The sequence below is a fragment of the Rathayibacter sp. AY1F3 genome (assembly GCF_002931975.1).
Lineage (GTDB): Bacteria > Actinomycetota > Actinomycetes > Actinomycetales > Microbacteriaceae > Rathayibacter.
The window spans coordinates 1-56,618 of the sequence record NZ_PSVF01000001.1 but is presented as its reverse complement, the minus strand read 5'-3'; the positions used below and the strand labels follow the sequence as shown (position 1 = coordinate 56,618).

Genomic DNA, 56,618 nt, shown 5'->3' with positions numbered 1-56,618 from the left:
CGTCGCCACCGGCGACCAGCGCTCCGGGCGCGGCCGGCTGGGGCGCGTCTGGCAGGCGCCCGCGGGCCGCACGCTCGCGGCCTCGACTCTGGTCGACGCCTCCGCCCTCGGCGCCGAGGCCTCCGGCTGGCTGCCGCTCGTGGCCGGCGCCGCTCTCGCCCGGGCCCTCGCACCCCTCGTCGACGGGGACGTCGCCGTCAAGTGGCCCAACGACGTCCTGATCGACGGCCGGAAGGTCGCGGGGGTCCTCGCCGAGCGCCTGCCGGACGGGCGGGTCGTCGTCGGCACCGGCGTGAACCTGCTGCTGACGGAGGCGGAGCTGCCGGTCCCGACCGCCACCTCGCTCGCCCTCGCCGGAGCACGGACGACGAGCGCCGACGAGGTGCTCGCCGCGTTCCTGACCGAATTCCAGGGGCTGCTGGCTCCGCTGCTCGCCCAGGGCGACGCCGAGGCCTCCGGAGCGGCCGCCGCCGTCCGCGCCTCCTGCGGCACCCTCGGCACGCGCGTCCGTCTCGAACTGCCCGACGGCACGCAGGAGGAGGGGACCGCCTCCGCACTCGCCCCGGACGGCTCGCTCCTGCTCGAGCAGGGCGGTGCGCTGCGCTCGTTCCCGGCCGGCGACGTCACGCACCTGCGCTCCTGATGGCCAGGACCGACCCCGCCGACCGCGAGCTGGCGCGGCTGACCCCGCGCGCCCGCCGGGCGGTCGCACCGGTCGTCGGCCTCCTCCTGCTCACCTGGACGGGCTTCTACTTCGCCGCGCAGTTCGAGCTCGCCCTGCAGCGCTGGATCATCGGGCTCGGCACCGCACTTCTGGTGCTTCTCCTCTGCGCTCCCGGGATCGCGGGCTGGGCGAGCGTGCGCTACCGCGTCACCGCCTCCGGCCTCAGCGCGCGCCGGGGCGTGGCGTCGATCCGGCGGGCCGAGGTGGTCTTCGATCGGAGGATGGAGGTCGCGGTCGAGCGCTCCCTCGGCCAGCGCCTCGCCCGGTGCGGCGACGTCCGGATCCTGCAGGCGGGAGCCGAGGTGTTCGTGCTGCGGGACCTGCCGGATCCGGAGCTCACAGCCGACCTGCTGCGGGAGGCGATCGGCGCGGCTCCCGCTCTCGAGCCGGAGTGGCCGCCGCCCGCGTGAGCGCGTCGGGGCCTCGGTAGCATGGAGCCGCCCCGCGCCAGCGGGCGGAGACGGAGGAGCGCCATGCGCGTCGGCGTGATCGGGGGCGGCCAGCTCGCCCGGATGATGATCCCCGCGGCGGTGGAGCTCGGCATCGAGATCGCCGTGCTCGCCGAGAGCGAGGGCGCCCCGGCGGGGCTCGCCGCGACCCGGGTCGGCGACTACCGCGACGAGGCGACCGTGCTCGCCTTCGCCGAGACCGTGGACGTGGTGACGTTCGACCACGAGCACGTTCCCCAGCCGATCCTCCGCGAGCTCGTCGCCCGCGGCGTCGCCGTGCACCCCGGCCCCGACGCCCTGCTGTTCGCCCAGGACAAGCTGATGATGCGGCGCCGCCTGACCGAGCTCGGCGTGCCCGTGCCCGAGTGGGCCGAGGTCTCCTCCGCCGAGGAGCTGGGGGAGTTCCTGGCCGAGCACGGCGGCAGCGCCGTGGTGAAGACCGCGCGCGGCGGCTACGACGGCAAGGGCGTGCGCGTGGTGCGCGGCGCCCACGAGGCGGACGACTGGTTCACCGCCCTCGCCGAGGACGGCCGGGGCGGCTCGCTCCTGGTCGAGGAGCTGGTGGGCTTCCGCCGCGAGCTCGCGCAGCTCGTCGCCCGGCGTCCCTCCGGCGAGAGCATCCTCTGGCCGGTGGTGGAGTCGGTGCAGCGCGACGGCGTCTGCGCCGAGGTGATCGCTCCGGCCCCCGCGTCCGCCGGCCGGCTCGCATCAGCCGCGGCCGAGATCGCGCAGACGATCGCCGACAGCCTCGGGGTCACCGGCGTCCTGGCCGTCGAGCTGTTCGAGACGACGGACGACCGGATCCTGGTCAACGAGCTGGCCATGCGCCCGCACAACAGCGGCCACTGGACGATGGACGGATCGACAACGTCGCAGTTCGAGCAGCACCTGCGCGCGGTCCTCGACCTGCCGCTCGGCGCGACGGGCTGCCGCGATCCGTGGACCGTGATGGTCAACGTGCTCGGCGGCCCGGTGGGGGAGTCGCTGACCGACCGCTATCCGCGGGTGCTCGCCGATCACCCGGGCGTGAAGGTGCACAACTACGGCAAGGAGCCGCGACCGGGCCGCAAGGTCGGGCACGTGAACGCCACCGGCGACGACCTCGACCTCGTGGTCTACGAGGCTCGCGCGGCGGCGGCCGTTCTCACGGACTGACCCGTACGATGGTCGCCGTGACGAGCCTGCCGACCTCCCCGACCCCTGCCGGAGCCCTCTCGTGAGCGCGGACGCGCTCGTGAACGGGCCCGCGCCGCTCGTCGGCGTCGTGATGGGCTCGGACTCGGACTGGTCCGTCATGCAGGCGGCGTCCACCGTCCTCGCCGAGTTCGGCGTGGCGCACGAGGTCCGGGTCGTCTCCGCGCACCGCACCCCGGAGGCGATGATCGCGTACGGCCGCGAGGCCCGCGGCCGCGGCCTGAAGGTCGTCATCGCCGGAGCGGGCGGAGCCGCCCACCTCCCCGGCATGCTCGCCGCCGTGACCTCGCTCCCCGTCGTCGGAGTGCCGGTCCCGCTCGCCCGACTCGACGGGCTCGACTCCCTCCTCTCGATCGTGCAGATGCCCGCGGGCGTCCCCGTCGCCACCGTCTCCATCGGCGGAGCGCGGAACGCCGGACTGCTCGCGGTGAAGATCCTCGCGACCGCGGACGACGCCCTCTCCGCAGCGCTCGACGCCTTCGCCGCCGACCTCGAGGTGCAGGTAGCCGCGAAGAACGACGCCCTGGTGGCGGGCCTGTGACGGCCGTCGCCCTGCCGCTGCGGCATCCGGACGTCGCCTCCCGCGCCTTCATGACGCGGCGGGCGTGGTGGCTGCTGATCGTCAACCTGCTGGTGCCCGGGTCCGCTCAGGTCCTCGCGGGCAACCGCCGGCTCGGGCGCCTGGGGCTCGGCTTCACCCTCGGGCTCTGGGTCGCCCTCCTGGTCGCGGTGCTCCTCTACTTCGTCTTCCCGACCGGCCTTTACACGCTCGCGACCTTCGACGTCTCGATGCTCGCGCTCCAGGCCGCGCTCGTCGTCTACGGGGTGGTCTGGGCCGTGCTGACGCTCGACACCCTCCGCCTGATCCGCGTCGTCCGGGTGCGCCCGCGGATGCGCGGCGTGCTCGCGTTCGCGACGATCGCGCTGATGGCGGTCTCGGTCGGCACCACCGCCTACGGCACCTACCTGCTCGGCGTGACACGGGGGACGCTGTCGTCGATCTTCGGCGGCGGAGCGATCGAGCAGCCGATCGACGGCCGCTACAACGTGATGCTCCTCGGCGGCGACGCGGGAGAGGACCGCGACGGTCTGCGCCCCGACAGCATCTCGGTGGTCAGCATCGACGCGTCGAGCGGCAAGGCCTCGATCATCGGCGTCTCGCGCGAGTTCGTCGACTTCCCGTTCCCCGAGACCAGCCCGATGCACGAGCTCTACCCCGACGGCTACGACACCGACAACTGCGCCGTCGACGTCTGCAAGCTCAACTCGGTCTACACCGAGGTCGAGCTGAAGCACCCTGAGCTCTACCCCGACGCCGTCGACCACGGCAGCGAGCCCGGCATCGAGGCGATGCGCGACGCGGTCGAGGGCATCCTCGACCTGAGGATCCAGTACTACGCGCTGATCGACATGGAGGGCTTCGCCCAGCTGATCGACGCGCTCGGCGGCATCGACATCGACTACGTGGCCGACGAGCCGCTGCCCCTGGGCGGGCTGCCCGACTCCGACGGCGTGATGCAGGGCGTCAACCAGTGGATCGATCCCGGGCACTGGCACTTCAACGGCGAGCAGGCCCTCGCCTACGCCCGCTCGCGCTACACCACGAGCGACTACGACCGGATGGCGCGCCAGCGGCAGGTGCAGGAGGCGCTGCTCGCCCAGTTCGAGCCGGGCAACGTCCTCGCCAAGTTCCAGGACGTCGCGTCCGCCGGGTCCCAGGTCATCAAGACGGACGTCCCGCAGGGAATGCTCGGCTACTTCGTCCAGCTGGGGCTCAAGACGAAGTCGCAGCCGGTGGATCCGATCGAGCTGGTCCCGCCGGCCGTCGACCCGGAGGACCCGGACTACGACGTCGTGCACTCGCTGGTGAGTGCCGGACTGTCGGGCGACTCCGCGCCGTAGACGGCCGGGGGCCGCACGCCTCAGAGGTCGGCGTGCAGCGCCCAGACGCGCTCGGCGGAGTCGCGCCAGCTGAAGGCTCGGGAGCGGTCGCGGCCGGCCACCGACATCCGCTCGCGCAGACCGGTGTCGGCGAGCACGCTGCTCAGGGCGAGGGCGAGGCGGTCCGGGTAGTCCTTCGCGTCGCCGCGCTCGACGGCGACGCCGGCGTCCGCGGCGACCTCCATCAGCGCGGGGTCGTCGGAGTGCACCACCGGCACTCCGAAGTGCATCGCCTCGAGCACGGGCAGGCCGAAGCCCTCAGCGATGCTCGGGTAGACGAAGAGGGTGGCCCGGGAGAGGACGACGGCGAGGTCGGCGTCGCTGAGGACTCCCAGGGCGCGCACGCGCGTGTCGTCGAGGCCCTGCTCGTCGGCGACGGAGGCCACGTCGAGGTCGCCCCAGCCGGTCGGGCCGACCAGGAGCAGCGGGATCGCCGGCGCGGACGCTCCTCCGAAGGCCGCGATCAGCGAGACCAGGCCCTTGCGCGGCTCCAACGTGCCGACGCTCAGCACGTACTCCGGGGGGAGGCCCAGCGCCGTGGCGCGCTCGTCGGCGTCCTCCGGGACGACCAGACCGGAGCCGACGGCTCCGCCGATCACGCGCAGTCGATCGCCGAAGTCCATCAGCTGGGAGAGCTGGTGGGCGACCGCGTGAGTGGGGACGACGACGGCGTCCGCGTGCTTGCGGGCGCGCTTGGCCATCGCCCGGTGCCACTTCGCGCCGTGGGGGGTGAGAGTCTCGGGATGCGTCCACGGCACCGTGTCGTGGATCGTGACGGCGATCTGCTCGCCCTCGCTCCCGTCGTGGCTGCGCAGCGGTGCGAAGAGGCTCGGGGCGTGGATCATGCCGCCGCCGGCCGGGATGGCGATCCCGTACTGCCAGGCGCGCGAGAGCTCGCGGCGCCCGAGCGGCAGCCGGTGGATGCGCGCGAGGCCGGGCAGGCGCAGGCGCAGCTCCTCCTCCTTCTCGGGCGGGTGGGCGGAGACGACGGCCTCCACCTCGCAGTCGCGGGGAGCCGTCGCGATCAGCTCGCGGGTGAGCTCCTCGGTGTAGCGGCCGATGCCGCCGGGCACGCGGGCGAGCATCTGGTCGACGACGACGCGGAGAGTGGTGGTCACGGGGTCACCGCCTCGAGGGGTGCGGCGGCGAGCGCGTCCTGCCAGGAGCGCAGCGGCGGCAGGCCCGCCCGGCTCCAGCCGTCGTGGCCGAGGACCGAGTAGGCCGGACGCGGAGCGGGGCGGACGAACGAGCCGCTGTCGGTCGGGCGCAGGCGCTCGGGATCCAGGCCCGCCTTGGCGAAGACGGCACGGGCGAAGCCGAGCCAGGTCGTCTCGCCGGAGCTGGTGCCGTGGTAGACGCCGGCCGGGGCCTCCGCGTCGACCAGCTCGATCAGGCGCGCGGCGAGGTCGGCGGTCCAGGTGGGCTGGCCGTGCTGGTCGTCGACCACGGTCAGCGTCTCGTGCGCGCCCGCCAGTCGCACCATCGTCTTCGCGAAGTTGCCGCCGTGCTCGCCGTAGAGCCAGGCCGTGCGGACGACGTAGCCGCGCTCCGGGTTGGCCTCGAGCACCAGGCGCTCGCCCTCGGCCTTCGTGCGGCCGTAGGCCGAGATCGGGTTCCGGGGGTGGTTCTCGGAGTAGGGGGTCGTCGCGGAGCCGTCGAAGACGTAGTCGGTGGAGACCTGCACGAGTGCGGCTCCCGTCTCGGCGGTGGCGAGGGCGAGGTTGCGCGCTCCGACGGCGTTGACGCGGTGCGCCTCCTCCTCGTCGGTCTCGGCGTCGTCGACGCGGGTGTACGCGGCGCAGTTCACCACGGCGTCGTGTCCCGCGACGGCGGCGCGCACGGCGTCGAGGTCGGTCACGTCGAGGTCGGAGCGGCCGAGGGCGGTGCTGGGGCGGGAGCCGAGGGCCGCGCGCAGGTCGGTGCCGAGCATGCCGGAGGCGCCCGTGATGAGGAAGGTCACCTCCTCATCATGCCCGAGCGGTCCGTCGGCCGACGGTCGGCGCTCCGGCACGCCGCCGGGTGGCGCAGAGAGGCGTCGCGGGCCCGTGACACGCCGTCGTTACACTGGCGACCGTGCAGATCCGAGAGCTCGACATCCCCGACGTCTACGAAGTGACTCCGCGCCAGTTCCCCGACGATCGCGGGGTCTTCTACGAGTTCTACCGCTTCGACCGCCTGGCCGAGAAGGTCGGGCACCCGCTCTCGCTGCGGCAGGGCAACACCTCCGTCTCGCGGCGCGGCACCGTCCGCGGCATCCACTTCGCGCAGATCCCGCCGTCGCAGGCCAAGTACGTCTCGTGCTTCTCCGGCGCGGTCCTCGACTACGTGATCGACGTGCGCGTCGGGTCGCCGACCTTCGGGCGCTGGGAGTCGATCCTGCTCGACGACGTCGACCGCCGCTCCGTCTACATCGCCGAGGGGGTCGCGCACGCCTTCGTGGCGCTGACCGAGGGCGCCGTGGTCTCGTACCTCGTGAACGCCACCTTCGACCCGGTGCGGGAGAAGGGGATCGACCCGCTCGACGAGCAGATCGGCCTGCGCTTCCCGGAGGAGGCCGGCGAGCTGCTCCTCTCACCGAAGGACACCGACGCACCGACGCTGGCCGAGGCCCAGGCGCAGGGCCTGCTGCCGACCTGGGACGAGGCGCGGGCCTTCTACACGGAGCTCGACTCCGCGTCCTGACCGCCGATCCGGTCGGACGGGCCGCCCGGCGCCGGCCAGGCGGCACGCCCGACCGGACCGGATCAGCTCTTCGAGCGCAGGCGCATCAGCGCGACCCGGGCGCCCAGCCCGGCGCGCACCGCCGCACGGATCGGCGCCTGGTACCAGGCGCCGTACTTCTGCGCGAGGTAGAGGTAGGCGCTGCGGTGGTGGACCGCGAGCATCCGCGCCGAGGCCAGGCGGGTGGAGTGCCCGCCGAGGTGGGAGACGACCGCGTCGGCGAGGTAGACGTTGGTCCACCCGCGCTGTCCGAGCGAGTCGCCCAGCTGGACGTCCTCGAAGTACATGAAGTAGCGGTCGTCGAACCCGCCGATCTCCTCGAAGGCCGTGCGGCGCACCATCACGCAGGCGCCGGAGAGCCAGCCCGCCTCCATCCGGCCGTGGCGGAGGGTCTCGACCGCGCGCGAGCGCCGGTAGGTCGCCGACCACGGGTTGCCGGGCCAGACGTGGGCGAAGACGGCGTGCCCGACGCCCGTGCCGAGCGAGGGCAGAGCGCGGGCGGAGGGGTAGATCGTGCCGTCGGAGTCGAGGATCCGCGGCCCGATCGAGCCGATCCGGTCGTCCGCCGTCGCGGCGGCGTAGAGGGCGTCGATCGAGCCGGGGAGGAAGACCGTGTCCGGGTTGGTCACCAGGATCCACTCGACCTCGGGCCCGAGGCGGTCGACCGCGTAGTTGACGGCCCGGCCGTAGCCGAGGTTCTGCCCGGTCTCGTGGAACTCGACGTGGGGCAGGCGCTCGACGACGCTGCGGACGGAGTCGTCCGTTGTCAGGTTGTCGACCACCACGATGCGCACGTCGTGCTCCGTCGCCTCCGGCACGGACTCGAGGCACGCGCGGAGGACCTCACCCGAGAAGTGGGTGACGACGACGACCGCGATGGGCAACGTCGAGCGGGCGATGGGAGCCTCCGGGTGGTGCGGCGTCGACGGGAGGAGTGCCCCGTCGGAAGAACTCGACGAGGCTAGCACGCGGCTCGAGCGGGGCCCGGGAGCCTGCGGCCCTCAGCGGACGATGTCGACGGGCTCGGTGCTGACGGCCACGGCGGCGGGGGAGACCGTCTCGATCGCGGGCAGCGCATCGTGCGCCGGACGGCGGAAGACGACGAACTTGTACATGCAGAAGTTCCACACCAGTCCCACGAGGACGGCGACGGCCTTGGCGATGTTGATCGCGAGGAAGGCGTTCTCGCCGGAGCTGGGGAGGAAGAGCAGCGAGTTGCCGAAGCGGGTGTCGAAGAAGACCTCGAAGCCGTAGATGATCGCCGACTGCAGGACCAGCGAGCTGAACCCGGTGACGAGGAAGAACTTCGCGAACGTGGCGACCGAGACCCTGCCCGGGTGGCGGAAGACGAAGAAGTGGTTCAGCGCGTACGAGATCGTGATGCCGACCAGGACGGAGAAGACGTTGGCGACGAGGGTCGGCAGACCGAGCAGGAGCACGAGCGTGTTGAGGATGAGGAAGTCGATCGCCGTGTTGGTGCAGCCCGCGATGAGGAAGCGGACCTTCTGCGATTCGAGGAGTCTCTTCATCTGCGGTGCTCTTTCCCGTCCCCCTCTGGCGTCGATGCCCGACCGTCGGGCTCCGACGGGCGTCCATCGGGGCAGGCGAACAAGGGGTGAACCGCCGTGCACTGTCGTCCATCGTAACCGTGGACCCCTGCCGGGCGGTCGAACGGCCGGTGCCATGTTCCTGAGAGAGTGCGCGGGCGGGGCGGCGGGCCGCGGGGCGCGCTCGGAGGCTCGCGAGCACCGCCTCGTTATACTCGCAGGGCTCTCACCGGTCAGCCGGTGCACCGGAAGAACGGATCCTCCCCGCCTCATGCGCTCCCTCGCCGTCGTCGTCCCCACCTACAACGAAGTCGCGAACATCGCGACGGCGCTGCCGCGGGTCGCGCTCGCGGCGTCCCGCAACCCCGACTTCCACGTGACCGTCGCCGTCATCGACGACAGCTCCCCCGACGGCACCGCGGACCGCGCGCGCGAGCTCGCGGCCGAGCTCGGATCCGACACCTTCGAGGTCCTCGTGCTCTCGCGCGAGAAGAAGGAGGGGCTCGGCGCGGCGTACATCTGGGCTTTCCAGCACCTCCTCGCGGCCGAGCGCCGCTACGACTACCTGCTGCAGATGGACGCCGACCTCTCGCACGACCCGGACTACATCGACGCCTTCCTCCGCGAGGTGCGCGCGGGCGCCGACTTCGTGGTCGCCTCCCGCTACATCGCGGGCGGTGGCACTCCCGACTGGACGCTCGACCGCAAGCTGCTGAGCGGTGGCGGCAACCTCTACACGCGCCTCTTCCTCGGCTCGAAGATCACCGACTGGACCGGCGGCTTCAACCTCTTCAGCGCGGACCTCCTGCGCACCCTCCACCTCGAGACGATCCGCGCAGCCGGCTACGGCTTCCAGATCGTGCTCAAGTACCGGGCCCTGCGCCGGGCCCGCGGAGTGAAGGAGATCCCGATCGTCTTCCTCGACCGCACGGTCGGCAACTCCAAGATCCCGAGCGACACCCTCCTGAAGAACCTCCTGCTCGTCCTGGCCATCCGGTTCGGCGGGAAGCACCGGTGACGGCGGGTCCGACGGGATCCCCTCGGACCCGGAGGGCCCTCCTCGAGCTCGCCGCCCTCGCCGTCGTCGTCAGCGGGACCCTGCTCGTGCTCGGATTCATGGTCGGCACGCCGTGGCGGCCGCTGCTCTTCCGCGACGGCGACTCGCTGGCGCTGCCGCTGATCCTGCAGTCCTTCGCCGAGGGCCGCCCGGCGGCGTGGGTGATGACGAGCCAGCTCTTCCTCTTCCCCGAGCTCCCCGTCTTCGGCGTCGCGTGGCTGCTGACCGGTGGCGATCCCGCGGCGGCGCTCGCGGTCAACGCCGTGCTCAACGTCGTCCTCCTCTACGGCGTGCTCCGGATGCTCGCGCGTCGGCTCGTCGCGGACCGGCACCGCCGGCTGCGGCCCGCCGCCGCGCTCGCCGGCATCGCCGTGCTGCTGGTGTTCTGCCTGACGGAGGGCCGCGCGCTCAACAACGAGGGGGCCCTGGCGACCACCTTCCTCCTCACGACCTACTACTACGGCGCGGTGCTCACAGGCCTCGCCGGGCTCGCCGTCGCTCTGGGCGCACTGCGCGAGCGCCGTCCGGCCGCGCGTCCGCTGCTCCTGGTCGGGGCGGCCGTCGCCGCGACGACCCTCTCCGATCCGCTCCTCCTGGTGCAGTTCGTCGGCCCCCTGCTGGTGGTCCTCGTCGTGCTGCTGGTGCTCGCTCTCGCTGCTCCCCGAGCGGTCCTGATCGTCGCGGGCACGGTCCTCGGGGCCGCCGCGCTCGGAGCCGCGCTGCGGGTCCCGCTCGGCTTCCTGATCGGGACCGACGCCGGCGGGTACATCCGGCTGCCGCTCGCCGGGACGGCACTGGACGACCTGATCGTGCAGTTCCTGGTGCTGAAGGCGCCGCTGATCGGCAAGCTCGAGGTGGCGCTGCTGGGTCTGCTGCTGCTGGCGGCCCTCGCCGTCGTCGTGGCCGGTGCCGCCCGACTGGCGCGGGGAGCCGCCCTCGACGAGGCGGCCCGTGCGCGCTTCGCGGTGTGCGCGTTCCTGCCGGCGCAGACGGCGGTGCTCCTGGTGGTGCAGGTCTTCACCGGCAGCTCGGTCAGCCGCTACCTGATGCCGATCCCGGTGACCGCGACCGTGGTCGTGATCGCCCTGATCGGCGCCGCGGCGGCGCACCGGCGTGCTGCGGGCGCGCGGCTGGCGCCGGTCGTCCGCGTCGTCGCTCCGCTGGCCGCCGCAGGCCTCGTCGTCGCCGCCGTGCCGGCCACGGCGGCGGTCGCCTCCGCGGCGGCCGAGGCGCGATCGGACCCGGACGCCGACTGCCTGGAGCGCTGGATCGACGGCCGCGAGCTCGCGGGCGTCGGCTCGTTCTGGTCCACGCGGCCCCTGGACCTCTACGGGCCGGCCTCGCTGCACGTCCAGCAGGTCAACTTCGACTTCACGGTGCAGCTGTGGATGAACAACCTGAGCGACTACCGCGACCGGCAGTACAGCTTCGTGCTGGCCGACCGCTCTCCCGACTGGGCGGGGCTCGCGCGCGGGACGCTCGGCGCTCCCTCCGATATCGTCGCCTGCGGGGGGTTCGACATCTACGACTACGCGGGCACCGACGGCGAGACCGAGCTGAACCGGATCGTCCAGACCAGCGTGGAGGAGCAGCGCCGTGAGCGCGGCTACTGACGTGCGCGGCCCGCGGACGGCGAGTCGGCGGCGCCGGACGCTCGTCGAGCTCGGATGGGCCCTCGTCGCCGCCCTCGTCTCGGTCGTCGCCGCCGTGCTCGCGCTCGGGATCGGGCCGCAGGACCTGACGGCCCGCTGGACCGTGGGCGGCGACGACCAGATCCTGCACTACACGCTCTTCACCAGCGCCACGCAGGCGTTCCCGTTCGACGGCAACGCGGCGCTCGGCTTCCCCGACGGGTTCAACGCCTTCTTCAGCGCGCAGTTCGACGTCGCCTCCGCCCTCGCCGTCTCGGTCCTGGCCCTCGTGGTGCGCGACGGGACGACGCTCCTGAACGTCTTCTACCTGGGCACGTTCGCGACGGTCGCCGTCACCGGCTACGTGTTCTTCCGCGCCCTCCGCACGCGGCCCTGGGTCGCGGCGTTCTCCGCGGTCCTGCTGTCGCTGCTGCCGTACCACTTCCTCCGGATCGGGTTCGGCCACGCGTTCCTCGCCAACTACTGGGCGATCCCGCTCCTGGGCGTGATGGTGCTGATGGTCGCCGGACCGCGCACCGATCCTCTCCGAGCCTGGTCCGAGCGGGGCGCGACGCGGAGGAGCCGCGTACTGCGCTCCGTCGTCCCGGGAGTCGTGCTCGGGCTCCTGGTGGCGAGCACGGGCGGCTACTACTACGTCTTCGCGGTCCTGGTCCTCGGAGCGACCTGGGCGGTGAGCACGGCCGCCGGGCTCCTCTCCCGCGAGCGGCTGCGCGTGCTCGCGGTCTCGTCGGTGCCGATCCTCGCGCTCGGCGTGTTCGTCGGGCTCTCGCTGCTGCTGCTCTCGCTCGACTTCGGGGAGCGCTACAGCCCGTACTTCACGTCGCGGACCGTGGGGGAGTCGGAGGCCTACGCCGGCAAGCTCGTGCTGCTGGGCCTGCCCTGGTCGGGGACCGGGCTGCCGCAGGGGTACGGCCTGCTGAACACCTACGCGGGCCAGTCCGGCGTGGCGCCGACGACGGAGCCGCCCGGGTTCTCGATCCTCGCCAGCGTCGCGCTCCTGATCACGCTCGTGGCGCTCCCGATCACCGCGCTCGGCGGCGGACGGGCGCTCCGTGCGACCGCGGTCGGCCGGTTCTTCTCGGACGCCCGCGTGCGCGTCCTCGCCGTGGCGACACTGGCCGCGCTCCTCTTCTACACGGTGACGGGCCTGGGCGTCGTGGTCTCGCTGGTGGCGGGGCCGACGATCCGTGCGTGGGCGCGGATGTCGATCGTCATCGCGGTCCTCGTCCTCGGCGTGCTCGCGCTCCTGCTCGATCGGATCACGGCCCGTGGCGGTGTCCGGATCCTCGTGGCGGCGCTGCTCGCCGCCGTCGCCGTGGTCGATCAGCTGGCCGGAGTATCGGCCGCGGTGCCGATCGCTCCCACCGACGACTCCGAGATGCGCTCGTTCGTGTCGGAGGCCGACGCGCAGCTGGACGACGGCTGCGGAGTGGTGGAGCTCCCCCTGAAGAGCTTCCCCGACAGCGGGCGGATCGGAGCGCTCTCCGACTACGACGAGGCACTGCCCTACCTCGCGACCGAGGAGGGACGCCTCCGCTGGAGCTACGGGGCGGTGGAGGGCACCTACGGCTGGGACGTCTGGGGCGACGTCGACGACCCCGCGGAGTTCGCCGACGCCGTGGCGGGCAGCGGCGCCTGCGCCGTCTACGTGGACACCGCCGGCTACACCGACGACCCCGACGGCTGGCGGGCCTACGTCGAGGCGGCGACGGGGGACGTCGAGCCCGAGGTCGCCTCCGCCTCCGGGCGCTGGCTGCTGTTCACGACCCGGCGCTGATCAGCGGTCGTCGAAGGCCAGCTCGAGCAGGCGCCGGGCGGTGCGGTCCCACCCCGGGATGGGCCCCGGTGCGAGTCGCCGGGGACGGCGCAGCGCCTCTCCGATCGCGGCCGACCACCCGGCGCGGTCCGCAGGGTCGATGAAGACGGCGGCGGACTCCCGCCCGGCGAGCGCGTCGCGGAGGCCGGGGATGTCTGCCGCGAGCACCGGAGTGCCGCAGGCGACGGCCTCGAGGGCGGGCAGGCCGAAGCCCTCGTGCCAGGAGGGCATGGCGACGGCGTCGGCGCCCGTGAGCAGGGCCGGCAGATCCTCGTCGGCGACGTAGGAGGAGGCGAAGCGCACGTCGGCTCCTGCGGCGACCGCGCGGGCGACGGCGGAGTGGACGTCCTCGTTGTCCCAGCCGTCCCCGCCGACCAGGAGCAGGGTGTGGTTCTCCGGCCGCTCGGCCTGCCGGTACGCGTCCACCAGGGTGACGAGGTTCTTGCGGCGCTCGATCGATCCGACGAAGAGCAGGTAGGACCCGAGCCCGTGCTCCGCGCGGACCCGCGCCACCTCCTCCTCGCCGCGGGCGTGGAAGAGGTCGGCGTCGATCGTGGTCGGCAGCACGCGGACGCGCGCCGAATCGACGCCCAGAGCGCTCTCGACCTCGGCCGCGGAGGACGGGGTGCCGGTCAGGACCAGGTCGCTGCGCCGGATCCACCGGGGCACGGACCGCGACAACAGCTCTCGGCGCTCGCGCGGAACGAGCTCGGGCATCACAGCGAAGCAGACGTCGTGCACGAAGGTGAGCGAGCGGGAGCGGGCGAGCGGCCAGCTCCGGAAGTTCGGGAAGAAGTAGGCGCCGCGGCCGAGCAGGAGGTCGATCCCCGGCGCGGGCACTCGGGTCAGTGCGCTCCACACCGGCCGGGGCAGCGGCACCGGTCGGACGCGCAGCGTACGGAAGCCGAAGCGCTCGATCGAGCCCGCCTCGCTCGCCGGCACGACGAGGAGCACCTCGACCTCTGCGGCGGTCGCGTCGGTGTCCAGCGCGTGCAGCAGGCCGAGCAGGACGCGGCCGACCCCGGTCAGGCGCGGCGCCGCGAGGGCGGTCGCGTCGACCAGGAGGCGGCGGCGCCGCGCGGTCACGGCCTGCTGAGGCGGACGGTGGAGTCGATGTCGACGACGCCGTCGTGCACGGAGGCCCGCTCGACCGTGAAGGTCGCGGCGACCGGGATCCGCATGGTCTCGCCCTGCGAGAAGGTGGCCGAGGAGGCGTGCACGGCGTAGTTGCCGGCGCCGAGGTGCAGATCGGGGAGGGTGAACGTGACCGTCATCTCTCCGTCGACCGCGCTCAGCGGCGTGCCGATGCGCTCGGTGTTCGTCCCGAAGACGCGCTGGCCGAGGGGCGTGTCGATGCCCATGCCGATGTTCCAGTCGTCGACCGGGCGGCTGGTGCGCACCGTGACGTCGAACTCGAGGGTCTCGCCGCTGCGGACGACCGTGCCGCCGTGCTCGATGGATCCGCCGCGCAGTCGGCAGCCCAGGATCTCGATGAGCTGGGGGGCGGGCTCGTCCGCAGCCTCGGCGGCCTCGGCCTCGCGCTCCTGGCGGGCGGCCCGACGGTCCTCGAAGCTCTCGCGGAGGACCTGGAGCCCCTCGGAGGTCTCGCCGTCGAAGACGACGGTGCCCTTCTCGAGGACGATGGTGCGGTCGCAGAGCTCGCCGACCTGCTCGAGCGAGTGGGTGACCAGCACGATGGTCTTGCCCGCGCGCTGGAAGGCGCGGATGCGGTCCATGCACTTGCGCTGGAACGGCTCGTCGCCGACGGCGAGCACCTCGTCGACCAGCAGCAGGTCGGGATCGGTGTGGATCGCGATCGCGAAGGCGAGCCGCACGTACATGCCCGACGAGTAGAACTTGACCTGGGTGTCGATGAACTCGGCGATCTCGGAGAAGTCGACGATCGAGTCGAACTTGCTGTCCAGCTCGCTGCGCGAGAGTCCGAGGATCGCGCCGTTGAGGTAGACGTTCTCGCGCCCGGTGAGGTCGGGGTGGAAGCCCGCTCCGAGCTCGAGGAGCGCGGCGAGGCGCCCGCGGCGCTCCACGGTGCCGGTCGTCGGCTGCACGATGCCGCCGATGAGCTTGAGGAGCGTGCTCTTGCCCGAGCCGTTCGCGCCGATGAGGCCGACGGTCGAGCCCAGGGGGATCTCGAGGTCGACGTCGCGGAGCGCCCAGAACTCGTCGCGGTGCTTGCGCCCGCGGCCGAAGTTGACGATCCGCTCCTTGAACGACTTGTCCTTGCGGATGACGAAGCGCTTGGAGGCGTTGCGCACCCGGACGACGGTCGGGGTGCCGGAGGAGGCGGGCACGGACTCCTGCTTGCTGGTGAGGGTCACGATCAGATCTCCTGGGCGAAGTTGCCCTCGAGGCGGCGGAAGATCCGGTGGCCGATCCACACGAACACCAGCCCGACGACGAGGACGATGAGAAGGCGCAGCTCCATGTCCGGCGGCCACACCTGGGGGGCGATCTCGTTGCCGTCGATGATGCTGACGCGCGAGCCGTCTCCCCAGATCGCGCGCTGGAAGGCGAGGATCGCGTTCGAGATCGGGTTGATGAGGTAGAGCTGCTCGGCCCAGCCGTGGCCCGCTCCTGTGGAGGCGGCGACGACGAAGTTCCACGCGTAGACGATGGGGGAGAGCCAGAAGAAGATCTGCAGCCCGACCTCGACGAGGAACTGGACGTCGCGGAGGTAGACGTTGAGGGCCGAGAGGGCCAGGGCCAGCGCGAGGCCGTACACGAGCACGATCGCCAGCGCGGGCACGATGTAGAGGAGCTGGACGCCGAAGATCAGCGAGCCCGTGAGGACGGCTCCCGCGATCAGGACGACGAACTGCACGCCGAAGTTGAACAGGGCCGAGCCGATGGCCGCCACCGGGAAGATCTCCCGCGGCAGGTACACCTTCTTGATCAGTCCGCCGTTGCCGAGGATCGACGTGGTGCCCGCGGTCACGATCTCGCTGAACAGGCCCCAGAGGGTGAGCCCCGAGAAGACGAAGATCGCGAAGTTCGGGACGCCGCGAGAGGCCCCGAGGATCTGGCCGATCGCCACGTAGTAGATGAGGAGCATGATCAGCGGCCGGACGAGGCTCCAGACGAAGCCCAGGCTGCTGTCCTTGTAGCGCGACTTCAGCTCGCGCCCCACGAGCAGGCGGAGCAGCTCGCGGTGCCGCAGGATCTCGGCGAGGGAGGCGACGAAGCCGCCCGAGCCGCCGCCGACGGCCGACGTGGTGCCGGCGATCTGGAACGGCTCGTCGGCGATCGCGCGCGCGCGATCCACAGCTTTGCTGGGCATGGAACTCCAAGCTCTCGGCCTCCGCCGGGCGACGGACCGCATCATTATACGTGCGGCCCACCCTGGAGCCCCCTGGCTGGCGTGCCGGTGCGCGGCGCATGGCGGGTAGTCTTGCTCCCGCTCGCCGACTGAACGACACGAACGAGGTGTTCGCCATGCCCACGCAGCCTTCCGACGTCCCCCTGGACCCGGCGCCGCAGAGCGCTGGGGACCCCGCCCCCGTCCTCGGCGGCACGGGCGAGGACGCTCCTCCCGCGCCCGACCCGAGCCTCGAGTCGGCCGTCGGCGACGCCGCTCCCGCAGCCGTCCCGGCGGAGCCCGCGCGCACGTCCGGGGTTCCGGTGGAGCCCCGTCTCGCCGAGCCCGAGTCCCCGGACGAGGAGCTCGCCCGCCTGCGCGCGCAGGTCGACTCCCTCCTCAACGACCCCTTCGACGAGTGGGTCGAGCGGATCCAGGTGGGCGGAGTGACCGCCTCCGGCTTCGAGCGCACCCTCTCCTGGCGGGTGACGAAGCCGCTCCGCCTGGTGCGCACCTTCCAGATCCGCGTCGAGCAGCTCGGGCTGTCGGGCGCCGTCGGCCACAGCGCGCGCTTCGTGAAGCGCCGCCTGTCCGGTCGGGCGCGATGAGCGACCGGTCGCAGGTCTCGGCCGCCGGCTCGGCCGCCGCGCGCGCCCACCGCACGGAGGCGATGCTGCAGCGCCTGGAGCAGATCGGCGCGCTCCTCTTCGACGAGGAGCGCCGCGCCTCGCTGCGCACCCGCGGGCCCGGCCCGTACCTCGACGAGGTGGCCCGAGAGATCCGCTCGCGCCAGGACGACGAGCTGACCTGGGTCGCGCTGGTGTCGTTCACGGCCGCGTACCCGACGAGCGAGCTGTTCGACTGGTTCCGCCGCGCCCTCGAGCTCGCCCCCGAGGAGGCGGCGCTGCGCATCTTCCTCGAGGCCGGCTCCCGCACCGCGACCGGGTTCGCCGATCTGGACGCCCGCGTCGAGGTCGTCACCGGGGCCGTCCTGATCGACGTCGACTTCCCCGCCCGCCACGGGCACAACACCGGCGTCCAGCGGGTCGTGCGCCAGACCGTGTCCCGCTGGGACGCCGAGCACGAGATCGTCCCGGTCGCCTGGGTCCACGGATCGATGTCCTTCCGGCGGCTGAGCGCGATCGAGCACGAGCGCGTCGTCGACTGGTCCTCCGCCGGGCGGCGCGACTGGGAGCACGGCGATCCGGAGCGCATCGAGTTCGTCGTGCCCTACCGCAGCGTCGTCGTCATCCCCTCGGTGCCGGACTACAACCAGTGCGGGCCGCTCGCGGCCCTCGCCGAGTACTCCGGCAACGAGGTCGTCGTCCTCGGCCACGACGCCATCCCCGTCGTCAGCGCCGACACGGTGCCGCCGGAGGAGACGGTGCGCTTCGTCAACTTCCTCTCCGTGGTCAAGCACGCCGAGCGCGTCGCCACGGTGAGCGCCGCGGCCGCGCTGGAGTTCGAGGGCTTCGTGCGAGCGCTCCCCGCTCAGGGCCTCACCGGCCCGACCGTCGTCCCGGTCCCGCTGCCCGTGGAGCTCCCGGACGGCCTGCGCTCCGAGGGCCGGAGCGCGTCCGGCCTGCCGCTCGTGCTCTGCGTCGGCAGCCAGGAGCCCCGCAAGAACCACCTCGCGGTGCTGCACGCCGCCGAGGTCCTCTGGCGCGAGGGCCTGCGCTTCCGCGTCCGCTTCATCGGCGGGGCCAACCCGTGGGCGCACCAGGTCTTCGATCCCCGCGTGCGCGAGCTGGTCGCCGCCGGACGCCCGGTCGAGGTGCTCCGCGGAGCCGACGACGACGTCCTGATCGCGAGCTACCGGGAGGCGCTGTTCCTGGCGTTCCCGTCGCTGCACGAGGGGTACGGCCTGCCGGTCGCCGAGGCGCTGTCGATCGGGCTCCCCGTGCTGACCTCGCGCTACGGCAGCACGGCGCAGATCGCCGAGCACGGCGGATGCGTCCTGATCGACCCGGAGTCCGACGAGGAGATCACCGACGGCATGCGCCGCCTGCTGACGTCGCCGGAGCTCGTCGACGAGCTCCGCCTCGAGGCGGCAGAGCGGCCCGAGCGCACCTGGGACGACTACGCCCGGGAGCTGTGGGCCGCCCTGATCGGCCCCTCGGCCCTTATCGAGCACGAGGAGGCGCCCCGTGCGCTCTAAGCAGTACCTGGTCGACCGTCTCGCCACCCTGGTGCGCACCCTGGCCCCCACTGTGGAGCCGCTGGGCAGCGTCGACGCCCTCACCGGACAGCTGAGCGTTCTGCTGCCCGCCCCCACCGACCGCGAGGTCTGGCTGGTGCTCGCCGTCCTCCGCGGCACGCTCCCGCGCCGGGAGGACGTCGTCGACGGCCGCCGCCGGGCCCGGCTGGACGGCACCGCCGGTCTGCTCACCCACGCCGCGTCCACCATCGCCTCGAACCGGGTCTTCGCCCGCTTCCACCACCCCGAGGTCGAGGTGGTCGTCGGCGCGGTCGTCGTCGACGTTCACCACACCGCGCGCACGGGACTGGCCACGGGCATCCAGCGCGTGGTGCGCCAGAGCCTCGTCCGCTGGACGCGCGACCACGAGATCCTGCTCGCCGGCTGGGACTCGACCCACGAGTCGCTCGTCATGCTCACCCCGGAGCAGAGCCGGAACGCCGTCTCGGGCGACGTGCCCGACGCCGCGGAGGACCGCTCCCGCGTGATCGTCCCGTGGCAGGGCACCTACCTCCTGCCCGAGCTCGCCGTGGAGGACGAGCGGACGTCGCGCGTCTCCGCTCTGGCCGAGTTCAGCGGCAACCGCACGGGCACCATCGGCTTCGACTGCGTGCCTGTCACCACCGCCGAGACGGCGAGCACCGGCATCAGTGCCGCCTTCTCGCGCACGCTCGTCGCCGTGTCGCACATGGACCGCATCGCGACCATCTCCGAGGCGGCCGCGACCGAGTACTCCGGCTGGCGCCACATGCTCGGCAGCGTCGGGATGCAGGGGCCGGACATCCGGCCGATCCTGCTGCCCTCGCAGCCGGAGAGCGTCTCGGACGAGGAGCTGGCCACCGCCGCGCGCTCGCTGGTGACCGGTGACCTCCCGCTCGTCGTCTGCGTCGGCAGCCACGAGCCGCGGAAGAACCACCTGGCGGTGCTCCAGGCCGCCGAGCTGCTCTGGCGCCGGGGCGTGCGCTTCAGCCTGGTCTTCATCGGCGGCAACGCCTGGAGCAGCGCCGAGTTCGAGTACCGACTCGAGGTCCTCGAGGGCCAGGGCCGTCCGGTCCGCTCGCTCTCCAAGATCACCGACGCGCTGCTCTGGAGCGCCTACCGCCTGGCCCGGTGCACCGTGTTCCCCTCGATCAACGAGGGCTACGGTCTCCCGATCGTGGAGTCGATCTCGGTCGGCACCCCGGTCGTGACCTCCGGATTCGGCAGCATGCACGAGGTCTCCGCCTCGGGCGGCGCACTGTTCGTCGATCCGCACGACGACGACGACATCGCCGCGGCCCTCGAGCGGCTGCTGACCGACGACGAGCTGCACGCGCGGCTCTCGGCGGAGGCGCTCGCGATCGACGGCGGCACCTGGGACGAGTACGCCGCCCGCGTCTGGTCGTACCTCGTCGAGGGCGAGGGCGTCGACGAGCGGGCCCGGGCCGAGCAGTCGGACGCGACCGCCTAGGCGTCCTTGATCCACCGCGTGCAGAAGGCCCCCGCTCCAGGAGCGGGGGCCTTCTGCACGCGGTGCGCGCGGCTCAGCGGGAGCGGCGCGCCAGCTCGAGGTCGTTCTCGACCATGCGGGCGACGATCTCCTCGAAGCCGACGGTCGGCGCCCAGCCGAGCACTTCGCGGGCCCGGGAGGCGTCCCCGCGCATCTCGGGGGCGTCCACGGGGCGCGCGAACCGCGGGTCGATCGTGACCCGCTGCTCCCAGTCGTCGATGCCGGCCGCGGTGAAGGCGGCACGGACGAAGTCGCGGACCGAGTGCGCGACTCCGGTCGCCACGACGTAGTCGCCCGCCTCCTCGGCGCGCGAGGCGCGCACGAGGGCGTCCACGTAGTCGGGAGCCCAGCCCCAGTCGCGGCGCGCGTCGAGATTGCCGAGCGAGAGCTCCGACTCGGCGCCCGTCGCGATCGCCGCGACTCCGGCGGTGATCTTGCGGGTGACGAAGCCGAGCGGCCGACGCGGCGACTCGTGGTTGTAGAGGATGCCGGACGAGGCGTGGAGCCCTCGGCCGCGGTAGACCGCGACGAGGTGGTGCGCGAACGCCTTCGCGGCTCCGTAAGGCGAGACCGGGCGGATCGGGGTCCGCTCGGTCTGCGGGTTCTCGGTCGCGGCCCCGAAGATCTCGGAGGAGGAGGCCTGGACGAAGCGGACCTCCCGGCCCGCCGACTCCTGGAGCGTCAGCGAGGCCTCCAGGAGCGCGGCGACCGCGGTGCCGGTCACTTCGGCCGTGAGCACGGGCTCCTTCCACGAGAGCGCGACGGAGGAGAGGCCGGCGAGGTGGAAGACCGTGTCCGGCTGCGCCTCCGCGACGATACGGCCGAGGCCGGAGGCGTCGCGGAGGTCGCCCTCGAAGGGGCGGACGGCGGCGGGAAGAGCGGCGTCGTCGGTCCCGCGCACGAGCGCGAAGACCTCCCAGCCGTCGGCGAGCAGGCGCTCGACGAGGTAGCCCCCGTCCTGACCGCTCGCTCCGGTGACGAGAGCGGCAGGCATGACTACTTGATCAGCGCGGACTGCTCGGCGAGGTCGTTCTCGACCATCATCGCCACGAGCTCGGGGAACGAGACCTTCGGCTCCCAGCCGAGGACGTCGCGCGCCTTCGCCGGGTCGCCGATCAGCAGGTCCACCTCGGCGGGACGCATGAACGCGGGGTTCTGGGTCACGTACGGGGTCCAGTCCTCGATGCCGACGTGGTTGAAGGCGATGTCGAGGTACTCGCGGATCTCGTGGGTCTCGCCGGTCGCGACCACGTAGTCGTCGCCCTCGGGCTGCTGCAGCATGCGCCACATCGCGTCGACGTAGTCGCCGGCGAAGCCCCAGTCGCGCTTCGCGTCGAGGTTCCCGAGCTCCAGCGTCTCCTGGAGGCCGAGCTTGATGCGGGCGACCGCGAGGCTGATCTTGCGGGTGACGAACTCCGGGCCGCGGCGGGGCGACTCGTGGTTGAAGAGGATGCCGGAGGAGGCGTGCATGCCGTACGACTCGCGGTAGTTGATCGTCATGTAGTGGCCGAAGACCTTGGCCACGCCGTAGGGCGAGCGCGGCCAGAGCAGCGTCTCCTCGCTCTGCGGGACCTGCTGGACCTTGCCGAACATCTCGGAGGAGGAGGCCTGGTAGAACTTCACGCGCGACATGTCGGAGCCGGCGTAGAGGCGGGTCGCCTCGAGGATGTTGAGGACGCCCTTGCCGGTCACATCGGTGGTGAGCGACGCGTTCTCCCACGAGTAGGCGACGAACGAGATCGCACCGAGATTGTAGACCTCGTCGGGCTGGGCGGCGGCGAGCACACGCACGAGGCTCGACACGTCGGTCAGGTCGCCGGTGAGCAGGGTCACCTCGGGCACGGTGCGGCGGACCAGCTCGTACTTGGGGTTGTTCTGCCCGCGGACGAGCCCGAAGACCTCGTAGCCCTTCGAGAGGAGGAGCTCGGCGAGGTAGAGGCCGTCCTGGCCGGTGATTCCGGTGATCAAAGCGCGGGGCACGTGGTGGTCCAATTCGTCGGGGTCGATGACAGCGGGACACATACTACCCACGGGCACGGCCGGGCGCCGGGAGCGGTGCGGCCCGCCGGTATCCTGGCCGGGCTTCGGACCGATTGGACGCCATGCCGGAACTCCGCCCCGTCACGCTCGCCGTGCTCACCGTCGACCCGGGCGGGATGGGCGGCGGCGAGACCTACGCGCGCGCGCTCACGCGCCTCCTGGCGCCGCGGCCGGGGGAGGAGGGACCCGCCGTGCAGGTGCTCGTCCCCGAGAACGCGCGCGGCTTCAGCGAGGGCGTGCCCGAGGTCGTGGCCGAGGGGGTCGTCAGCGGGGCGGGCCACCGCCGCCGGGCCGTGGGGATGCTCCAGGCCCTCCTGCGCACGCCGCGCCTGCGCCGGCGCCTCGGCCGGGAGGCGGTGCTCTACTTCCCGTTCACGGTCCCGCTCCCGTGGCCGTCGCGGCGGCAGGGGCACGTGCAGATGCTGTTCGATCTGCAGCACCGCGACCTCCCGCACCTCTTCCCCCGCGTCGAGCGCGTCTTCCGCCGGCTCGCCTACGAGGCGACCGCTCGCCGCGCCGACGCGGTCATCACCATCAGCGCCTTCACCAAGGGGCGGATCGTCGAGCTGCTGGGCATCCCGGAGGAGCGGATCCACGTGTCGCATCTCGGCGTGGACACCCGGCGCTTCGTCGCGAATCTGGGCACACGCGAGGACTTCGTCTTCTACCCGGCGCGCGCCTGGCCGCACAAGAACCACGCCCGCCTGTTCGAGGCGGTGCGCCTGCTGCGGGAGGAGGGGCACGCCCTCCGCCTCGTGCTGACAGGAGGAGATCTGGACCGCCTCGGCCCGCTGCCGGACTTCGTCGAGTGGTGCGGCCACGTCACTCCGGAGGAGCTCGCCGACCTCTACCGCCGAGCCGCGGTGCTGGCGTTCCCGAGCCTCTACGAGGGCTTCGGCCTCCCTCCCATCGAGGCGATGGCGTCGGGATGCCCGGTCGCCGCGTCCGACGCGGGCTCGCTCCCGGAGATCTGCGGGGACGCCGCGGTCTACGTCGATCCGCTCGAGCCGCGCTCGATCGCGGACGGGATCCTCGAGGCGATCGAGCGGACAGGCGAGCTCGGCCCGCTCGGCGTCGAGCGCGCCCGGTCCTTCAGCTGGGAGCGCTGCCGGGAGGAGCACCTCGCCGTGCTCCGCCAGGTGGCGCGGCGGCGCGGGCGCTGAGGAGTCCGGTCAGTCCCGCGGGTGCAGGAGCCGGCGCCAGCTCAGTCCCTGGGCCGCGCGCATCGCGCAGAGCACCACGAGCAGCCAGCCGGCGTCGAGCAGGATCGAGCTCTCGGCCAGCGCGGTGACCATCAGCACGGTCAGCACCAGCACCGGCCAGACGTGCACGACCGCCTTGCGCTCGGAGGCGATCAGCCAGGAGCGCCAGAGCGCGAGGCCGATCAGCACGACGAAGAGGACCACCCCGACCGCGCCGACCTGCAGGGCCACGTCGAAGAGCGCGTTGAGGCTCGACGAGTGCGGGCGGCCCGAGAGGTAGTCGATGGCGGTGAAGGGGTAGAGGTCGGGCCGCCAGTAGCCCACCCAGCCCCAGCCGACGATCGGAGCGAGGTCCGTGAAGCGCCAGACCTGCTGCCAGAGCCGCAGCCGGAACTCGAACTCGCTGCCCGCGTTCAGCAGCTCGATCACCCGGTAGCGCAGGAGCCACACGGTGAGGGAGGCCGCGGCGGCGACGCCGAGCACCGCGAACTGCCGCCGACGGCGGTGGGTGCCGTCGCCGTGGCGCACCCAGCGCAGAGCGAGGGCGACGACGACGGCCACGGCGAGCACGCCCGCGCTCACGGCGGAGCGCGTGAAGAGGAGGGTGACCGCGGCGAGGGCGATCGAGGCGACGGCCGGCCCGCGGGCGACGGAGCGGGTCATCAGCTCCACCGAGAACGTCACGATCGCCAGCAGGCAGACCAGCCCGAGCTGGTTGCGCGTGCCGACGAGTCCCTGGATCGGCCCGCCGACCGCGAGCAGGCCCTCCACGCCGAGGAAGCGCAGCGGCTGGTCGATCAGCACCCCCGAGAGCACCTCCACGGCGAGCGAGGCGATCAGCACGACCCGCAGCACGTCGCCGACCGAGCGGATGATCTGGATGATGTCGCGCGTCAGGCCGATCGCGATCGCCAGGAACGCCAGGGCGAACTGGTAGACGACGCTCGAGACCGTGGCCCAGGTGTAGTCGCTCCACAGCACGCTGAGCGCGATCCAGCCGAGGAACACCAGGATGCTCGTGGGCAGCAGGCCCTCCCAGTCGAGCCGCCCGCGCCGCAGGACGAGCATGACCGCCGCGAGGGCGGTGAGCGTGGCGACAGCGGCGATGTAGCCGGGCCAGCCGAGGAGCCCGCGGACCGCCGGGGCGCAGAGGACGGTGACGAGAGTGGTCTGCGCGAGGGCCGCCGCGAACTGCGGGGACGCCGTCGCGTCGGCGACGGAGGCGGGGAGCGAGGGGCGGCGGGGCCTCATCGCCTCGGGGAGGCGTCGGCGAGGGGGAGCGGGGTCGCGGCGAGGACCTCGGGCGTCTCGGTCGCCGGCCGCTTGGTCTGCACCGCGAAGAGGACGAGGAGCAGCCAGCCTCCCTCGATCAGGATCCGGCTCTCGAACAGCGACTGCGCCAGGAGGGCGACCACGATCAGCAGCGGAGCGAGGCTGACGGCCGTGTAGGGGAGGGTCGAGGTCGCGTCGCGCCGCGGGCGGTCGACCGCGCGGAACCAGGAGCGCCACAGCGTCGAGACGGCGAGCGCCGCGAAGAGGACGAGGCCGACCGCTCCGAGCTGGAGGGCGACGTCGAGCCAGGCGTCGTGGGCCTGCAGGTAGAGCACGCCCTTGCGCTCGGCGAGGGTGTCGAACGGGGCGGCCCAGGGAGCCCAGTAGCTGACCCAGCCCCAGCCGAGGACCGGGCGCTGCAGCGTGAGCGCGATCACCGAGTCCCAGATGTCGAGGCGGCCCGTGGCGTCCTCGCTCTTGCCGAGCAGGCCGAGGAGGGCGCCCCAGCCCGCGGCGCCTCCGGCGACGGCGGCCACCGCCAGCCCCGCGGCGGTCAGGTAGACAGGACGGCGGCGGGACTCGCCCCTCCGGCGAGCCCAGAGCGCGAACGCGGCCGCGAGGACGACGGCGACGAGGCAGAGCAGGACGGTGGCCGAGCGGGTGAGCAGGAGGGTCGTGACGAACAGGGCGACCCAGACCGCTCCCCAGCGGCGCCGGACCGAGTGGGCCGCCAGCTCGATCGCGATCACGATCAGGCCGAGCAGGGCGAGGAAGCCGAGGAGGTTGCGGTTGCCGACGATCCCCTGGACGGGCTCGCCGGTGAAGAGGGCTGCCTGCGACCAGTAGAAGGCGTCGGGCGTCGGTCCGTCGGCGGGAGGCTCGACGCCGAACGGCAGGACGGGCTGCCGCACGACGACCGCGATCACGAGCTCGAAGAGGAGCGAGAGGGCGACGGAGAGGCGCAGGGCCCGTCCGAGAGCCGTGAGCAGTTCCCGGCTGCTCAGCGTGATGGCGAGGACGACGCCGCCGAGCGTCGTCGCGAGCTGCGCCGTGACGCCGATCGCGCTCGCTCCCGGATAGGCGGACCACAGCAGCGAGAGCACCGCGAGCCCGAGGAAGAGGACCAGCGACTTCGGCGTGCGGGCCCAGCGCGGGCGGGGGCGGGCGCGGACGAGCACGGCGATCGAGGCGCCCAGGAGCAGCGCGACGACGACGCCCCAGCCCCACCATCCGGCGAGGTTCCGCAGCGACTGGCCGGCCAGCAGCACGGCCAGCACCGCCACCGCGAGCGCTCGGGGAGCGGCGGGGGCGGCGCGTCGGATCATGGCGACCAGTCTAGGGAGCGGGGGCGGCGCGGCGGCGTGCCGGGCGCGCCGCCGCTCGCTCCCCGGCCGGGGCGTCCACTCGGGGAAGACGGCTTGGACGGGAGGCTCAGACGAACGCGGCGGTGCCGGTGATCGAGCGGCCGACGATCAGCGTGTTCATCTCGCGGGTGCCCTCGTAGGAGTAGAGGGCCTCCGCGTCGGCGAAGAAGCGGGCGACGCCGTAGTCGAGGACGATGCCGTTGCCGCCCATCACCTCGCGGCACCAGGCGACGGTCTCGCGCATCCGGGCCGTCGCGTAGGCCTTCGCGAGGGCGGAGTGCTCGTCGCGCTGCTCGCCGGCGTCGAGCATCTCGGACACGCGGGTCGCCAGGGCGATGCTGGCCGTGATGTTGCCGATGCTCTTGACCAGGAGGTCCTGCACCAGCTGGTGCCCGACGAGCGGCTTGCCGAACTGCACGCGCTCCTTCGCGTAGCGCAGCGCCGCGTCGTAGGCGCCGATCGCGACGCCGATGGCCTGCCAGGCGACCTCGGCGCGGGTGAGCCGGAGCACCTTCGCGGTGTCGCGGAACGAGTTCGCGCCCTGCAGGCGCAGCGACTCCGGGACGCGGACGCCCTCGAGCACGATGTCGGCGTTCTGCACCGTGCGCAGGCTCTGCTTGCGCGCGATGGCGGTGGCGCGGTAGCCCGGCGTCGAGGTGGGGACGAGGAAGCCCTTCACCTGGCCGTCCTCCGCGTCCTTCGCCCAGATCACGGTCACGTCGCTGAAGGTCGCGTTGCCGATCCAGCGCTTCTCGCCGTCGAGGATCCAGTCGTCGCCGTCCCGGCGGGCGGTGGTGCGCAGGCCCTGGGCGGAGTCGGAGCCGGAGTGCGGCTCGGTGAGCCCGAAGGCGCCGACGACCTCGCCCGAGGCGAGCTTCGGCAGCCACTCGGCGCGCTGCTCCTCGGAGCCGGCGACGCCGACCGTTCCCATCACCAGGCCGTTCTGCACGCCCACGTAGGTCGCGATGCCCGCGTCCACCCGGCCCAGCTCGAGCGCCACCCAGCCGCGGAACACGGCGGAGTTCTCGATCGCGCGGGTCTCGGGCCAGGAGAGGCCGATGACGCCGGTGGCGTGGATCGCGGGGATCAGCTGCCGCGGGAACTCCGCGCGCTCCCAGTACTCGTCGGCGATCGGCCGCACCTGCTCCTCGAGGAACGCGCGGACGCCGACCAGCAGCTCCTTCTCGGCGGGCGTGAGCGCCGCCTCGAACCCGTAGAAGTCGGCCCCCAGGGTCTCGAAGGTCGTGCTGTCCATGCTCTGTGCTCCCTCGCTCGTCGGATGCGGCACGGCGACCGCTCCGACGGCGACAGTGCTGCGACTCCCAGCGTACGAAGCGCGCCTGCGAGTGCCGCGTCCTCTGGCGGAGAGCACCAACAGGCGGGCCCTCCTCCCGGGCCCGCGTTGTGGATCCTGCTAGCGTCGCAGCGGAGCGGCCCCGGCGCGTCCGGCTGAGCGGCTCGGACCCACCCCTCGGACGGAAGGCCAGCGCTCCCGTGTTCATCCCGATCGGCAACACCCCCCGCGACTACGCCTGGGGCTCGCTCACCGGCATCTCGGAGGTCCTCGGCACCGCGCCCTCCGGCGCTCCCGAGGCCGAGCTCTGGCTCGGCGCGCACCCGGGCTCGCCCGCGCGCGTCCTCGACCCCGCCTCGGTCGGCGCCGGCACGCTCGCCGAGTGGATCGGCGAGCACCCCGAGGCGGCGCTCGCCGGAGTGGAGGGGTCGGTCGATCCGGTCTCGGGCGCTCCCCGTCTGCCGTTCCTGCTCAAGATCCTCGCCGCGGGCGGGCCGCTGTCGCTCCAGGCCCACCCCTCGTCCGAGCGGGCCCGGCGCCGGTTCGTCGAGGAGGAGGAGGCCGGCATCCCGCGCGACGCCGCCGATCGCAACTACAAGGACCCGTTCCACAAGCCCGAGCTGATCTACGCGCTCAGCGAGAGCTTCGACGCGCTCTGCGGCTTCCGCGAGCCGGCGGACGCCCGGGCGCTGCTCGCCGAGCTGGCCGGGCGCGCCCCGGCGGAGGAGGCGGCCGCGATCGCGCGGTTCGCCCGGACGCTCGAGGGCGAGCCCTCGGAGGTCCTCCGCGGCGCCGTGTCGTGGCTGCTCGCCGACGGCGACCGCGCCGAGGTCGCCGCGCTGGTGTCCGCGGTCGTCGCGGCGTCCACGGGCGACGACCGCCTCGAGACGACCACGGTCCGGGACCTGGCCGAGAGCTACCCGGGCGACCCCGGCATCGTGCTCTCGCTCCTGCTCAACCGCGTCCGCCTCGCCCGCGGCGAGGTGCTCTACCTGCCCGCCGGCAACATCCACGCCTACCTCGCGGGCACGGGCGTGGAGCTGATGGCCGCCTCCGACAACGTGCTGCGCGGGGGCCTCACGCCCAAGCACATCGACGTGCCCGAGCTGGTGAGCGTGCTCGAGTTCTCGCCGCTGCCCGTGCCCTACCTCCCGGCCGAGCAGGCCGGGCCGGGCGTGCGCGTCTACCGTCCGGACGTCCCCGACTTCGTGCTCGCCGTCGTGCAGCCGGCGTCGGAGGAGCCGGCCCGCGTCGCCCTGCACGGGCCCGCCATCGCGATCGCGACCGAGGGCTCGCTCTCGCTCGAGGGCGCCGAGGGCTCGGTCCGCGTCGAGCGCGGCGGCAGCGTGTTCGTGACCCCGTCGGAGGGCGCTCTCGCCGTCACCGGACGGGGCACGCTCTTCGTCGCGACGGTCTGACCCCTCCAACGACCCGGCCGCTCAGGCGGCGAACGTGCGGCGGTAGGCCGCCGGCGTGGTCCGCAGGACGCGCGTGAAGTGGTGGCGCATCACCGCGGCCGTGCCGAAGCCGACCCGCGCGGCGACCGCCTTGAGGGTCAGCTCCGTCTCCTCCAGCAGCACCTGCGCCCGGAGGAGGCGCTGGCGGGTGAGCCAGGCGAGCGGAGTCGTGCCGAGGTCGGCCCGGAAGCGGCGCGCGAAGGTGCGGGGGGCCATCAGGGCGCGACGGGCCAGCGCCTCGATCGAGAGGTCCTCGTCGAGGTGCTCCAGCATCCACTCGGTGACCTCGGCCAGCGAGTCCGCGCGCGCCTCGGGAACGGGGGTCCGCAGGTACTGCGCCTGCCCGCCGTGGCGCTGCGGGGGCACGACCATCCGCCGGGCGACGACGCTCGCCGCCGTCGCGCCCAGCTCCTCGCGCACCACGTGCAGCGCCGCGTCGATGCCGGCCGCGGTGCCCGCGCTCGTCACGATGCGCCCCTCCTGCACGTAGAGGACCTCGGGGTCCACCGTGACGGAGGGGAAGCGCCGGGCGAGCTCCGCGGCGTGCATCCAGTGGGTGGTCGCGCGCCGGCCGTCGAGCAGGCCCGCCTGCGCCAGGGTGAAGGCCCCGCTGCAGACGCTGAGGATCCACGCGCCGCGCTCGTGAGCCTCGCGGAGGAGGTCGAGGACCCGCTCGTCGGCGGGCCCGCGGCCGTGGGCGGGGACGGCGATCAGGTCCGCGTCCCGGGCCGCGTCGAGACCATCGGCGATCAGCAGGTCGAATCCGAGGCTCGTCCGGACGGGGCCCGGATCGGGAGTAGCGATCCGGAAGTCGAGGGCGGGACCTCCGTCGGTGCCGCGGTCGATCCCGAACACCTCGCAGACGACCCCGAACTCGAACGGCGCGAGCCCGGGCAGGGCGAGGAGGGCGACGGAGCGGAGCACGGCGGCAGGATATCGCCACCCGTCGTCATCCGGCCTATCCACGCCGTCGATCCCCGCCGCTAGGGTGTCTTCCGGCGCGCGGAGTCGCGGGCCCGCACCGAGGAGGATCCACATGGCATGGCTGGTCACCGGGGGAGCCGGATACATCGGGGCGCACGTGGTGCGCGCGTTCTCGGAGCAGGGCATCGACCCCGTCGTCCTCGACGACCTCTCCTCGGGGCACGCGTCGTTCGTGCCCGAGGGCGTCCCGTTCCACCAGGGCTCGATCCTCGACGAGGCCCTGCTCGACCGCGTGCTCGCCGAGCACGACATCGAGGGCGTCGTCCACGTCGCCGGGTTCAAGTACGCCGGAGTCTCGGTGCAGCGCCCCCTGCACACCTACGAGCAGAACGTCACCGGCACCATGCGCGTGCTGGCGGCGATGGAGCGCGCCGGGGTCTCCTCGATCGTCTTCTCCTCGAGCGCTGCCGTCTACGGCGCGGTCGACGTCGAGATCGTCACCGAGGACACCCCCAAGAGCCCGGAGTCGCCCTACGGCGAGTCGAAGCTGATCGGCGAGTGGCTGCTCGCGGACGCGGGGCGGGCGCACGGCGTCCGGCACGCCTCCCTGCGCTACTTCAACGTCGTCGGGTCCGGCTACCCGGACGTCTACGACACCAGCCCCCACAATCTCTTCCCCCTCGTCTTCGAGGCGCTGCTGGACGGCCGCACGCCCCGGATCAACGGCGACGACTACCCGACACCGGACGGCACCTGCGTCCGCGACTACATCCACGTCGCCGACCTGGCGCTCGCGCACGTCGCCGCGGCGCGCCGCCTGGCCTCCGGCGAGCCGATCGACCCGGTCTACAACCTGGGCAGCGGATCCGGGGCCTCCGTCGGGGAGATCATGCGCGCGATCGCCGACAGCACCGGCATCGCCTTCACGCCCGAGGTCGCCCCGCGGCGGCCGGGCGATCCGCCCCGCATCGTCGCCTCCGGCGCGACAGCGGCCCGCGACCTGGGCTGGGAGATGCGGCACACGGTCGCCGAGATGGTGGAGAGCGCCTGGCGCGCACGGAGCGCCGCGACCGCCTGATCGGATCTCACGTTCGCGACACGCCGGTGTGTCGTGAACCCTCCACGGCGGGTTGAGGGTTTATGGTCCGCGACTTGACCTGAGCGAATGACACCGCTGTAATTACCTAGGCAGCGGCTCCGGGAGGAGCGGCCGCCGATCATCGGTTCGCAGGCGGGGTAGGAGACGGCATGACGCTTCCGGAACAGCACTCCGGAGTCCCCGAGGACTGGTTCGTCGATCCGGTCCGTCTGGGCGTGCCCGGAGTCCGACCCGGGATCGACACCGCGACCGAGGCGCCGGGGGGCGCGCTCTCCTGGCAGGTCGACTCGCTGTGCGCGCAGACCGATCCCGAGGCCTTCTTCCCCGAGAAGGGCGGCTCGACCCGCGACGCCAAGAAGATCTGCACCTCGTGCGAGGTCCGGGCCCAGTGCCTCGAGTACGCGCTCGAGAACGACGAGCGGTTCGGCATCTGGGGCGGCCTCTCCGAGCGCGAGCGCCGGAAGCTGCGCCGCCGGGCCTAGTCCCCTCCTCGCCGCGACCCGACCGACGGGGCGGCGAGCCGCAGGCGGGCGGCGCGGCGGCATCGCTTAGGGTGGTCCGCGATGTATCCACGAGTCACCGCCGTCCTCGTCGCGCGCAACGGCGCGGCCTATCTGGAACGAACCCTCGCGGCTCTGCGGGCGCAGACCCGTCAGCCCGACGCGACGGTGTTCGTCGACGGAGGCTCGAAGGACACGACCGACGAGCTCCTCGCGTCCTGGGGTCCGACGCAGCTCGTGCAGGTCGCCGAGCACCTCCCCTTCGGCCAGGCCGTGGCCCGCGCGGTCCGCGTGATGCAGCCGCCGGCCGGAGAGGACGAGTGGCTGTGGCTGCTCGCGCAGGACTCCGCCCCCGAGCCCGGCGCCCTCGCGGCGCTGCTGGGAGCCGTCGAGGTCGCCCCCTCCGTCGCGGTCGCCGGGCCCAAGATCATGGACTGGACGCGCTCCGGCTACATCCGCAGCTACGGCGAGTCGATCACCAAGCACGGCACGACCGTCCACCTCGTCGAGGACGAGCTCGACCAGGGCCAGCACGACTCCACGCCCGACGTCCTGGCCGTCGCCGCCGGCGGCATGCTCGTGCGCCACTCCCTCTGGGAGGAGCTCGGCGGCTTCGACCCCGGCCTGCCGGTCGTCGACGACGCGCTCGACTTCTCGATCCGCACCCGGCTCGCCGGGCACCGGGTCAGCCGCGTGCCGGACGCCCGCGTCACCACCGCCCGCATCGGGCTGCAGCGCCCCGACGGCCGCCGCATCGACAGCGGGGAGCGGCGCCGCGCGCGCCAGCACCGCACCGCGCAGCTGCACCGCCGGCTCGCCTACGCGCCCGTCGCGCTCCTCCTCCTGCACTGGCTCTCGCTCGTCCCCCTGGCGATCGGCCGCGCGGTCGTGCGCCTGCTGCGCAAGCAGCCCGGGCTGGTCGGAGGAGAGCTGCTCGCGGCCCTCGTCGTCGCCTTCGGGGGGACGAAGGTGCTGCGGGCCCGCACGGTGCTGCGCTCGTCGAAGAACGTGGGCTGGAAGGCCGTCGCGCCGCTGCGCATCCCGCTGGACGTGGTGCGGCAGCTGCGCTCGGTGCGCCACGACGCCGTGCGCGTGCAGGCCGGGCGGGACCGCCATCCGCTGCACTTCTTCCAGGGCGGGGGAGTGTGGGTCGTCCTCGTCGCCGCGCTCGCCGGCCTGGTGATCTACACGCCGCTCCTCGCTGCTCCCGCGCTCAGCGGCGGTGGTCTGCTGACGCTCTCGCCGACTGTCGGCGAGCTGTGGCGCAACGCGGCCTACGGCTGGCGCGACCTCGGCTCGGGGTTCATCGGCGCGGCGGACCCGTTCGCCTCCGTCCTCGCCGTGCTCGGCTCGCTGACCTTCTGGTCGCCCAGCTACTCGATGGTGCTGCTCTACCTCGTCGCGCTCCCCGCTGCCGCCCTCGGCGCCTGGCTGATGATCGCCCGGCTCACCCCGCGCGCGACCGCCCGCGCCGCCGGAGCCCTCGTCTACATCCTCGCTCCCGCCTTCTTCGCCGCGCAGGCCGACGGGCGCCCCGCCCCGCTGCTGGTGCACGTGCTGCTTCCCTGGCTCTTCTTCGCCGGGTTCGGCGCGTACCGCTCCTGGTCCGCCTCCGCGAGCGCCTCGATCCTGGCTGCGGCCGTCGTCGCGTGCGCGCCGGTGCTGGCCGTGCCGCTCCTGGTGATCTGGCTCGTCGTCGTCGCCACCTCGGGGCGGCGGATCGGCCGCTTCCTCGGCCTGCCGATCCCCGCGGCCGTCCTGCTCTTCCCGCTGGTGGTCGCCCGCGCACCGCGGGGCGACTGGCTCGGCGTCCTCGCGGATCCGGGCGTCCCGCTGCCCTCCGCGCAGTCGGACCTCGTCGCGCTGCTCGCCGGCTTCCCGGCCGGTCTGCCCGACGGATGGCTCGCGTTCCTCGGCGGTCTGGGGATCGGCGCCTACGCGGCCCCGCTGGTCACGGCCGTGCTCGTCGTGCCGCTGATCGTCGCGGCGCTGGCCGCCCTCCTCCTCCCGAACAACCTCTCGGCCCTCGGCGGAGTCGGCGTCGCGGCGGCGGGTCTCGTGACGGCCTCGCTCGCCCAGGGCGTGCAGGTCGCGACCACCGGCTCCGAGGCGGTCTCCGTCTGGAGCGGCACCGGTCTCAGCCTCTACTGGCTCGGCCTGGTGATCGGCGCGTCGCTCTCGCTCGCCGCCGTGCGCTCGGTGCGCGTGGTGCCGGCGCTCGTCGTCACGGCCGCGGCAGCAGCACTGGTCGGTCCGCTCGCGGTGGCCTTCCCGACCGGCGCCGGCACGTCCGTGTCGACCACGTCGGACCGCTCGCTCCCCGCCTACGTGGCGGCCGAGGCCCGGAACGACCCGCGGGTGGGCACGATCGTGCTCGTCCCGCAGGCGGACGGCGGCGTCCTCGCCCGGCTGGAGCGCGGAGCGGGCGCGACCCTCGACCAGCAGTCGACCCTCGCGAACACCGGCGCCGAGAGCGCGGACGCGATCGACGAGCTGGCGGGCAACCTCGTCTCGCGGACGGGCTACGACGTCCCCTCCGCGCTCGAGAGCCTCGGCGTGCGCTTCGTCGTGCTGACCGAGCCGGCCGGCACCCAGGTCGGCGACGCGGCCGCCGCCGTGCGCGCGCGGGCGGCCGTCTCCCTCGACGGCAACGCGGCGTTCTCGGCCGTCGGCGACACCCGCTACGGGCTCCTCTGGACGGCCGTCGACACGGAGGGGACCCGCACCGAGGCCGCGCCGTCCGGCGTGGTCGGACCCTTCGGGATCGCCTACACGATCGCCCTCCTCCTCGTCTTCGTCGTCGCCCTCCTGCTGGCGGTGCCCACCGGGCTCTCCCTCGAGCGGGGCCGCTCCAGCGGCGCGGTCGCCGGGATCGACGACGAGCCGGGCGAGGCCACCGGCCAGTTCGACGACGGGAACGACGATGTCTGACCCCGCCGACCAGGAGAAGCAGATGCCCGAGTCCTCCGCCCGCCGCTCCCGCGCGGAGCGCCGCGCCGATCGCACCGCGGCCTCGACGCCCGATCGCGCACCCTCGGCCGCCCGTCGGCGCCGGACGGCCCTGCGCGGTGCGGTGGGCGCGGCCGGAGTCGTGATCGCCGCGGCCGCCGTGGTCGTGCCCCAGCTCCTCCCGTCCCCCCTGGTCTCGAGCGCCGCGGAGGGCGTCGTCGTGACGCCCGTCGCGGCCGACAGCTCGCTGGTCTGCGGCGGCGATCTGATCGACGCCGGAGAGCCGGAGCAGCTGCGCGCCCTCGACGGCGCGGCGACCGCGGTCCGGCCCGAGGGCTCCACCTCGGACCCCACGGTCCTCGACGAGGACGACGTCGCCGCACCGGGCACCGGCATCACCGGTCTGAGCGTGCCCGCGGGCTCCGACCCCGCGCCCGGCGGAGCCACCGTCCAGGCCATCGGCACGGACACCCTCTCCGGACTGTCGGCCCGCGCCTGCGCCGAGCCCTCGGCCGACAGCTGGCTCGTGGCCGGCTCGACCGACGTCGGGCGCACCTCCGTGCTGATCCTGGCGAACCCGAGCGAGGTCGCCTCCACCGTCGACCTCACGCTCTTCTCCGAGACCGGCACCGTCCAGGCCACCGGCGCCACGGGCATCGTCGTTCCGGCCGGAGCGGTCCGCGCGCTCCCGCTCGCGGGGCTCGCCCCCGGGGTCGTCCAGCCCGTCGTGCATGTAACCGCTCGCGGCGGCGAGATCGCCGCGAGCATGCAGAGCAGCGCCATCTCCGGCCTCACCCCGGAGGGCGTCGAGACCACCGGCCCCTCCGCCGGCCCGGACACGCTCGCCGTGATCGCCGGCTTCACCGTCACGTCGCCTCCGGCCGAGACCGCGAGCGACGACGGCAGCGGTGGCGCGGGCAGCCCCGTGCTGCGCATCCTCACCCCCGGCGACGCCGACAGCACGGTCTCGGTCGAGGTCACCAACGAGGACCCGAGCGGGTCGGGCGCCTCCACCCAGGTCGTCGTCCCCGCCGGCCTCGTCGGCGAGGTCCCGCTCACGGGCCTGGCGGACGGCTCCTACCGCATCGTCCTGCGGGCCGATCAGCCGATCGTCGCGGCGGGGCGGACGACCTCGACCGGCTCGGCCGGCACGGACTTCGCCTGGTTCGCCTCCGGCACCGCGACCACGACGCCCTTCGGCGTCGCCGGCACGGGCGAGGGCGACGCGCGGCTGCACCTGGTCAACGGCAGCGACTCGACCGCCTCGGTGGAGATCGAGGCCCCGGGCGGCACCCGCACGCTCGAGCTCGGCCCGTTCGCGGCTCTCGCGACCCCGCTGGACGGCGACGGCGCGGTCGTCAGCAGCACCCAGCCGGTGCAGGCCTCGGTCTCGATCGCGCGCGACGGGCGGATCGCCTCGTACACGATCGTCCCGCCGGGACCGCTCTCCTCGCCGATCACGGTCTACTCGCACTGAGACGCGGGGCGGCGGCGCCTCGGCGGTGCCGGCACCTCAGAGCTGTCGGCGCCTCAGGGGTGCCGGTAGCGGTCCGGGGAGATGTCCCACGGGTCGCGGCCGAGCAGCTCCGCGACGGCGCGGAACACGTAGCTCTCGATCAGCATGCGCTGGTGCCACTCGTCGCGGCGGTGCAGCTTCGCCAGGCGCTCGATCGGCACGCGGTAGAGCGTGATGCGGCGCGCAGCGTGGTCGACGCGCCACCGGGCGATGCCGGTGCCCTGCAGCCGGTCGGGGTCGACGTCGGGAGTCGCCGCGACGTCGACGCGGATGCCGGCGAGCTCCTCCGGCCAGGTGCCGCGGAGGTAGTCGAAGGCCGAGCCGATCGTCGCCTCGAAGAAGTCGGAGCGGGTCTGCAGCAGGGGGAGGTGCGGACCGGTGATCGGCCCTCGTGCACCGCGGCCGTGCCGGTCGCGGGAGCCTCCGCGCGACCCGCTCGTCGGGCGAGCGGCGGAACGACGAGCACGGGGCATGGCTCCAGCCTATTGCTACTGTGGGCGGCGATGACCGGACGGCACTGCTCGCGGACGGGCTGCCGTGCGCAGGCCGTCGTCACGCTGACCTACGACTACCGCGACTCGCTGGTGGCGGTCGGGCCGCTGAGTCCTGCGCCGGATCCGCACGGCTACGACCTCTGCGCCGAGCACGACCGGCGGCTCCTCGTTCCGCGCGGCTGGGAGACCGTCCGCTACGGCGCGGGGCCCGCCTAGGCCGCTGCCGCGCGCGTCAGGGCCGCTCGGGGAAGCCGCGCGGAGTGCTCGAGAGCACGGGGGCCAGCCGCTCGAGCCGCTGGTCGGACAGGAGCAGGGCGCGCTCCTCCCGTGCCCGGCGGAGTGCGGCCACGGCGAGGAGGAAGTCCTCCGCGGGCGCGGCGGGCAGCGGGGAGACGTGGACGGCGGTCTCGTCGGCCAGCGCGGCGGCGAGCTGCGAGCGCGAGGGCTCCGTCATGCCGTGGCGCTGGCGGAGGAACTGCGCCAGTCGGCGCGCCAGGGCGTCGGGGAGGCGCGCGGTGTCCGCCGTGACGGCCCAGCCCCGCAGCGGCTCCGGGATCTCGACGACCAGCGGCTCCGCGCGGGGAACGCGCTCGAGCTGGCTGTGCGTGCCCGCGAGGACGTCGCCGAGACGGCGCGATCGGCGCGAGAGGAGGCCGACGACCGCGGCGAGCCCGCCGAAGGTCATCAGGATCTCGAGGACACCGGTGAGGCCGCGCACGAGGGCGTGCCGGAAGCCGATGGAACCGCCGTCGTCGCGGACGACGCGAGCGCCGACGGTGAGCTTCCCGAGCGAGCGGCCGCGACTGGCCGTCTCGACGGTGACCGGCACGATCACCACGGCGATGACGAGGGCCGCGATCGCCACGGCGGCCGACGCGGCGGGGTCCAGGCCGCCGTCCCCGGAGAGGGAGGAGACCAGCAGGAACAGGCCCAGCGCGAGCAGGAGCTCCGCGATCAGGTCGATGATCGCGCCGACCGCGCGGAGCACGAACGAGGTGACGGGCACCTCGAGCGCGATCGCCTCGCCGGTGACCAGGTCGGCGTCGTCGAACTCGGTGCGCTGCTCCTCCACGGTGCTCCTCCCGGATGCTCGGCCTCGGCGGCGTGCCTGGCTATCCTGTCAGGAGATGGACATCGACGCTCTCTCGGCCGCCCGCACTGCGCAGTGGACCCGCCTCGACGAGCTCTCGCGCAGGCGCCGCCTGACCGGAGCCGAGGCGGACGAGCTGATCGAGCGCTACCAGGCGGCATCCGCGGACCTCGCCACGATCTCCTCCACCGCCGGATCGACGGCCGTCGGCACGCGGCTCGCCGTCTCGCTCTCGCGGGCTCGGGGACGCCTGACCGGCACGCGAGACGAGCCGCTCGCCGCGGTCTCCCGCTTCGTCGTCCTCTCGCTCCCGGCCGCTCTGCACCGGCTGCGCTGGCTGACGCTCGCCGTCGCCCTCGCGACCGCGGTGGTGGCGACGCTCTACGCGCTCTGGATCCTCGGCGACCCGCGCCTGCTCGCCGCGCTGGGCGACGACGAGGAGCTGCGGCGCTTCGCCCGGGGCGACTTCATCGACTACTACTCCGAGAACCCCGCCGCCTCGTTCGCCGGGCAGGTCTGGACCAACAACGCCTGGATCGCGGCGCAGTGCGTGGCCTTCGGGATCGCCGGCGTCTACGTGCCGTACATCCTGCTGCAGAACGCGCAGAACCTCGGCACGTCGATCGCGGTGATGTTCCACGTGGGGGAGGGCGACACGTTCTTCCTCTACATCGCGCCGCACGGCCAGCTCGAGCTGACGGCCGTGTTCGTCGCCGCGGCCGCGGGCCTGCGGATCTTCTGGGCCTGGATCGCTCCCGGCGCGCGCACCCGCGGCCAGGCGCTCGCCGAGGACGCGCGGAGCCTGTTCACGGTGGCGATCGGCCTGGTCTTCGTGCTGCTCGTCTCGGGCGTGATCGAGGGGTTCGTCACTCCGGCGCCCTGGCCCTGGTGGCTCAAGATCGGGATCGGGGCGCTCGCCCTCGGCGCGTTCCTCTTCTACATGATCGTCGTCGGCGGGCGCGCGGTGCGGGCGGGGGAGACGGGCGACCTCGACCGGTTCGAGGCGGGGTCGCGGAGCATCGCGGCCGGCTGAGCCGAGCCGGACGAGCACGGCCGTCGAGTCGCGCTCCCGGGAGCGGCGACGGCCTCTCTCGCAGGTCAGAGCCGTCCGGCCGCCTTGAGGGCGAGGTAGCGGTCCGCGAGCGCCGGCGGGAGAGCGGAGGGGCTGCCGAGCACGACGTCCCCGCCGAGACGGCGGACGGCGGCCGAGAGCCGGTCGACGTCCGCGAGCGAGCGCTCCGCGGCGGCGGCGGAGTAGACCGCGGCCCGGTCGCTCCGGTCCTCCGCCATCCGCTGCAGCTCGGGGTCGAGCGCGCAGGCGACCACGACTGTGTGCACGCGGGTGAGCTGCGGGAGCACCGCGAGGAGCCCCTCCGCCGAGCCGACCGAGTCGAGCGCGGTGAGGAGGACCACCAGCGAGCGCTGGGAGGCCAGGGTGCGCACCTGCGCGGGGACCGCCGCCCAGTCGGTCTCGATGAGCTGGGGCTGCACGGGGGCGAGGGCGTCCACGACGCGGGTCAGCACCTCCGTGCCGGTCGCGCCGTGCACGCGGGCTCGCCGGGTGCGGTCGAACGCGAGCACGTCGACCCGGTCGCCGGCCGAGGCCGCGAGGGCCGCCAGGAGGAGTGACGCCTCGATCGCCGTGTCCAGGCGCGGCTCGTCCTCGATCCGGGCGGCGGACGTGCGGCCCGTGTCGAGCACGACGATCACGCGCCGGTCGCGCTCCGGGCGCCAGGTGCGGACGACCGGCTCCCGGCGCCGCGCGGTCGCCCGCCAGTCGAGCGAGCGGACGTCGTCGCCGCGGACGTACTCGCGCAGGCTGTCGAACTCCGTTCCCTGCCCGCGGATCATCACACTGGTCCGCCCCTCCAGCTCGCGCAGCCGCGCCAGGCGCGAGGGCAGGTGGCGACGGGAGCGGAAGGCGGGCAGCACCCGGACGACGGCCGGCGCGGCCCGCGTCGCCTGGCGGCCGGCCAGCCCGAGCGGCCCGCGGGAGCGGATGGTGACGTGGAGTGCCCGGCGCTCGCCGCGGCGGAGCGGCTCCAGGACCGTGGTCACCGCGCGGCGCTCGCCCGGCGGCAGACGCAGGGACGACCGGGTCTCGAGGGCGCCGGCCGAAGGCTCCCAGGCGTCGCGGAGGACCCCCGTGATCCTCCTGCGGCCGGTGCTCGTGACCAGGAGGGTCGCCTCGGCCCGCTCGCCGAGCCGCACCCGGTCCGGCACCCGCCGCTCGAGCACGACGGCCCGGGGCGAGCCCGCGACCGCGACGTCGATCCCGACGAGGACCGCCCAGGCCAGGAGCCAGAGGCCGAGCACGGCGAAGGCGACCTCGGGGCGGCCGCCCAGGAGGACGACCGGCACCAGGCCGACGAGGAGGACGAGGACGCTGCGTCCGGTGAGGTGCACGGCTCAGACCGGGACGCGGACCTGCTGCAGGATCCCGCCCAGGACGGCCTCGGTGCGGACGCCCTCGAGCTCCGCCTCCGGCTCCAGCTGGATGCGGTGGCGCAGCACGGGCAGGACCATCGCCTGCACGTGGTCGGGGGTGATCGAGCCGTAGCCGTTGAGCCAGGCCCAGGCGCGGGACGCCGCGAGCAGGGCGGTCGAGCCGCGGGGGCTGGTGCCGAGCTTGACGCTCGGGCTCTCGCGGGTGGCGCGGGCGAGGTCGACGATGTAGCCGAGGACGTCGGGGCCGGCTCCGACGCGCCGGGCCGACGCCTGGGCGGCGCGCAGACGAGCGGCGTCGAGCACGGGGCGCACGCCCGCGGCGTCGAGATCGCGCGGGTCGAAGCCGGCGGCGTGGCGCGAGAGCACCTCCACCTCGACGTCGCGCGGCGGGATGTCGAGCACGAGCTTGAGCAGGAACCGGTCCAGCTGGGCCTCCGGGAGCACGTAGGTCCCCTCGTACTCCACCGGGTTCTGGGTGGCGGCGACGAGGAACGGGTCCGGCAGAGGCAGGGTGCGCCCGTCGACGCTGACCTGGCGCTCCTCCATCGCCTCGAGGAGCGCGGCCTGGGTCTTCGGCGGCGTGCGGTTGATCTCGTCCGCCAGCAGGAGGTTCGTGAAGACCGGGCCCTCGCGGAAGGCGAAGCCGGAGGTGGAGGCGTCGTAGACGAGGGAGCCGGTGATGTCGCCGGGCATCAGGTCCGGCGTGAACTGCACCCGGCGGGTGTCGAGGCCGAGCGAGACGGTCAGGGCGCGCACGAGGAGCGTCTTCGCGACTCCGGGGACGCCCTCGAGCAGGACGTGCCCGCCCGCGAGCAGGGCGATCAGGAGCCCGGAGACGGCGCCGTCCTGGCCGACGACCGCGCGGCCGACCTCGGAGCGGACCCGGTCGAGCTCGGCGCGCAGGTCGTCGTCGGAGACCGGCGCTCCGTCGCGGGCGGAGGGGGTGGTGTCGCTCATCGGGAGGGGCCTTCCGGTCGTCGGGCGGTCGTCGGGGAGAGGGCGGCGCGGAGCGCGCTCTCGAAGCGGAGGAGCTCGTCGGAGGCGGCGACGAGGGCGGCGTCGTCGCCCGGCAGGTCGTCGACGAGCAGCCGGCGCAGCGCGGCCTGATCGCGGCCGAGGCGCTCGGCGGCGACGGCGACGATCTCGTCGACCCCGGTCGCCGGAGCGAGTCCCAGGAGCGCGGCCGTCCGCCGGAGGGTGCCGATGCGCAGTGCGTCGAGGGCGCGGGGCCGCAGGGCTCCGCGCGCGTAGAGCCGCGCGCGGCCGCGGGCCGTCTCGCTCGCATGCACGACGACCGGCAGCGGCTCGACCGCGAGCGGGCCGAGCCGGCGGCCGCGCCAGACGGCGGAGGCGACGAACACGGCCACCAGCAGCAGGAGAGCCGGGGTCACCCAGCCGGGGGCGAGGTCGGCGGGTGCAGGGGTGGCGCTCGCCGAGTCGGCGGCTCCGGCGCGGTACCAGACCAGCCGGTCCTCACCGCCGAGCAGTCCGAGCGCGAGAGCGGCACGGCCGTCCTGGCCGATGGTGCCGTTGCGGAGGAGGTCGGCGTCGCCGATCGCGGTGACCTCGGCGCCCTGCGGGAATCCGGTGCTCACGAGCAGGAAGCCGTCGTCGCCCGAGGGGAAGCAGCCGACGGCGTCGCCGTCGCCGAGGATCCGGTACGTGCTCCCTCCGGCGGGGAGCGTGCCGGCGCGCTCGGCTGCGGGGAGCGGGCACTCGGCGCGGAAGGGGCCGTCGCCGGCCGGGGAGCCGGCGAAGCGGACGTCCGGCAGCAGGGCGTCGAGCGCGGCTCCTCCCGGGGTCACCAGGACGAGCGAGGCCGAGGCGCGGGCGAGCCGGCGGTACTGGGCCTCGTCGAGGGCCACGTCCGGGTCGTCGACGAGCAGTGTCGCGTCCGGGGAGGAGGCGGCGAGAGCGGAGTCCAGGTCGTCGGCGCGGACGACCTCGACGCCCTGATCGCGCAGCACCTGGGCGAGCGCGCGGGCGCCGTCCGGGGTCGCGCTGTCGACGTCGAGGTCCGGGGCGGCCACCCGGGTCCCGGTCGCGACGGTGAGCAGCAGAGTGCCGACCGCGACGATCACGAGCAGGAGCACCCACACCCGTCCGCGGCGCAGCAGCGCGCCGAGGGTCGGGCTGGAGACCGTGTCGGCGCTCACCGGGGCGCCGCCAGGGCGTCCAGGACCGGCGAGGCCGCGGCGAGCTCGCGGTCCAGAGCCGCGACCCGCTCGTACTCGGCCGGGCCGCAGGGCTGCCCGAGGTAGCGCACGCGGTCGAAGTCGTCGGCCGTGCGGCGCAGCGCGGCGGCGGAGGAGGGGAAGGCCGCAGAGGCGCGCGACGCCAGGCCGAGCGCGGTCGTGCCGGGCGAGACCCGCAGGACGGTCCGCTCGTCGAGGGAGCGCACCAGGGCGCGGAAGCGCTCGACGAGCGCCTCGTCCCAGTCCCCGCGGGCGGCCGCGGCCTCGGCGAGCGAGCGGAGGATCGCGGCAGAGCGGGTGTCGTCGTCGGCGAGCACCGCTCCCGTGACGGTGCTGCGGCGACCGGCGCGGGGCCGTCCCGCGATGACGAGCGCGGCGACCACGAGCGCCACCAGCACCAGCACGCCGATCACGGCGGCGATCGGCACCGGCGGGCCGTCGCCCTGCAGCGTGAGGGAGGCGAACCAGTCGCGCACCGCCTGCACCACCCGGTCGAACAGGGTCGGCTCGGCCGCCCGGTAGCGCGGGTCGGCGAGCTCCTCGAGGAGGAGTCGGCGCGCCTGCTCCGCGTCGGGCTCGAGAGGGGCCGCGGCGAGGATCACGGGCGCTCCGTCACGGGGAAGGGATCGGGGGAGGGGCGGCCCGCCGCGCGCTCCTCGACGTGGCGCATCAGCACCAGGTCGAAGCCCTCGCGGCGCATCCGTCGGTCGAGGTAGACCAGGCCCGTCACGGCCGACTGGAGCACGGTGCCGACGGCGCCGATCACGAAGCCCACGGCGACGGAGGCGATCGTCACCACGAGCGAGGTGACGAGCTGCGCGTCCGGGTCGGTCGGGGCGATCAGGGCGCCGGCGATCGGGATGAGCAGGCTGAACGGCGTGGCCACGATCTGGCCGGCGACCTGGATGATCACGGTCATCAGCGCGAGCGCGCCGAAGGTGCGCCAGAAGCCGCCCGCCACCAGCCGCCACGAGCGCGCCACCGCACGGCGCAGCGGCAGCCGCTCGACGACGATCAGGCTCGGCACCAGGGCGAGCTTCGTCGACAGCCAGACCCCCAGCGCGAGGGCGACCAGGCCGGAGCCGACGAGCACCAGGATCCCGCCGACGATCGCGCTCGACGTCCCGTCCATCGCTCCGATGACGAACAGCGGCACGGCGAGCGCCACGGCGAGGAGCACCAGCAGGAGGTAGCCGACGCCCTGGAGGACCGTCCAGCCGATCAGCGCCCAGAAGCGGCCCCGCAGCCGGGCGAGCAGCTGTCGGAAGGTCGCCCGCTCGCCGAGGACGCCGCGGGTGACCTCGAGCACGACCACGCCCTGCACGAGGGCGCCGCTGGCGAGCGAGACGGCGAGGGGGATGAGGGCGGCCAGGACCACGACCGCGAGGGAGCCCGCGCCGACGGCGTCGCGGTCGGCGGACTCCGCCTGCGCGATGCGCCCGACGGCGAGCACCGCGATCAGGCCGTAGACCGCCAGGGCGAGCACCGACCCGAGGCCCTGCACCAGCAGGGCGACGCCCAGGGTCGTGCGGGGGCTGCGGCGGAGGACCTGGAACGGGGCGCCGAGCAGGGTGCCGAAGCCGAGCGGGCGCAGCGGCACGAGACCGGGCTTGGGCGGGGGAGTCCAGCCGGGTGCGGGGCGACCGGGCGACCAGGGGCCGGCGCCGGCGGGCGACCAGGAGCCCCCAGCGGGACCGGTCGGTACGGGACCTGCGCTCGGCGGCGCGGGCGACCAGGAGCCCCCGGCGGGACCGGTCGGTACGGGACCTGCGCTCGGCGGCGCGGGCGACCAGGCCGGGGCGACGGGAGCGGGCAGCGGCCTGCGCCGGTCGCCGTCCTGCGCCGGGACGGCCGCGTCGTCCGGACGCCCTGCGGGCGGGGGCCACTGAGCTGCGTCGGTCATCCCCTCCATGCTGTCACAGGCGTGCGGGCGGGGTCCTCCCCCGAGCGGACCCCCTTCGCCCGCAGAGCCCGCTCCCCGCCCACGGAGAGGTGCGTCGGTTAGCCTGGGTCGGGTCACCGTGCGCGCCGTGGGCGGGCGCGACCCGAGACGAGGAAGAGCAGACCGATGAGCGCGCGCATTCTGGTGGTCGACGACGACGCCGCCCTGGCCGAGATGATCGGCATCGTCCTGCGCGCCGACGGGTACGACGTCTCCTTCTGCGCGGACGGCTCAGGCGCCATCGAGGCCTTCCGGCGGGCCCGGCCGGACCTGGTCCTGCTCGACCTGATGCTGCCCGGGATCGACGGGATCGAGGTGTGCCGCGCGATCCGCGCCGAATCCGGTGTCCCCGTCATCATGCTGACGGCCAAGTCCGACACCTCCGACGTCGTGCAGGGCCTCGAGTCCGGCGCCGACGACTACATGGTCAAGCCGTTCGACCCCAAGGAGCTCGTCGCGCGCATCAGGACGCGCCTGCGTCCCGCCACCGCCGCCGCGAACGCGGTGCTGCAGGTCGGGGACCTGAGCCTCGACGTCGCCGGCCACGAGGTCCGCCGCGGCGAGACGCGCATCGGCCTGACCCCGCTCGAGTTCGACCTCCTCCTCGCCCTCGCCTCCAAGCCCCAGCAGGTCTTCACCCGCGAGATGCTGCTCGAGCAGGTCTGGGGCTACCACTACAAGGCCGACACCCGCCTCGTGAACGTGCACGTCCAGCGCCTGCGCGCCAAGGTCGAGAAGGACCCGGACGACCCCCGCATCGTGATGACCGTGCGCGGCGTCGGCTACCGGGCCGGCGCCGTCCTCCCGGGCTGACCGTGCCGCGCCTCACCGCTCCCGACGTGCGCCGGTGGCCCCGCCGCGTGCTCGGGGTGTGGCGCACGTCGCTGCAGTTCCGCGCGGTCGCGATCACGGTCCTGCTCAGCGGCATCGCCATCGGCTCGACCGGCGTCTACCTCTCGTACAGCATCAGCGACAACCTGTTCCAGTCGCGGCTGACGCAGGTCACGGGCGACACGTCGCGCGCGACCCGGGCCGCGCAGGGCTACCTCGACGCCGCCACCGTCTCCACCCGCCAGGACATGGAGGAGGTGATGAGCTCGGTGCGCACCGCCGTCCGGGACGCCTCCTCCTCCGCGCTGATCGCCGTCGTGCGCTCGCCCGACCAGGAGGCGTCCTCGCTGGCGCCCCAGGACATCTACAACCGCGAGCTGCAGAACGGCGTGATCAGCGACGCGCTGCGCGAGCGGGTGCAGGCGGGCTCCGACGGGCAGTACTGGCAGTCGGTGACGCTCGACGCCTCCGGTCAGCAGCAGCCCGGCATCCTCGTCGGCTCGACCCTCGAGCTGCCGAGCTCGGCCGGGCGCTACGAGCTGTACATCGGCTACTCCCTCGCGGACGCGGAGCGCACGCTCCAGTTCGTGCAGCAGGTGCTCAACGTGGCGGGGATCCTGCTCATCCTGCTGATCGGAGCGGTCAGCTGGGTCGTCGTGCGGATCGTCGTCGCCCCGGTCCGGGTCGCGGCCGAGACGAGCCAGCGCCTCGCCGCCGGCGACTTCGACGTGCGGATCCCCGAGCGGGGCCAGGACGTGATCGCGACCCTCGCCCGGTCCTTCAACGGCATGGCCGACAGCCTGCAGGACCGGATCAGCGAGCTCGCGACGCTCAGCCAGGTCCAGCAGCGGTTCGTCTCGGACGTCTCGCACGAGCTCCGGACGCCGCTGACGACGATGAAGCTGGCCGGGGACGTGCTCTACGACCAGCGCGAGGACTTCGCCCCGGTCGCCGAGCGCACGGTCGAGCTGCTGCACAGCCAGATCGACCGCTTCGAGAGCCTCCTCGCCGACCTGCTCGAGATCTCCCGCCACGACGCGGGGTCGGCCGAGCTCGAGCTCGAGCCGGTCAACCTGGTGAAGCTGGCCGGCGACGAGATCGAGGCGATGCGGGGGATCGCGGAGGCGAACGGCTCCCGGCTCACTCTCTCCGCCCCGGGCGGCTACTTCGACGCCGACCTCGATCCGCGCCGCATCCGCCGGATCGTCCGCAACCTGCTGGGCAACGCGATCGAGCACGGCGACGGCCGCGAGGTCGTCGTCACCGTCGACAGCAACGCCAGCGCGGTCGCCCTCGCCGTGCGCGACTACGGGCACGGCATGAGCAGCGAGGAGGTGGTGCGCGTCTTCGACCGCTTCTGGCGCGCCGATCCGTCCCGTCGCCGCACGCTCGGCGGCACCGGCCTCGGCCTCTCCATCGCGCAGGAGGACACCGCCCTGCACCACGGCTGGCTGCAGGTCTGGTCCGTGCCCGATCGCGGCGCCTGCTTCCGCCTGACCGTGCCCCGCCACCGCGGCGAGCGGATCGAGGCCTCGCCGCTCCCGCTGCCCCCGGTCGACGCGGGCGAGCAGGCCTACAGCGGCCCGATCGTCCTCCCGCCGCTGCAGGCTCCTCCGGTCGGGGCCGCGGGGGTGCTCCCGTGAGGCGCGGCGTCCTCCGCGCCGTCGCGGCCGCCGCGCTGCTCGCGCTCGGGCTGGCCGGGTGCGCCGGCATCCCGCGGGACGGCGACGTCGGAGTCGGACGGCCCGACACCGCGCCGCAGGACCTCCAGTACGACTTCCTCCCGTCGGGACCCGCCGTCGGTGCGTCGCAGCGCGACATCCTGACCGGCTTCATCGACGCCGCGTCGAGCCCGCAGAACAACTACAAGATCGCCCGCGAGTTCCTCTCCACCGGAGCCGACTGGACGCCGGGCGAGCACGTCACGGTCGACGAGGGCCAGCGCTCCGCCTCGCCGCAGTCGGGATCCACGCTCTCGCTGACGATCACGCCCGTCGCCGAGGTCGACGCGACCGGCGTCTACACCGACGTCGCCACCACGGCCGGCCTGACCCTCGACTACGGCTTCGTCCAGGAGAACGGCGAGTGGCGCATCAGCGCGCCGCCGAGCGGCGTGGTGATCGACCGCACCACCTTCGAGCAGGTCTTCTCAACGCACGCGCTCTACTTCTTCGACCCCGGATACCAGTACCTCGTGCCGGACCTGCGCTGGTTCGCCTCGCGCGCCGACAGCTCCACCAGCACCACGATCGTCACCGAGCTGCTGCGCGGCCCCACGCCGTGGCTGCGGGACTCCGCCGCCGTCGTGTCGGCCTTCCCGACCGGCACGACGCTGGCGGCCGAGACCGTCCCGGTCGAGTCGCAGCGCGCCGTGGTGGATCTGAACCCTGCCGCGCTCGAGGCCGATCCGGCGCAGTGGCGGCTGATGGCGCTGCAGCTGAACCGGAGCCTCGCGAACGTCTCGAACGTCACCGGAGTCGCGCTCTCCGTCGAGCAGAACCCGATCGACGTCCCCTCCGAGGTCACCGGGCTGCCGACCTCGCCCCGCGTCGACACCCGGCCGCTCGTGCTGACCGACGACGCTTTCGGATTCCTCGGCTCCTCCGGGCTGGCCGGCCTCGGGATCTCGGATCGGATCGAGGCGCTGCAGCCGCGGGCCGCAGTCCTCGGCGAGCAGCGCGGGGCCGACTCGGACGCGTCGGCCGCCGTGCTCACCGCCGCGGGCGTGAGCCTCGTGGAGCCCGACGGCGCCGACGTCCTCCTCGACGGGCGGTCGGGCCTCGTCGCGCCGACGATCGATCCGCTCGGGTACGTGTGGTCCGTGCCGTCGGCCTCGCCCGGGCAGCTGGTGGCGTACTCCGCGGACGGCTCGCGCTCGATGCAGGTCGCGACGGCCTGGAGCGAGGTCGAGTCGCTCGCCTCGATCGCCGTGTCGCGCGACGGCACCCGGATGCTGGCGCTCGCCCAGGACGGGCAGCAGGCGACGGTGCTGGTGGCCGGCATCACCCGCTCACGGGACGGCGACCCGGTGGCGGTCGGCGAGCCGGTCGTCCTCCGCTCGACCCTGGGGACCGCGGTCGCCGCGGCCTGGACGGACGAGCTCGACGTGGTCTCGGTCGTCCGCGCCTCGACGGGGGAGGACGCCGTCACGATGAACCTGCTCGGCGGAGGCGCCACGGCGCTCGGCACGACGACGGGCACGGTCCAGATCGCCGCGGGCAACACCTCGACCCAGGTCCGGATCCTCGCCGAGGGCGGGGAGCTCCGGCAGCAGCGTGGCTCGGCCTGGCAGACGACCGCGACGGACATCCGGCTGCTCGCGGCGCAGACCGGCATGGGGTCCTGACGGGTCCTCTCGGCGGCGACGAGCCCTTCCGACGGCGGCGCGCTCCGGATGCTCCTCCCCAGGCGCGTCGGGCGGGCGGATCGTCCCGATCCGACGGATCCGCCCGACGCGCCGCGGCCCGGACGGCGAACGTGGAGGCATGCTCTCCGATCACCTGCTCGACGCCCTCGCCGTCCTCCTCCCGCTGGAGTGCCCCGCCTGCGGAGAGCCGACGAGCCGGGCGCCCTGTCCGGACTGCTCGGCCGACGCGGCCGCCTCGGCCTGCCTGCTGACCCGCGTCGTCGGACCGCCGGACGATCCGCTCCTCGTCGTCACCGGTGCCCCGTACGAGGGCACGGTGCGCCGCCTCGTCGTCGCGCTGAAGGAGGAGGGCCGCACGGCCTGCCTCGCCCCGCTCGGCGCGCTGCTGCGTCCGGCCCTCGGCGCGGCGCTCGCCGGCAGCCCCGCGATCCTGGTCGTCCCGCCCGGCTCCTGGCTCGGCCGCGTGCGGCGGGGCGCCGATCCCGTCGCGCAGCTGGTCGCCGCGTCGGGAGGGCGGGCGGTGCGTCCTCTCCGGCGGTCGCGGATGGTCCGCGACCAGGTCGGGCTCGGCCGCGTCGAGCGGCGCGGCAACCTCGACGGGGCGTTCCGCGCCCGCCGTCCGCTCTCGTCGTGGCCGCCGGTGGTCCTCGTCGACGACGTGGTCACCTCCGGCGCGACCCTGCTCGAGCTCCGGCGCGCCGTGCGTGCGGCCGGCGGGACGGTCCGGGCCGCGGCGGCCCTGGCCGGCACCGCGCGACGAGGAGGGAACGTAGCAGCAGAATCCGGACGAACTCCCGGTGACGATCCGGTGGCCGGGGTCTACGGTGGGGGCACGGCGTGAACGGTCCGCCCCGGAGAAAGGCGGCACGCCGTACTCGACTGGGAGGTTGTCATGGACATCGACATCACAGGACGCAACATCGACATCACCGATCGCTTCCGCGCGTACGCGACGGAGAAGTCGGACAAGGTGGCGCACCTCGCCGATCGTGCTCTCGCACTCGAGATCAAGGCGAGCAGGCACGCCGAGGGCAAGGGCTCGGCCGGCGGCGACCGCGTGGAGCTGACGCTGATCGGCAAGGGGCCCGTGGTCCGGGCCGAGGCGAGCGGAGCCGACAAGTACGCGGCGTTCGACGTCGCCATCGGCCGGCTGCTCGAACGGGTGAGACGCGCCAAGGACCGGAAGAAGGTCCATCGGGGCCAGCATCGGCCGACCTCGCTCCGCGACGCGGCCGCCGACGACTTCAGCGTCGTCGCCATCCAGCCGGCCGACGCGGCGGTGCTGGAGCAGCTGAGCACGGGCGTCATCCCCGTGCAGGAGGCGCCGGAGCCGGTCGAGGACGAGGTCGAGGAGCCGTACTGCCCCGTCGTCATCCGCAAGAAGGTCTTCGCCTCCGTCTCGATGACCGTCGACGACGCCGTCGACTACATGGAGCTGGTCGGACACGACTTCTACCTCTTCATCGACTCCGACACGAACCGCCCGAGCGTGGTCTACCGCCGCAAGGGCTGGGACTACGGCGTCATCGGCCTCGGCGACGAGGCCGACGAGCTCGCCGAGCAGGCCGCCGGCTGAGATCCGACCCCGGGCCCAGGCAGGGAGTCCGCCCAGGGCGGACGCGTCGCCCCGACCGCTCGCCGCCCGCCCCGGCTAGGCTGGTCGCGGTCCGCGCTCCGGCGCGCGACTCCTGTCTTCTACTTTTTTGGAGTACCCCGTGGCCTCTGTCCTCGAAAAGGTCCTTCGCGTCGGGGAGGGGCGGGTCATCCGCCGCCTCGAGAACTACGCGAAGGCCGTCAACGCCCTCGAAGAGGACTTCACGCACCTCAGCGACGAGGAGCTGAAGAACGAGACCGTCGAGCTGCGCGAGCGCTACTCGAACGGCGAGTCCCTCGACGACCTGCTGCCGGAGGCGTTCGCCGCCGTCCGCGAGGCCTCGCGCCGGACGCTCGGCCTCCGCCACTTCGACGTGCAGCTCATGGGCGGCGCCGCCCTGCACCTGGGCAACATCGCCGAGATGAAGACCGGAGAGGGCAAGACGCTCGTCGCGACCCTTCCGGCCTACCTCAACGCGATCGCCAGCCGCGGCGTGCACATCGTCACGGTCAACGACTTCCTCGCGTCGTACCAGTCCGAGCTGATGGGGCGCGTGTTCCGCGCCCTCGGCATGACGACCGGAGTGATCCTCTCGGGCCAGACCCCGGAGCAGCGCCGCGAGCAGTACTCGGCCGACATCACCTACGGCACGAACAACGAGTTCGGCTTCGACTACCTCCGCGACAACATGGCGTGGCAGGCGCAGGACATGGTCCAGCGCGGCCACTTCTACGCCATCGTCGACGAGGTCGACTCGATCCTCATCGACGAGGCCCGCACCCCGCTGATCATCTCCGGACCGGCCTCGGGCGAGGCGAACCGCTGGTTCGCGGAGTTCGCCAACCTCGCCAAGCGCCTCGACGAGGGCGAGGACTTCGAGGTCGACGAGAAGAAGCGCACCGTCGGCGTCCTCGAGCCCGGCATCGAGAAGGTCGAGGACTACCTCGGCATCGACAACCTCTACGAGTCGGCGAACACCCCGCTGATCTCGTTCCTCAACAACGCCATCAAGGCGCGCGCGCTGTTCAAGAAGGACAAGGACTACGTCGTGCTGAACGGCGAGGTCCTGATCGTCGACGAGCACACCGGCCGCATCCTGGCCGGACGCCGCTACAACGAGGGCATCCACCAGGCCATCGAGGCGAAGGAGGGCGTGCAGGTCAAGGCCGAGAACCAGACCCTGGCGACCGTCACGCTCCAGAACTACTTCCGCCTCTACGCGAAGCTCTCCGGCATGACCGGAACGGCCGAGACCGAGGCCGCCGAGTTCATGTCGACCTACAAGCTCGGCGTCGTCCCGATCCCGACGAACCGCAAGATGCAGCGGATCGACAACGCCGACCTCGTCTACAAGAACGAGCAGGTCAAGTTCGCCCAGGTCGTCGAGGACATCGCGGAGCGCCACGCGGCCGGGCAGCCGGTCCTCGTCGGCACGACCAGCGTCGAGAAGAGCGAGTACCTCTCGCGCCTGCTCGCCAAGAAGGGCGTGCGCCACGAGGTCCTGAACGCCAAGAACCACGCGCGGGAGGCGGCCATCGTCGCCCAGGCCGGCCGCCTCGGCGCCGTCACCGTCGCGACCAACATGGCCGGTCGAGGCACCGACATCATGCTCGGCGGCAACGCCGAGTTCCTCGCGGTCTCCGAGATGACGGCCAAGGGCCTGAACCCCTCCGAGACTCCGGAGGAGTACGAGGCCGCGTGGGACGAGGTCTTCGCCGCCGTCAAGGAGAAGGTGGGCGAGGAGGCCGAGAAGGTCCAGGCCGCCGGCGGCCTCTACGTGCTCGGCACCGAGCGCCACGAGTCGCGCCGCATCGACAACCAGCTCCGCGGACGCTCGGGCCGCCAGGGCGACCCGGGGGAGAGCCGCTTCTACCTCTCGCTCACCGACGACCTCATGCGCCTGTTCAACTCCGGCGCCGCCGAGGCGCTCATGGGCCGGGGCAACGTCCCGGACGACATCGCCATCGAGTCGAAGGTCGTCTCGCGCGCCATCCGCAGCGCCCAGTCGCAGGTCGAGGCCCGCAACGCCGAGATCCGCAAGAACGTCCTCAAGTACGACGACGTCCTCAACCGCCAGCGCGAGGCGATCTACTCGGACCGCCGCCACATCCTCGAGGGCGACGACCTGCACGAGCGCACCCAGAAGTTCCTCGTCGACGTGATCGACGAGATCCTCGAGGTGCACACCGGCGACGGCAACGGCGACGACTGGGACTTCGACGCCCTCTGGACCGAGCTGAAGACGCTGTACCCGATCAGCCTCACCATCGACGAGGTGGTGCAGGAGGCGGGCAGCCGCGGCCGCATCAACAAGGAGTTCATGCGCCGCGAGATCCTCTCGGACGCGCAGCTCGCCTACCAGCGCCGCGAGGAGCAGCTGGGCTCTCCCGCCATGCGCGAGCTCGAGCGCCGTGTCGTGCTCTCGGTGATCGACCGCCGCTGGCGCGACCACCTCTACGAGATGGACTACCTCAAGGACGGCATCGGCCTGCGCGCGATGGCCCAGCGCGACCCGCTGGTCGAGTACCAGCGCGAGGGCTTCGCCCTGTTCCAGCAGATGATGGGGCAGATCCGCGAGGAGACCGTCGGCTTCCTCTTCAACCTCGAGGTCGAGGTGACCCAGAAGCAGGGCGAGGTCGCCGGAGTCGCGGCCAAGGGCCTCGCTCAGCCGGTCGCTCCGGCCGAGAAGCTCAGCTACTCGGCCCCGAGCGACACCGGCGGCGTCGAGGTCCGCGACCAGCGCGGACAGGTGCAGCAGGCGGCCACCGCGAAGGCCCGCGCCGAGGAGGCCCGCAAGGCGCTCCCCGAGGGCGAGGCGGAGGAGACTCCGACGACCGGCGCCTTCGGCCAGAAGCCGGGCGGCTCGGACGCCCCCGCCAATCGCGAGGAGCGGCGCGCGCAGTCCAAGCGCCGCTGAGTCCTCCCCGGACGACGTTCTCGGCCCCGGTCCCGCAGCAGCGGGGTCCGGGGCCGTCGGCGTTCCTGCGGAGGCTCGGAGCCCGGCCTCGCCCGCCGTCAGGACTCGCCGCGCGCGAGGGCGGAGACGAAGCCGCCGGCGAAGGTGTCGCCGAGGCCGATCGTCGTCGGCCGGTCCGTCTCGAGGACGAGCCCGGGGACGCAGCAGGCCTCGAGCGTCGACTCCACCGCTGCGCACACCGCTTGCGAGCCGGGCTGGGGAGGGAGTCCGCCGACGCGGTCGTAGTCGGCGGCGGTGAAGCCGTCCCCGAGGAGGTAGCGGGCACTGGCCATCGTGACGGCGCCCCGCAGAGCCCCCCGGTACCGATGCGCCCGGCCGCCGACGGCCGCCGACCAGTGCCGGGTGTGCACGATCAGCACCGGTCCCGGGAGCTGCGCGGCGGCGTCGCGGAGCGCGGTGACGACCGCGACGGTGTCGAGCAGGTCGATCGGCCGGCCGAGCATCGCCTGGAGCTCGTCCTCGTTCATGCTGAGGACGTCGACCCGATCGAGCAGTGCCGCCCGCGCTCGTGCCTGGAGCTCGGGGAGGTGGAAGCCCGCGTCCTCGTAGATCACGACCGCGCCGCGGGGCAGCGCGTCGAGGTGCCGGCGGAGTGTGGCGAGCCGGTCGTCGAGGACCGCCTCGTCCTGGATGGAGTTGAAGCCGGACACGAGGACGATGCGGGCGTCCGCGAGGACCGTGCCGAGCTCCTCCGCCAGCAGCAGCTCGCGGTTGGGCGGGTCGTTCGAGACGATGACCCGGTTGGGGTGCGGAGCGACGAGCTCCGCATCGCCGACCCGCACCCGCGCGCCGCGGGGGAACTGCACGATCAGGTGCGGGTCGGTGCTGTCGGCCGTCGCGCTGAGCACGTAGTCGTTGCCGACGGGGAGCAGCCGGCGCACGTGGTCGTCGATGCTCACCAGGTGCTGGGTCGCGACGAGGCCGTGCACCGCGAGTGCGTAGCCGGCCCGGACGCCCGTCCCGCCGAGGGTGATCCTGCGGGGGAAGCGCTGCGCGAACTCCTCGACGACGCAGGAGGAGGAGGCGAATCTCTCCCCTCCCGCGCCGACGGCGAGGAACGCGAGGAGGGCGACGACGAGATCGCGCTCGGTGTCGACCGGCGCCGTCGTCGTGAGCTCGTCCGGGGCGATCCGGTAGTCGTCGACGAGGGCCTGGACGACCGCGTCGTCCCAGTCGATCTCGTAGTCGACGGTCCCGCCCAGTCCGAGCACGATCCTCGCGTTCACCACGTCTCCCGCGCCTAGTAGAGCGAGGCCTTGCCGGCGGAGCCGAACAGGTCGATCTTCTGCGCGGCCGTCTCCTTCATCGCCGCGATGGACGGCGGCTGGATGGTGTTCGGCTCGCGGACGGACGGGTCGGCCAGCACCTCGCGCATGCGGTTGTGGTACGCCGCCTTGATGTCGCTCGAGATGTTGATCTTGTTCACTCCTCGCTTCACCGATTCCGCGATCTCGGCGTCGGGGTTGTTCGAGCCGCCGTGGAGGACGAGGGGTACAGCTACGCGCTTCTTGATCTCGGCGAGCAGGTCGAGCTTGAGCGCCGGCTTCATCGAGGCGGGGTAGAGGCCGTGGCTCGTGCCGATCGCGATCGCGAGGCTGTCCACGCCGGTCGACGAGACGAAGTCGACGGCCTCGTCGGGCTCCGTGTAGATGATGCTCGCTGCTCCGTCCTCGGCCTCGTCGTCGGTCTTCCCGATCGTGCCGAGCTCGCCCTCGACCGAGACGCCGACCGCGTGAGCGGTGTCGACGACGCGCTTGGTGACGGCGACGTTCTCGTCGTAGGGGAGCATCGAGCCGTCGATCATCACGGAGGTGAAGCCGGACTTGATCGCCAGCAGCACCTGCTCGTAGGTCGCGCCGTGGTCGAGGTGGATGGTGACGGGGACGCTCGAGCGGTGGGCGCGGGCGATGATCGCGTGCAGGATGTCGACGCCGGTGTGGCTCAGCTCGTCGGGGTGGATGGCGATCAGGAGCGGGGACTGCTTCTCCTCGCTGATCTCGAACAGCCCGTTCATCATCGCGTAGTCGCTGACGTTGAAGGCCGGGACCGCGAAGCCGTTGGCGTTCGCGACGTCCAGGAGGTCTTTTCCGGATACAAGCATTCTGTGATCGTCCTTCTCTGTGGTGGTTCCGGGCGCGCGGTCGCGCGCCTCAGCTCTTGACGGCCCCGGCGGTCATGCCGCCGATGAAGTACCGCTGGAAGAAGAGGAAGAGGAGGAGGACGGGGATGCATCCGAGGATGCTCATCGCCATCATCTCGTTCCACTCGTAGGAGTTCTGGCCCATCAGCAGCTGGATGCCGATGGGGACGGTGCGCATGTCGTCGGTGCGCGTGAGGGTCAGCGCGAACAGGTACTCGTTCCACGCGATCATGAACGTGTAGACGCCGACCGAGACGATGCCCGGGATCGCGATGGGCACCAGGATCCGCCACAGCACGGTCATCGGGCCGGCCCCGTCCATCCGCGCCGCCTCGTCGAGGTCCCGGGGGAGGGTGTTGAAGTAGCCGGTCAGCATGATGATCGCGTACGGCAGGGTGAAGACCAGGTAGGTGAGGATCAGGCCCTGGTAGGTGTTGTAGAGGCGCAGCACCACCATCAGGCCGAAGAACGGGATCAGCAGCGTGATCGGCGGGACCGCCTGGACGCTGACGATGATCACGTTGATCGGGCGCTTGAAGCGGAACTCGTAGCGGCTGAACGCGTAGGAGGCGAGGATCGCGACCACGAGCGTCAGCACGACCACGGCGATCGCCACGACGTAGCTGTTGATGAAGAAGCGCACCTTGGTCGGGTCGCCGAGGATGCCCGAGTACGCGTCGAACGAGAACGCGTCGGTGATCAGCCGCGGCGGGTACTCGAAGATCTCGGTGTTCGACTTGAACGAGCTGGCGGCCATCCAGATGATCGGCAGGCCCGCGAAGGCGGCGCCGATCAGCAGGAGGACCCAGACGCCGAGCTTGGCGCCGAGCTGCCGCGGTGCGCGCGGGGGCCGGGGGGAGGCGGGGGCGACGGCGGGGCGGGAGGCGGTGGCGGTCACGTCAGTCCCTGGCTTTCTGGTTCCGCACGTAGAACACGGCGAGGACCATCGTGAGGAGGAGGATGAGCACGGCGCTCGCCGAGGCCACCGAGAACTCGTAGCGGCTGAACGCGAGCTTGTAGGTGTAAGTGCTGAGCATCTCGGTGGCGTCGATCGGCCCGCCGCCGGTCGTCATCCAGATCAGCGCGAACTGCTGCGAGGTCCAGATGATGTCCAGGACCGACATGCTGATGATGATCGGCTTGAGCTGCGGGACCGTGACGTTCCAGAACCGCTGCCAGGCGCTCGCCCCGTCCACCTTCGCCGCCTCGTAGAGGTCGTGCGGAATGCCCTGCAGACCCGCGAGCAGCGTGATCATGTAGAAGGAGTAGCCCGCCCAGATGTTGATCACGGTCACGGAGAGCAGCGCGGTCGCCGGCGAGGCGAGCCACTCGACGCCCTTGTCCGTCAGGCCGAGGGAGATCAGCGCGTAGTTGACCACGCCGTTCGGATTGAGCAGGAGCCGCCACAGCACCGCGATGATCGCGACGGTGAACAGCCACGGCAGGACGTAGACGACCCGGAACAGCGACTTCGCCACGGTCGGGACCAGCGGAGAGTTCAGCAGCATCGCGAACCCGAGCCCGAGGACCAGGTGCGCGGCGACGCTCGCGCCGACGAAGACGATCGTGTTGCCGGTGGCCTTCACGAATCCCGGGTCTCCCAGGACCTCCGCGTAGTTCGCGAGTCCCACGAAGACGGGCTTCGGGTTCGTGATCACGTTGTCGAAGAAGGAGTACCCGATCACCATGAGGACCGGGACGAGCATCAGGACGATCATCACGATCGCCGTGGGGGAGAGGTAGAGGTACGGGGCCAGGTCGCGGCGGTGGCGGTCACGTCAGTCCCTGGCTTTCTGGTTCCGCACGTAGAACACGGCGAGGAC

General features: G+C 73.2%; 50 protein-coding genes (1 of these 50 running past the window's edge). 26 read left to right on the top strand and 24 right to left on the bottom strand.

Going from position 1 to position 56,618, the window contains the following annotated elements:
• From C5C39_RS00250 to C5C39_RS00230, 5 genes are all read left to right on the top strand, one after another.
• Positions 1–643, top strand: partial view of a biotin--[acetyl-CoA-carboxylase] ligase gene (locus tag C5C39_RS00250; RefSeq protein ID WP_104352391.1) — the 3' portion only. 125 nt of this gene lie to the left of the window's left edge; 643 of the gene's 768 nt are visible here — the last part of the coding sequence; its start codon lies off the left edge, out of view; its stop codon occupies positions 641–643.
• Positions 643–1,134 carry a PH domain-containing protein gene (locus C5C39_RS00245; protein ID WP_104272571.1) on the top strand — a complete coding sequence of 164 codons (492 nt, stop codon included), beginning with the start codon at positions 643–645 and terminating at the stop codon, positions 1,132–1,134. Before C5C39_RS00250 ends, C5C39_RS00245 begins: the two co-directional genes overlap by 1 nt.
• Positions 1,135–1,197: 63 nt before the next feature.
• On the top strand, positions 1,198–2,328 hold the full coding sequence (locus C5C39_RS00240) for a 5-(carboxyamino)imidazole ribonucleotide synthase (RefSeq protein WP_104260500.1): 1,131 nt from the start codon (positions 1,198–1,200) through the stop codon (positions 2,326–2,328).
• A gap of 112 nt (positions 2,329–2,440) precedes the next feature.
• The gene (purE, locus tag C5C39_RS00235; RefSeq protein ID WP_104225651.1) at positions 2,441–2,908 is read left to right on the top strand and encodes a 5-(carboxyamino)imidazole ribonucleotide mutase; all 468 of its coding nucleotides are present in this window, start codon (positions 2,441–2,443) and stop codon (positions 2,906–2,908) included.
• Positions 2,905–4,269, top strand: coding sequence for an LCP family protein (locus tag C5C39_RS00230; RefSeq protein WP_244230602.1), 1,365 nt, complete (start codon positions 2,905–2,907; stop codon positions 4,267–4,269). Before purE ends, C5C39_RS00230 begins: the two co-directional genes overlap by 4 nt.
• A 20-nt stretch (positions 4,270–4,289) precedes the next feature.
• On the opposite strand, the gene C5C39_RS00225 is transcribed toward C5C39_RS00230, so the two are convergent.
• Positions 4,290–5,426 (bottom strand): glycosyltransferase family 1 protein, encoded by a 1,137-nt coding sequence (locus C5C39_RS00225; protein WP_258075746.1) that lies wholly within the window; start codon positions 5,424–5,426, stop codon positions 4,290–4,292.
• Complete coding sequence (rfbD, locus tag C5C39_RS00220; protein WP_104345379.1) at positions 5,423–6,268, bottom strand: dTDP-4-dehydrorhamnose reductase; 846 nt, start codon at positions 6,266–6,268, stop codon at positions 5,423–5,425. The genes C5C39_RS00225 and rfbD overlap by 4 nt, the downstream gene beginning before the upstream one ends.
• 113 nt (positions 6,269–6,381) lie before the next feature.
• Here rfbD and C5C39_RS00215 point away from each other — a divergent pair, with 113 nt between their 5' ends.
• Positions 6,382–6,990 carry a dTDP-4-dehydrorhamnose 3,5-epimerase family protein gene (locus C5C39_RS00215; protein ID WP_104329169.1) on the top strand — a complete coding sequence of 203 codons (609 nt, stop codon included), beginning with the start codon at positions 6,382–6,384 and terminating at the stop codon, positions 6,988–6,990.
• Between the two features lie 62 nt (positions 6,991–7,052).
• Here the strand turns inward: C5C39_RS00215 and C5C39_RS00210 are convergent, their stop codons facing one another.
• Both C5C39_RS00210 and C5C39_RS00205 read right to left on the bottom strand, forming a co-directional pair.
• Entirely contained in the window at positions 7,053–7,913 is an 861-nt protein-coding gene (locus C5C39_RS00210) for a glycosyltransferase family 2 protein (RefSeq protein WP_258061235.1), read from the bottom strand.
• A gap of 117 nt (positions 7,914–8,030) precedes the next feature.
• The gene (locus tag C5C39_RS00205; RefSeq protein ID WP_104223158.1) at positions 8,031–8,558 is read right to left on the bottom strand and encodes a GtrA family protein; all 528 of its coding nucleotides are present in this window, start codon (positions 8,556–8,558) and stop codon (positions 8,031–8,033) included.
• A gap of 289 nt (positions 8,559–8,847) precedes the next feature.
• Between C5C39_RS00205 and C5C39_RS00200 the strand changes: the two genes are divergently transcribed.
• From C5C39_RS00200 to C5C39_RS00190, 3 genes are read left to right on the top strand one after another with little or no spacing between them, the layout of a single operon-like run.
• Positions 8,848–9,594: a polyprenol monophosphomannose synthase gene (locus tag C5C39_RS00200; RefSeq protein WP_104223157.1), complete on the top strand. Its 747-nt coding sequence runs from the start codon at positions 8,848–8,850 to the stop codon at positions 9,592–9,594.
• Complete coding sequence (locus C5C39_RS00195; RefSeq protein ID WP_104352390.1) at positions 9,591–11,246, top strand: hypothetical protein; 1,656 nt, start codon at positions 9,591–9,593, stop codon at positions 11,244–11,246. Before C5C39_RS00200 ends, C5C39_RS00195 begins: the two co-directional genes overlap by 4 nt.
• Positions 11,230–13,062, top strand: coding sequence for a hypothetical protein (locus C5C39_RS00190; RefSeq protein ID WP_146083857.1), 1,833 nt, complete (start codon positions 11,230–11,232; stop codon positions 13,060–13,062). Before C5C39_RS00195 ends, C5C39_RS00190 begins: the two co-directional genes overlap by 17 nt.
• Here C5C39_RS00190 and C5C39_RS00185 read toward each other — a convergent pair whose 3' ends face one another.
• The 3 genes from C5C39_RS00185 to C5C39_RS00175 are packed head-to-tail and all read right to left on the bottom strand — an operon-like array spanning position 13,063 to position 16,396.
• Positions 13,063–14,187 carry a glycosyltransferase family 1 protein gene (locus tag C5C39_RS00185; RefSeq protein ID WP_104352388.1) on the bottom strand — a complete coding sequence of 375 codons (1,125 nt, stop codon included), beginning with the start codon at positions 14,185–14,187 and terminating at the stop codon, positions 13,063–13,065. It abuts the gene before it with no gap.
• The gene (locus C5C39_RS00180; protein ID WP_244229465.1) at positions 14,184–15,437 is read right to left on the bottom strand and encodes an ABC transporter ATP-binding protein; all 1,254 of its coding nucleotides are present in this window, start codon (positions 15,435–15,437) and stop codon (positions 14,184–14,186) included. The genes C5C39_RS00185 and C5C39_RS00180 overlap by 4 nt, the downstream gene beginning before the upstream one ends.
• A 2-nt stretch (positions 15,438–15,439) precedes the next feature.
• Entirely contained in the window at positions 15,440–16,396 is a 957-nt protein-coding gene (locus tag C5C39_RS00175; protein ID WP_104223153.1) for an ABC transporter permease, read from the bottom strand.
• 155 nt (positions 16,397–16,551) lie between these two features.
• Here C5C39_RS00175 and C5C39_RS00170 point away from each other — a divergent pair, with 155 nt between their 5' ends.
• The 3 genes from C5C39_RS00170 to C5C39_RS00160 are packed head-to-tail and all read left to right on the top strand — an operon-like array spanning position 16,552 to position 20,061.
• Positions 16,552–17,022, top strand: a complete 471-nt coding sequence (locus C5C39_RS00170; RefSeq protein WP_104283350.1) for a hypothetical protein — start codon at positions 16,552–16,554, stop codon at positions 17,020–17,022.
• Positions 17,019–18,572: a glycosyltransferase gene (locus tag C5C39_RS00165; RefSeq protein WP_104223151.1), complete on the top strand. Its 1,554-nt coding sequence runs from the start codon at positions 17,019–17,021 to the stop codon at positions 18,570–18,572. The genes C5C39_RS00170 and C5C39_RS00165 overlap by 4 nt, the downstream gene beginning before the upstream one ends.
• Positions 18,562–20,061, top strand: a complete 1,500-nt coding sequence (locus C5C39_RS00160) for a glycosyltransferase family 1 protein (protein ID WP_104352387.1) — start codon at positions 18,562–18,564, stop codon at positions 20,059–20,061. Before C5C39_RS00165 ends, C5C39_RS00160 begins: the two co-directional genes overlap by 11 nt.
• A 73-nt stretch (positions 20,062–20,134) precedes the next feature.
• On the opposite strand, the gene C5C39_RS00155 is transcribed toward C5C39_RS00160, so the two are convergent.
• Both C5C39_RS00155 and C5C39_RS00150 read right to left on the bottom strand, forming a co-directional pair.
• Positions 20,135–21,094 carry a GDP-mannose 4,6-dehydratase gene (locus C5C39_RS00155; protein WP_104352386.1) on the bottom strand — a complete coding sequence of 320 codons (960 nt, stop codon included), beginning with the start codon at positions 21,092–21,094 and terminating at the stop codon, positions 20,135–20,137.
• A gap of 2 nt (positions 21,095–21,096) precedes the next feature.
• Positions 21,097–22,080, bottom strand: a complete 984-nt coding sequence (locus C5C39_RS00150; RefSeq protein WP_104275317.1) for a GDP-mannose 4,6-dehydratase — start codon at positions 22,078–22,080, stop codon at positions 21,097–21,099.
• 122 nt (positions 22,081–22,202) lie between these two features.
• Between C5C39_RS00150 and C5C39_RS00145 the strand changes: the two genes are divergently transcribed.
• Entirely contained in the window at positions 22,203–23,303 is a 1,101-nt protein-coding gene (locus C5C39_RS00145; RefSeq protein ID WP_104352385.1) for a glycosyltransferase family 1 protein, read from the top strand.
• 9 nt (positions 23,304–23,312) lie between these two features.
• On the opposite strand, the gene C5C39_RS00140 is transcribed toward C5C39_RS00145, so the two are convergent.
• From C5C39_RS00140 to C5C39_RS00130, 3 genes are all read right to left on the bottom strand, one after another.
• Positions 23,313–24,593 carry an O-antigen ligase gene (locus tag C5C39_RS00140; protein WP_104238041.1) on the bottom strand — a complete coding sequence of 427 codons (1,281 nt, stop codon included), beginning with the start codon at positions 24,591–24,593 and terminating at the stop codon, positions 23,313–23,315.
• Positions 24,590–25,939, bottom strand: a complete 1,350-nt coding sequence (locus tag C5C39_RS00135) for an O-antigen ligase (RefSeq protein WP_104352384.1) — start codon at positions 25,937–25,939, stop codon at positions 24,590–24,592. Before C5C39_RS00135 ends, C5C39_RS00140 begins: the two co-directional genes overlap by 4 nt.
• A 106-nt stretch (positions 25,940–26,045) precedes the next feature.
• On the bottom strand, positions 26,046–27,233 hold the full coding sequence (locus C5C39_RS00130; protein WP_104324133.1) for an acyl-CoA dehydrogenase family protein: 1,188 nt from the start codon (positions 27,231–27,233) through the stop codon (positions 26,046–26,048).
• Positions 27,234–27,472: 239 nt separating this feature from the next.
• Here C5C39_RS00130 and manA point away from each other — a divergent pair, with 239 nt between their 5' ends.
• Positions 27,473–28,690, top strand: coding sequence for a mannose-6-phosphate isomerase, class I (manA, locus tag C5C39_RS00125; protein ID WP_104352383.1), 1,218 nt, complete (start codon positions 27,473–27,475; stop codon positions 28,688–28,690).
• Between the two features lie 21 nt (positions 28,691–28,711).
• Here manA and C5C39_RS00120 read toward each other — a convergent pair whose 3' ends face one another.
• A complete protein-coding gene (locus C5C39_RS00120) occupies positions 28,712–29,653 on the bottom strand; it encodes a GlxA family transcriptional regulator (RefSeq protein WP_104352382.1) in 942 nt (313 codons plus the stop codon).
• A 112-nt stretch (positions 29,654–29,765) separates the two neighbouring features.
• Here C5C39_RS00120 and galE point away from each other — a divergent pair, with 112 nt between their 5' ends.
• From galE to C5C39_RS00100, 4 genes are all read left to right on the top strand, one after another.
• Positions 29,766–30,731 carry a UDP-glucose 4-epimerase GalE gene (galE, locus tag C5C39_RS00115; RefSeq protein WP_104352381.1) on the top strand — a complete coding sequence of 322 codons (966 nt, stop codon included), beginning with the start codon at positions 29,766–29,768 and terminating at the stop codon, positions 30,729–30,731.
• A 170-nt stretch (positions 30,732–30,901) separates the two neighbouring features.
• Positions 30,902–31,234: a WhiB family transcriptional regulator gene (locus tag C5C39_RS00110; protein WP_104224145.1), complete on the top strand. Its 333-nt coding sequence runs from the start codon at positions 30,902–30,904 to the stop codon at positions 31,232–31,234.
• Between the two features lie 81 nt (positions 31,235–31,315).
• Positions 31,316–34,183, top strand: coding sequence for a glycosyltransferase family 2 protein (locus tag C5C39_RS00105; protein WP_104352380.1), 2,868 nt, complete (start codon positions 31,316–31,318; stop codon positions 34,181–34,183).
• Positions 34,176–35,678: a DUF5719 family protein gene (locus tag C5C39_RS00100; RefSeq protein ID WP_146083856.1), complete on the top strand. Its 1,503-nt coding sequence runs from the start codon at positions 34,176–34,178 to the stop codon at positions 35,676–35,678. The genes C5C39_RS00105 and C5C39_RS00100 overlap by 8 nt, the downstream gene beginning before the upstream one ends.
• A gap of 53 nt (positions 35,679–35,731) precedes the next feature.
• On the opposite strand, the gene C5C39_RS00095 is transcribed toward C5C39_RS00100, so the two are convergent.
• Positions 35,732–36,190, bottom strand: a complete 459-nt coding sequence (locus C5C39_RS00095; protein WP_104224142.1) for a metallopeptidase family protein — start codon at positions 36,188–36,190, stop codon at positions 35,732–35,734.
• A gap of 30 nt (positions 36,191–36,220) precedes the next feature.
• On the opposite strand from C5C39_RS00095, the gene C5C39_RS00090 reads away from it, so the two are divergent.
• The gene (locus C5C39_RS00090) at positions 36,221–36,427 is read left to right on the top strand and encodes a DUF3499 family protein (RefSeq protein ID WP_104224141.1); all 207 of its coding nucleotides are present in this window, start codon (positions 36,221–36,223) and stop codon (positions 36,425–36,427) included.
• A gap of 16 nt (positions 36,428–36,443) precedes the next feature.
• Here C5C39_RS00090 and C5C39_RS00085 read toward each other — a convergent pair whose 3' ends face one another.
• Entirely contained in the window at positions 36,444–37,283 is an 840-nt protein-coding gene (locus tag C5C39_RS00085) for an RDD family protein (RefSeq protein WP_104224140.1), read from the bottom strand.
• 55 nt (positions 37,284–37,338) lie between these two features.
• Between C5C39_RS00085 and C5C39_RS00080 the strand changes: the two genes are divergently transcribed.
• Positions 37,339–38,334 carry a stage II sporulation protein M gene (locus tag C5C39_RS00080; protein ID WP_104352378.1) on the top strand — a complete coding sequence of 332 codons (996 nt, stop codon included), beginning with the start codon at positions 37,339–37,341 and terminating at the stop codon, positions 38,332–38,334.
• Between the two features lie 65 nt (positions 38,335–38,399).
• Here C5C39_RS00080 and C5C39_RS00075 read toward each other — a convergent pair whose 3' ends face one another.
• Genes C5C39_RS00075 through C5C39_RS00055 form a run of 5 tightly spaced genes read right to left on the bottom strand, consistent with a single transcriptional unit; the run spans position 38,400 to position 43,544 of the window.
• Positions 38,400–39,707, bottom strand: coding sequence for a DUF58 domain-containing protein (locus C5C39_RS00075; RefSeq protein ID WP_104232802.1), 1,308 nt, complete (start codon positions 39,705–39,707; stop codon positions 38,400–38,402).
• A 3-nt stretch (positions 39,708–39,710) separates the two neighbouring features.
• Positions 39,711–40,706: a MoxR family ATPase gene (locus tag C5C39_RS00070; RefSeq protein ID WP_104352377.1), complete on the bottom strand. Its 996-nt coding sequence runs from the start codon at positions 40,704–40,706 to the stop codon at positions 39,711–39,713.
• Positions 40,703–41,905: a DUF4350 domain-containing protein gene (locus C5C39_RS00065; protein WP_146083855.1), complete on the bottom strand. Its 1,203-nt coding sequence runs from the start codon at positions 41,903–41,905 to the stop codon at positions 40,703–40,705. Before C5C39_RS00065 ends, C5C39_RS00070 begins: the two co-directional genes overlap by 4 nt.
• The gene (locus tag C5C39_RS00060) at positions 41,902–42,546 is read right to left on the bottom strand and encodes a DUF4129 domain-containing protein (RefSeq protein WP_104232800.1); all 645 of its coding nucleotides are present in this window, start codon (positions 42,544–42,546) and stop codon (positions 41,902–41,904) included. The genes C5C39_RS00065 and C5C39_RS00060 overlap by 4 nt, the downstream gene beginning before the upstream one ends.
• Positions 42,543–43,544, bottom strand: a complete 1,002-nt coding sequence (locus tag C5C39_RS00055) for a hypothetical protein (RefSeq protein WP_104352375.1) — start codon at positions 43,542–43,544, stop codon at positions 42,543–42,545. Before C5C39_RS00055 ends, C5C39_RS00060 begins: the two co-directional genes overlap by 4 nt.
• 468 nt (positions 43,545–44,012) lie before the next feature.
• Here C5C39_RS00055 and mtrA point away from each other — a divergent pair, with 468 nt between their 5' ends.
• The 6 genes from mtrA to secA all read left to right on the top strand — a co-directional run bounded on the left by mtrA (position 44,013) and on the right by secA (position 52,595).
• Complete coding sequence (mtrA, locus tag C5C39_RS00050) at positions 44,013–44,699, top strand: MtrAB system response regulator MtrA (RefSeq protein WP_104352374.1); 687 nt, start codon at positions 44,013–44,015, stop codon at positions 44,697–44,699.
• Positions 44,700–44,725: 26 nt separating this feature from the next.
• Positions 44,726–46,360, top strand: coding sequence for an MtrAB system histidine kinase MtrB (gene mtrB, locus C5C39_RS00045; RefSeq protein WP_244230606.1), 1,635 nt, complete (start codon positions 44,726–44,728; stop codon positions 46,358–46,360).
• A complete protein-coding gene (locus C5C39_RS00040; RefSeq protein WP_104352373.1) occupies positions 46,357–48,063 on the top strand; it encodes an LpqB family beta-propeller domain-containing protein in 1,707 nt (568 codons plus the stop codon). Before mtrB ends, C5C39_RS00040 begins: the two co-directional genes overlap by 4 nt.
• 139 nt (positions 48,064–48,202) lie before the next feature.
• Entirely contained in the window at positions 48,203–48,925 is a 723-nt protein-coding gene (locus tag C5C39_RS00035; protein WP_104352372.1) for a ComF family protein, read from the top strand.
• 51 nt (positions 48,926–48,976) lie between these two features.
• Complete coding sequence (hpf, locus tag C5C39_RS00030) at positions 48,977–49,660, top strand: ribosome hibernation-promoting factor, HPF/YfiA family (protein WP_104224131.1); 684 nt, start codon at positions 48,977–48,979, stop codon at positions 49,658–49,660.
• A 139-nt stretch (positions 49,661–49,799) separates the two neighbouring features.
• Entirely contained in the window at positions 49,800–52,595 is a 2,796-nt protein-coding gene (secA, locus tag C5C39_RS00025) for a preprotein translocase subunit SecA (RefSeq protein ID WP_104225488.1), read from the top strand.
• A 98-nt stretch (positions 52,596–52,693) separates the two neighbouring features.
• On the opposite strand, the gene C5C39_RS00020 is transcribed toward secA, so the two are convergent.
• Genes C5C39_RS00020 through C5C39_RS00005 form a run of 4 tightly spaced genes read right to left on the bottom strand, consistent with a single transcriptional unit; the run spans position 52,694 to position 56,501 of the window.
• Positions 52,694–53,884 carry an ADP-dependent glucokinase/phosphofructokinase gene (locus C5C39_RS00020; protein ID WP_244229463.1) on the bottom strand — a complete coding sequence of 397 codons (1,191 nt, stop codon included), beginning with the start codon at positions 53,882–53,884 and terminating at the stop codon, positions 52,694–52,696.
• Positions 53,885–53,895: 11 nt separating this feature from the next.
• Positions 53,896–54,756, bottom strand: coding sequence for a ketose-bisphosphate aldolase (locus C5C39_RS00015; RefSeq protein ID WP_104238058.1), 861 nt, complete (start codon positions 54,754–54,756; stop codon positions 53,896–53,898).
• 49 nt (positions 54,757–54,805) lie between these two features.
• On the bottom strand, positions 54,806–55,693 hold the full coding sequence (locus C5C39_RS00010; RefSeq protein WP_104352371.1) for a carbohydrate ABC transporter permease: 888 nt from the start codon (positions 55,691–55,693) through the stop codon (positions 54,806–54,808).
• Between the two features lies 1 nt (position 55,694).
• Complete coding sequence (locus C5C39_RS00005; RefSeq protein ID WP_258075745.1) at positions 55,695–56,501, bottom strand: carbohydrate ABC transporter permease; 807 nt, start codon at positions 56,499–56,501, stop codon at positions 55,695–55,697.
• Positions 56,502–56,618: the final 117 nt, after the last annotated feature.

Bases quoted from the DNA above. Each gene is read 5' to 3' on its own strand.
- C5C39_RS00245 (WP_104272571.1), top strand. From the start codon at position 643: ATGGCCAGGACCGACCCCGCCGACCGCGAGCTGGCGCGGCTGACCCCG.
- C5C39_RS00240 (WP_104260500.1), top strand. From the start codon at position 1,198: ATGCGCGTCGGCGTGATCGGGGGCGGCCAGCTCGCCCGGATGATGATC.
- purE (WP_104225651.1), top strand. From the start codon at position 2,441: ATGGGCTCGGACTCGGACTGGTCCGTCATGCAGGCGGCGTCCACCGTC.
- C5C39_RS00205 (WP_104223158.1), bottom strand. From the start codon at position 8,558: ATGAAGAGACTCCTCGAATCGCAGAAGGTCCGCTTCCTCATCGCGGGC.
- C5C39_RS00200 (WP_104223157.1), top strand. From the start codon at position 8,848: ATGCGCTCCCTCGCCGTCGTCGTCCCCACCTACAACGAAGTCGCGAAC.
- C5C39_RS00175 (WP_104223153.1), bottom strand. From the start codon at position 16,396: ATGCCCAGCAAAGCTGTGGATCGCGCGCGCGCGATCGCCGACGAGCCG.
- C5C39_RS00170 (WP_104283350.1), top strand. From the start codon at position 16,552: ATGCCCACGCAGCCTTCCGACGTCCCCCTGGACCCGGCGCCGCAGAGC.
- C5C39_RS00165 (WP_104223151.1), top strand. From the start codon at position 17,019: ATGAGCGACCGGTCGCAGGTCTCGGCCGCCGGCTCGGCCGCCGCGCGC.
- C5C39_RS00155 (WP_104352386.1), bottom strand. From the start codon at position 21,094: ATGCCTGCCGCTCTCGTCACCGGAGCGAGCGGTCAGGACGGGGGCTAC.
- C5C39_RS00145 (WP_104352385.1), top strand. From the start codon at position 22,203: ATGCCGGAACTCCGCCCCGTCACGCTCGCCGTGCTCACCGTCGACCCG.
- C5C39_RS00140 (WP_104238041.1), bottom strand. From the start codon at position 24,593: ATGAGGCCCCGCCGCCCCTCGCTCCCCGCCTCCGTCGCCGACGCGACG.
- C5C39_RS00135 (WP_104352384.1), bottom strand. From the start codon at position 25,939: ATGATCCGACGCGCCGCCCCCGCCGCTCCCCGAGCGCTCGCGGTGGCG.
- C5C39_RS00130 (WP_104324133.1), bottom strand. From the start codon at position 27,233: ATGGACAGCACGACCTTCGAGACCCTGGGGGCCGACTTCTACGGGTTC.
- galE (WP_104352381.1), top strand. From the start codon at position 29,766: ATGGCATGGCTGGTCACCGGGGGAGCCGGATACATCGGGGCGCACGTG.
- C5C39_RS00110 (WP_104224145.1), top strand. From the start codon at position 30,902: ATGACGCTTCCGGAACAGCACTCCGGAGTCCCCGAGGACTGGTTCGTC.
- C5C39_RS00105 (WP_104352380.1), top strand. From the start codon at position 31,316: ATGTATCCACGAGTCACCGCCGTCCTCGTCGCGCGCAACGGCGCGGCC.
- C5C39_RS00100 (WP_146083856.1), top strand. From the start codon at position 34,176: ATGTCTGACCCCGCCGACCAGGAGAAGCAGATGCCCGAGTCCTCCGCC.
- C5C39_RS00095 (WP_104224142.1), bottom strand. From the start codon at position 36,190: ATGCCCCGTGCTCGTCGTTCCGCCGCTCGCCCGACGAGCGGGTCGCGC.
- C5C39_RS00090 (WP_104224141.1), top strand. From the start codon at position 36,221: ATGACCGGACGGCACTGCTCGCGGACGGGCTGCCGTGCGCAGGCCGTC.
- C5C39_RS00080 (WP_104352378.1), top strand. From the start codon at position 37,339: ATGGACATCGACGCTCTCTCGGCCGCCCGCACTGCGCAGTGGACCCGC.
- C5C39_RS00070 (WP_104352377.1), bottom strand. From the start codon at position 40,706: ATGAGCGACACCACCCCCTCCGCCCGCGACGGAGCGCCGGTCTCCGAC.
- mtrA (WP_104352374.1), top strand. From the start codon at position 44,013: ATGAGCGCGCGCATTCTGGTGGTCGACGACGACGCCGCCCTGGCCGAG.
- C5C39_RS00035 (WP_104352372.1), top strand. From the start codon at position 48,203: ATGCTCTCCGATCACCTGCTCGACGCCCTCGCCGTCCTCCTCCCGCTG.
- hpf (WP_104224131.1), top strand. From the start codon at position 48,977: ATGGACATCGACATCACAGGACGCAACATCGACATCACCGATCGCTTC.
- C5C39_RS00015 (WP_104238058.1), bottom strand. From the start codon at position 54,756: ATGCTTGTATCCGGAAAAGACCTCCTGGACGTCGCGAACGCCAACGGC.
- C5C39_RS00005 (WP_258075745.1), bottom strand. From the start codon at position 56,501: ATGCTCGTCCCGGTCCTCATGGTGATCGGGTACTCCTTCTTCGACAAC.